Genomic DNA, 56,247 nt, shown 5'->3' on the forward strand with positions numbered 1-56,247 from the left:
GACTTCAAAACTACTAATGTAATTTTAAAGCTATTATCGTTCCAACAGAACGATAATGAATTGACTGTGCCAAGTCCGAAGACTTGATTGGTCACTTCGTTTCATTGAAACCTAATTTGAAGCCGAAGCTTCTAATTGGATTATCATCAACGAGTGCCCACACAGATTGATAGGTTCTTATTTTTAAAGAGCTACTCTTCTTTGTGATTTACATCACTTCGGAAGAGGCGGTCATTCTAGCGAGATAATTTTCTGTGTCAAACACTTTTTGCTATTTATTTTACTTTTTAAAAGTAAAGGCAATTAATTATTTCACTTTTCTTTCTGACCTTGCCGACTTAGCTTCGAACCCTTGTGAGCTCTGCCCTGTCGACAAGGAGGCATTATAGAGATCGCGCTCACATTGGCAAGCGTTATTTTGCAAAAATTGCAAAAATAATAGTTAAACGACGACTTTTCGATCAAAGCCTTATTTATCCAACTTTACCCCAAGACTGCATACAACTTATCCACAGAGTTATCCTTTTTATGCTCCTTTTTCTTTCACTATATATAAAGAAAGCTGCTTTACAGCAGCTTTCTTTATTTACCCTAAACACGGCTTTTGCCAGATTAGCATCTAAATACCTGAGCCATCCTGCTCACTACCATCGTCTTCATGCAATCCACATTCACGCTTTAAACCAAAGAAACGAGTTTCTTCTTCCGACATGCCCGGTTCCCACTTTCTAGTTGTATGAGTGTCACCGACAGAAAGGTAACCTTGATCCCATAGAGGGTGATAACTCAAACCATGCTCTTCTAGGTAGTAGTGCACATCTTTATTCGTCCAGTCGATCACAGGTAAGAATTTAAATACGCCATTTTGGATCGACAAGATTGGAAGACCAGCACGAGATTGACTTTGCTCTCGACGCAGTCCTGAAAACCAAGTACCAACATTTTGCTCACGCAGAGCTCGTCGCATTGGCTCAACTTTGTTTATCTTGTTGTACTTTTCAATTCCCTCTATACCCTGTTCCCAAAGTTTTCCATAACGTGCTTCTTGCCAATTCGCACTTTCTTTAGCTTGATACACTTTAAGGTTAAGGTTCAGTTGCGCTTTCAACTGATCGATGAATTGATATGTCTCTGCAAATAGATAGCCGGTATCCGTTAGGATAATTGGAATGTCCGGTTTTTGTTGTGTCACAAGATGGAGCATCACTGCGGCTTGGATACCGAAACTGGACGAGACAGCGAACTCCCCTTCCAAATTCTCCAATGCCCACTTTACTCTATCTTGTGCCGAAAGCTGTTCGAGCTCGACATTGATTTGAGCAAGACGGAGGATTTGCTCCGTCTTAGTTAATGTCAGTAACTCTGTTAGCTCCGGTTTGGACGCTACAGAATCAAGCATGGAAGTCCCTCTTTGATACGAATACTTCTTGGATAATGCCAGCTCGAATCGTGAAATCGCCAAATGCCTCGCCTTCTTCACGTTCAGCAGCCCAACGAGCCACCAGCAGATCAATCTCTTCTAAGATTTGCTTATCCGTAATGTTCTCTTTATACATCTTCGGTACACGAGTACCGCCTCGGTTACCACCTAGATGTAAGTTGTATCGACCTGGCGCTTTACCAACTAAGCCGATTTCTGCCAGCATTGCTCGCCCACAACCATTTGGACACCCTGTTACACGAAGAATGATATTGTCTTCTTCAGGCAGACCATGCTTTTCTAGAATATCTTCTACATCGGTTACAAATTGAGGAAGGAAGCGCTCTGCTTCTGCCATGGCTAATGGACACGTTGGAAACGCCACACACGCCATCGAGTTCTTACGTTGTTCACTTACGCCGTCATCCATCAAACCATGTTCACGAGCAATCTTCTCGATCTTCGCTTTTTGGCTTTTTGGTACACCAGCAACAATCAGGTTTTGGTTTGCAGTCATACGAAAATCGCCTTTATGGATTTTGGCAATTTCAGCAACACCCATTTTAAGTGGTTTACCTGGGAAATCTAATAGACGACCATTTTCAATGAAGAGTGCTAGGTGATGCTTACCATCGATACCTTCAACCCATCCGATACGGTCACCACGTTCCGTGAATTCGTAAGGACGGCTTTGCTCAAACTTAACACCGGCACGTTTTTCTACTTCCGCTTTAAACACATCACTACCGACACGATCTAATGTGTATTTGGTTTTTGCATTCTTACGGTTAGAACGGTTACCCCAATCACGTTGAGTTGTTACTACAGCAGCAGCAACATCAAGCGTCTTCTCTAATGGAATAAAACCAAAGTCATCCGCTCTACGTGGATAAGTCGATGTATCGCCATGTGTCATCGCTAGACCACCACCAACAAGCACGTTAAAACCAACTAGCTTGCCGTTATCTGCAATCGCTACGAAGTTAAGATCGTTAGCGTGTACGTCTACGTCATTTTGCGGTGGGATAACCACTGTGGTTTTAAACTTACGTGGTAAGTAGTTCTTACCTAGAATCGGTTCGTCTTCTTCCGTGCTTTCTACTTTTTCACCGTCCAACCAAATCTCTGCATAAGCGCGCGTCTTTGGTAATAGATGCTCGCTGATCTTCTTCGCCCATTCGTAAGCTTCTTGGTGTAGCTCCGACTCCACTGGGTTAGTGGTACACAACACGTTACGGTTAACGTCACCCGCAGTTGCAATCGAATCAATACCAATGCTGTTTAGCGTTTGGTGCATCAACTTGATATTTGGTTTTAGCACGCCATGGAACTGGAACGTTTGACGAGTAGTAAGACGAATACTTCCATATAAAGAGTGCTCGGTTGCAAACTTGTCGATCGCTAGCCATTGCTTTGGTGTAATGATGCCACCCGGCATACGAGCACGAAGCATGACGTTATGCAGCGGCTCCAACTTTTGTTTAGCACGCTCGTTACGGATATCACGGTCATCTTGCTGGTACATTCCGTGAAAACGAATCAATTGGAAGTTGTCTGCAGTAAAGCCGCCAGTAATACGGTCTTGCAGATCTTGTTCAATCGTTCCACGCAGTAAATTACTTTCTCTTTTAAGGCGCTCATTATCCGAGAGTGGACCAAGCACCTCACCTAATACTTCTTGGCTGTTTGATTGTTGATTCGCGCTCATTAGTACACATCCCTTTGGTAACGTTTCGCTTTACGTAGATCGTTGATAAATGCTTCGGCTTCTTCACGAGATAGCTTGCCTTGTTGCTCGGCTACAAATACCAGCGCATCGTGAACATCTTTTGCCATACGAGTGGCATCACCACATACATAGATGTAGGCTCCATCTTGAATCCATTGCCACACTTGTTCAGCGTTTTCTAAGATGCGATGTTGAACATAAACCTTCTCTGCTTGGTCACGACTAAACGCAACATCAAGGCGAGTCAGCAAACCTGACTTGAGGTACTTCTGCCATTCAACTTGGTAAAGGAAATCTTGAGTAAAGGTACGGTCACCAAAGAACAACCAGTTCTTGCCTTCAGCATCACGGTTATCACGCTCTTGAATAAAGCTACGGAAAGGCGCAATACCGGTACCAGGACCAACCATGATGATTGGTGTGTTGTCATCTTGTGGCAGTTTGAAGTTATTGTTGTGCTCAACAAACACTTTCACTTCGCCGCCTTCTTCTAGACGTTGAGCGAGGAAACTCGATGCTCCGCCATAGCGCTTTTCATCACCTTTGTCGTATTCAACCAAGCCTACGGTAAGGTGAACTTCTTCATCGACTTCCGTTTGACTCGAAGCGATAGAATATAGACGAGGTGTCAATCGACGAAGTAAACCAACTAATTCTTCTGCACTTAACTTGGTCTTCTTCTCTGCAAGTACATCTACAACTTGGGTATTTGCAGCGTACTCACGAAGCTTGTCTTTATCTTCCACTAGCTTTTGTAGTTTCTTGCTACCAGATAGCTCTGCGAATTTAGTGACAAACTGAGGGTTTGATGCGGTGATTTCGTACTTGCTAACCAATGCACTATGAATAGAAAGGCTTTCGCCATCGACTTCAACACTTTCTACACCGGATAGACCAGCCTTAGCTAAGATAGCGTTGGCTAACTCTGAACTATTATCGAACCACACACCCAGAGCATCGCCGGCTTGATAAGTTAAACCTGATTCTTCAAGGTCAATCTCTACGTGGCGAACATCTTTACCCGAATCACGACCTGTTATTTTCTGGCTTGTCAGTAACGTTGCGGTATATGGATTTTGCTTGTTATAAGCAGAATGTCCTGGAGCGGCTTGACCAACAGGCAGTTGGACTACTTCTGCTTCATTGCCTGAAGAAAGGGCTTCTTTTACTTGTTCAAGCGCTTGCTTACGCCATTCAGCGGCCGGCGCTTCATAATCCACATCACAATCAATGCGATCGATGAAGGCAGTTGCGCCTAACTTAGCCAAGTAAGTATCGAAGTCTTTGCCCGTTTGGCAGAAGAACTCGTAACTAGAATCACCCAGCGCAATCACGGCGTATTGTAGATTTGGTAACTTGGGTGCTTTCTTAGATTGAAGGAACTCATGCAGTTCAATGGCATTATCTGGCGCTTCGCCTTCACCATTGGTCGACGCCACGATGATCACGTGAGTCTCTTTTGCTAAGTTCTTGCCTTTGTAATCGCTGGCATCAAACAGCTCTACAGCAATGCCTTCTGCTTTGGCTTCTTGCTCTAGCGCTTCAGCAACGCCTTTCGCATTACCAGTCTGAGAAGCAAAAATGATGCTTAGCTTGCCTGCTGGTTTTGCAGCAACAGAAGCAGCAGCCTGTGCGATTGGTGTTGCAGCCGCTGCACTTGGTTGGTTTTGAGCGAGTCCCCAGAAGTAACCGCTGACCCATGCAAGTTGCTGTGAAGACAACTCTGAGACAGTTTGCTGGAGTGAGTTAAATTGCTGGTCATTTAGTGGGCTTGCGATTGGTGGATTAGCACCCTGCCCATTATTATCTTCCGACACTTTCTTGTGAGAATATTCATTCTGTTGAAAAGACATTGTCACGACATCCCTATTCATTGCGTGACGATAGATTAACCACTCTCTCTAATAACAAGAAAGAATAGAAGAGAATGTTTTATAACTTTTTGGAAGTAAGAACGCTGAGCTTAGTGCTCAACGATCCTCAATACGAACTTGTTGAAAGCCAACCGCCAACGCCGATTTTGATGCCGTATCAAGATCATCATATAGGCACTCTTCCCCATGACTGTCTGTGAGGCAAACAAACCCACCACGGGCATGGCGAAACTCGACAACCCATCCTCCCTCTTGAATTGAAGGCTCTATAATGGCTTCGACTAGCTGGTTGTCACGAAATAGATGTCGTAATTCGTTTATTGTCATCGCAATCCCTGCTCCAACTTTTATACATTGCTCCTAGATAAGCATGGTAGAAGAGTGAAACTTGGGCGAGAAATTCGATTTAATATAATGAAGTGATATAAAAAAACGCCGCTTATAAAGCGACGTTTTAAAGGATTTGATGTTATGTAGTTAGAAAGAGTATTGAGCACCAACGAAGAAGCCGTCTGCAAAGATAAACTCTTTACCTAGGCTCGATAAAAACTCCTCTGACTCTAAATCAATCACACGGTAACCACCACGGAAAGTGAGTTGAGACTCTTGAAAAGGAATTCGGTACTGAACACCAGCCATTAGATCAGTACTCTTAATACCTTTGTTATCACCGAAGTTCATCTCACCAATTACATCAAAGTTTGTATTTGGCACAGTGATTTCTGCGTAGCCATACCAAGCCCAAATCAGCTCATCAAAATCTTCCGTACGAGCATTAGTGCCTGCGTCTACGTATTTTGTATCACTCAAGTTACTAAAAGTAAGACCCGCATCGAAGTGCATCAGGTCGTGTTCAAGAATTTGGTAGTAAAGAGTGAAGTCGAGCTTGTCAAAACCCATGTAATCCGCATCAACACTTGAGTAACGAAGGCGCGCATTAGGTACGTATTTCACGTCATGCTCAATCGCAGCGTAGAAAGACCCCGTTGTGTCGCTATCTCTTCTTACTTCATTCACTTTGGTATCCGCTACCCAAACTTCCCCACCAACCGTCGTAGTGAAAGAAGACTCTTGTTCTGCGAAACAAGGGTAAGACGCAGCCAACGATAGTGTCGCTAAAGCGATGGTCGCTTTATATATCATGTAATTTTTACTCCGAGATAGCTGATTTCAACATTAAGGGGCATGTGAGAAATACTAACATACTCTCACAGCCCACCATCAACTAAATCTCTACTATCCGTTACTTATAACGAGGCTGGGCAACGAAGTTTTTAAAAAACCATATACCTAGTGCAATGACTATCAACCAAGGCAATAGTTTTAGTACAGCGCCTACCATACCCAATAAGAACATCACAACCAATGCGATACCTGTTGCGGCAAATACCGTTACCATAGTAATACCGGTTACTAATAGGGTTGCTGTGAAAACTAAAATAAAGATCAGCTCCAACATAATCACTTCTCCTTTGTTTTAGTTTTACTAGAGCAGGTTCCATACCAACTTATAAATATATATCTAATACCATGATATATAAGTAAAAATAAAGCCAGAGGCATTTCTGCACTCTGGCTTTGTTATTTATCAGTTGGTAATTTTCACCAACCACTGGTGAAATTTACACGTTCAATTCTTTTGGAATCTTCGCCAGTGCATCTTGCAACACTTCTAGACCTGAACCCGGTTTGTGCGCGTTTTCACTGATGTGACGACGCCATTGACGAGCACCAGGCATGTTTTGGAACAGACCCAACATATGACGCGAGATATGGCCAAGGTAAGCACCTTTTGCCAATTGAGCTTCAATATACGGGAACATCTCTTCAACGATTTCGCTGCGCTTTTTCACTGGTGCATTTGAACCAAACAGCTCTTGGTCAACAGACGCTAGCAAGTAAGGGCTTTGGTAAGCCTCACGACCAATCATCACACCATCTAGGTGTTGTAGATGCTCTTTCGCTTCTTCTAAAGATTTCACGCCACCGTTAATCGCAATCGTTAGGTGTGAGAAGTCCTTCTTCAATTGGTAAGCGCGTGGGTAATCCAATGGTGGGATCTCACGGTTCTCTTTCGGGCTTAGACCACTTAACCATGCTTTACGTGCGTGGATAGTGAACTGCTCACAGCCACCCTTCTCAGAAACAATAGACACGAAATCCGTTAGGAATTCATAAGAATCTTGGTCATCGATGCCGATACGTGTTTTCACAGTAACAGGCACGTCTACCACATCTTTCATCGCGGCTACGCAGTCTGCGACCAACTGCGGCTCTGCCATTAGGCATGCACCAAATCGACCATTTTGAACGCGATCCGATGGACAACCAACGTTTAGGTTAATCTCATCGTAGCCACGCTCTTGCGCAAGCTTGGCACACGTTGCCAAATCTGTTGGGTTTGAGCCACCAAGCTGAAGGGCTAACGGATGCTCTTCCTCGTTATAAGCCAGGAAATCCCCTTTTCCATGAATGATCGCGCCTGTAGTCACCATTTCGGTGTACAGCAGGGTTTCTTTGGTCATTAAGCGATGGAAGTAGCGACAATGACGATCCGTCCAATCCAACATGGGTGCTACAGAGAGACGATTCGCGGCGTATTTATTGGCTTTATCAGTGTATTGCATGATTTAGTCTCAAATTAACACTGTACAAACATACAGTGAATTACCTAGAATCTCATGGAAATTCCTCTTCCAGTCCCCCTATAGTCCCCCCTTAAGGAGTAGGACAAATGGCAAGCTACAGTATAGAAACACGCAAGCTAAAAAGTGGTGAACTTAGGTTCAAGGTAACAGTAATCGTTAAAAAAGATTCGCGCATTATACACAGGGAAAGCAAAACTCTAAAAAAGAAAGCCCTTGCTAAATCATTTGGCATCAAAAGAGTAGTCGAATTAGAGTCCGAAGGCATACTAAACACCTCTAAATCAACCTCTATCGCAGAACTATTAGATCGCTTTATGACTGAGCCTGAACTATGGAATAGAACCGGACGAACCAAGCGCTATGTAATTAAACTGCTTAGAGATTGTGATATCGCTAAAGTGGATACCGACAAGTTAAAAACTAGCGATTTAATTGAGCATTGCAAAAACAGAAAAGGGGCTGGGGCTGGTTCAGCAACTGTTTATCACGACATCGCATACCTTCGTTCTGTAATGAAAAAAGCCAACCCTGTTTTTAATGTATCAGCGAACTGTCAGGTGTTCGATGAGGCAGTTCCCGTTCTTATTGACATGGGATTAATCGGAAAGAGCCAAAAAAGAACCCGTCGACCAACCTCTGAAGAACTTAAATTACTCAAGGCAGGCTTAGAGAAAAGGGAATCATTTAGACCAAATGGAAAGACTCGAATTCCGTTCAATGACATTCTGGAATTCAGCATTCTTACTTGCATGCGAATTGGTGAGGTCTGCAATATTCTTTGGAAAGACTTAGACCACGAAAACAAAACTATCGTTGTTAGAGATAGAAAAGACCCACGCAAGAAGGCAGGAAACCACATGCTAGTTCCATTACTTGGAGAATCATTTGAGATTGCACTCAAACAAGTGAGAAAAGGCGAACGTATTTTTCCATATAATCCTAGAAGTGTAACTGCTGGATTTCAGAGGGTTAGGAACGAATTGGGTATAGAAGATCTTAGGTATCATGATTTACGTCGAGAGGGAGCAAGTCGTTTGTTTGAAAAAGGTTATTCAATTGAAGAGGTTGCTCAAGTCACTGGGCATAGAAGTTTAGACATTCTTTGGCAAGTCTATACTCAGTTGCACCCACATAAACTACACCAAAAACTTTTAAAATAACCCACAACCTTGACTCGAAATGTACAAATAACTTAGGCAAGAAAGACCGCTTTGACTAGCGGTCTTTTAGTTTATGAATCGATACATTCACTTTTGCTCTAAAATCGTCTCAACAATCGTCAAACGCTTGTCTTGTCGCCATAGAAAAGCAATAAGTGCAATCAACGTGGGCGATAGCCCCATACCGTTTAGAGTGGTAAGAAAATCTGTTAATTCCATTACTTCCACTCGTTTCGGATGGTTTCCCACAAGCCAAGCAGCATTGGCGCAGCCACACCAATCAGACCACCCATTTGCACACCTTCCGGTGTCACGCTTGCGGTTAATAGTTCAGGGTGACCCGTTGCCAATGCGATACCCGCACCGAGTAAAGCAATCCCTTTCTTCGTCGATGGTTGTTTCAAATCTATTTTCATGATGTTGGCTCCTAACCGTTGATGCGCTTCCAGATATAAGCGCTGATTAAAGCGGTCAGAATCCCAACCACTAGCTTTTGCATTACTTCTTGTTTGGTCATGCGAGTGCTACCCCTTCGGCGGCATCACTCAGTGAGTAATAACGTCCCACTTCCATAATCGACATGGTATGAACAAGGCGAGCCATAAAGGCATCGTCATACAGGTTCAAAGGTGCATTTCGATTTACACCCAACTTACCGGACACAAACTGAATGTAGTTATCCGTGTCGTTGTTATCGCTAGCTGGCGCCCATCGGTGAATGATGCCTGACAGCGTATTTAGCCCATACAGGTTCTGATAGTTGCGGATGAGTTTCGCCGCCGCACGAAAGCCATATTTCGAATCAGAAAAGGTTTCAAATGCCTTATCTTTCGAAGGCGTTACCTTCCCCGTCCAAGCGTTGCCACTAATGCGAATGTTGAGCGGGTTGTTATTGCGAATACCGCGATTGAGTTGTGATTTCATAATCTTTTGCCCCTGATACAGAGAGAAAATTAAGATGACAGCAATAATGGTGATAATGAGCTTACGAGCCATAACACCTCCCCGTTAGTTGGGTACTGGTGAACTCGACTCTGAGCTCGGCTCGCGCGGCACGAACGTCAGGTCTATTGATGACACATCCAAGCCAATAATCACGACATCGCCACTGTGAAGGTATAAATCACTCACAACGCCTTTATTGGTTCTGCCACTGTCAGCGGCGTACACGGGGTCGGCTTGAATTAACAAGTGAGGAAAGACCTTTTGCTTATCTTTGATGGTATCTTTGCCAATCTGCAAAATGCCCGTTTCGTTAACGGTGACACGCTGCCCCAGTTCTGACGCTTTGCCGTGAACGGTTGTACTTTTTAGCTCAAGCTTTCTTAGGTAGCCGTCATTCTCTTTGATGACGTTGCCCTGCTCGTCTGCCAGCACAATGTAAAAACCCAATTCGCCTTGGAAGCCTGATAGGCGAGCCATTGCGGAGATATTGAAGAACACTCTTACTAACTCCCCGTCACTTTCAAGCTTGGGACGGATGAGAGGCATAATGTCCATATCGCCATCTTCAACATAACTCGGCGCATCATATTTAATGAAAAAGCCGTCTAGGTCAGCATTCCACCCAGTATCATTGTTAGGCATAAATCGCCCTTGGATAATCGGCAATGCGCTACCAGAGCCAGATTCACCTGAGTTCATGTGTTCATACAAAAATTCGATTTTATTTCGGCTGCTACCCTCTGGTAGCGGTGGTAGTGCCATGGTTAATACTCCAATAGTTGCGCGGTATCTGGCGCTTTTCCTGATAACTCGAACGCCGCCGTTGTTTCAATGGTGACCGTTTCGCCTGCTGCAAGCTCAAAGCCCTCGATACTCACCAAACCTGTATTGCTCGATGGCGCTTTGATAATCACCCCTTTGCGGTTGGCATTAGCGGGAATAGGCAATGGCAATTCGCCACGACGCCCAATAAGGTTGTCGCCAACGTGTACATGGATGGTTTGACCTTCCTTTAGGTTTACGTCAGGCAACTCGCTCACTTTCATACTTTGCCCTGGCAACAATTCGACCTTTGGCATGGCTTGAATTTCGAGCTTTTGCCCTTCGACTGGCGGGGTAAAATCACCGCTACCATGTTCAAATGACAGCTCACCTTCGCCGCTGAGTAAGATGCGCCCCATTGGCTTGCCATAGCGAAGCACCGAGCCACTAGGTAACGTGAACTCTTCACCCGTCGCGTCTAATCGCACCGACAATTTGCCCTGATAGGACTCGATGAATAGCCAGCTCGATTCGACATTGAGCGGCACTTCTTGCCCTTTAATAAGTGTCAGGTTCATTTCTGCACCGCCTTAAACAGGACAAAACCAAGTACGAGCACAATGATTGCCATCAGAATCAACTGCTGTTTGTTTAGCGCGCTTTGTCCGTTGTCTTGTTTGAACTTGGCAAGCTCAGTGAGCTTGTCTAAGTTCTGTGTATTTTGAGCCGCTTGGTTACCCGCAAGCCCTGCTATCATTTGAAGGTTTTCGCTATTGCTTGAGCTGAACTCTTTAAGCGCCCCATTGGCGAGTGATAACGACTCATCAAGCGCGTCACCTGCAAAGTTAAACGACTTTTCAACGCTGCCGTGGTCGGTGACCGTGGCATTAATCGTTGAGCCTTCGATACCACTTAGCGCAACCCCAAGGTTGTCGCCGCTAATGGCATTCTGGCTACTGGTATTCTTCGTGCTGGTTTTATTGCTTGAACTGGATTTACCACCCATGTGCTAAACCTCCCATCGCAATAATTGGTGGTCGCCTTGCGCCATGGTCGAGACATTGCCAAGACGCTTGAGAAGGCGCGCCACCAATGGAAAATACGTTTTAGTGGTAATTGCATCTAAGCCGCTGTTTTTCACGTAGGTAGCCAGTTCCCGAGAGGCATTCACTGCCCCTTTTCCCTCGACCGCCCACACAAAGTAATCATTGCCGACTACTTCACCCGCAACCGCTAAACGATAGTCATCACCATGAATGAGGTAGATACTGACAAACCCATCTTCAATGGCTTGCTCCATCACCTCGAAGTCATCAGGGCAAGCGCGAAACGCTTCGCGCAGTTGCTCTTTTATGCCTTCGTCATGCGTTACCACCCGAATCATTTGAGTACCTTTAGGGCAACGATGACCAGTATCGCAATGGCAAGAATGAGCCAAGGACTCACGCCACCACCCATGTTGATGCCACCAATGGATTGCCCAGATTGGTTACTGCTTTTCGCTGCCGATGGTCCAGCCGCACCGCCTTGCAGACCACCGCCACCCGTTAAACTGGTTAATGAACCCAGCATATCAACCCCTTTTAAGCCAGATAATCAGCGCAAGCACCACCACAATGAGCCACGCTGATTTGTTGATTTCCTTGGCAGTCAAAAAGCCAAGGGTTAATCCAACAATTCCCAGATAGACGATTGGCATCACTTGCCCCCTTTGAGCGCAAATGCCAATCCACCGAACACAACCAGCAGCAACACCACTACAATGGCAATGGTCTGCCATTGAACACCGTTACCGCCTGTATTCACTGGCTGTCCGTTTGGTTGCTGATAGTTGTTATTGTTGGCGCGGTTTTCGTCTGGACTGGCTGACTTAGCACGTTCTAGCTCGTTACCCATCTTGATACCGAGCCAGTCATTACCGAAGTCGCCCACGACATCGACCGCACCACCAACAAGCTCGCCCGCACCTTCTAAGATGCTGTCAAACCAACCGCCAGAGCTGGCGGTGGCTTTTGCTTGGTCAGGTAAGGACATTGCTCACCCCCTTAATTCGCTGAGATAGTGCCCACTTGCTCAATGGCTTCAATCAGCACTGGCACACTGCCCGTTTGAGATTTATCAAGCTCAAATTGAAGCTGTTTCATGGCATTGGTAGGCAGACGACCTTCCACGCCAAAGCCAGTACGAACAAAATCAAGGCTGAACCAGCCGTTATTTTGCTCCAAGCCAACAATGGCAAGGTCAAAGGCGTTATCGGCTTTGTTGACGTTGATTTCTTCGACGCTGTCGCGAAGAACGCGAACACGGTCAATGGATGCGTCTTTGAAGTGAATACGCTTCAATGACAGCAAAGGTGAGCGCTCAGCAAAATCAAACGGCGTACGACCTGTTGCACTTGCAAACCAAGACAGTGAGTAAATGCGTGGCAAGTAAATACGTTGTGATTGAGCTTGAGTCGTGTGAGAACGCGCGCGGATACTTGGCGCAGCTGTACCACCCGCTTTTGATGCAAGCTGGATGTAAACAAACCAGATTTCACCTTGCAGAGTCACTAGCTCACCAGTACGCACACCACCTTTTGTACGCAGCGTTAGATCTGCAAAAGGAATAACGTAACGTCCCGCCTGAGTGAACTGTTTGCGGTGCTCTTGAAGGTCAACCAAGTCTTGACCTGTTAGGTTGTAGACTTCTTTGCCGTTTAGCGTGATGCGTACACGCTCAATATCGGCTGGATTAAGGATGTCAGTTACCAGCTCAATAGATTGGTAAGTTGGACCACTAACCAAGCGTAAGCTTGCTTGATTGCCCCAATTCACCCCCTCTACAGGGTCTAAATCGAGTGGACGAGGGTTAAATGGTGTGTTGAGTAGTTCCATAATTAAAACCACCCTGCATTGCCGTTAAGCTGTTCTTTAACTGGCTTAAGTGCGCCAATATTGTTGATTGCCGCTAATACCAATAGCGCAACGACAACCGTCATCAGCATAGTTTTATGACTTGCTTTCATTTTCATGTTTTCCCCTGATTCGCATCGTTGGAAAGAGTTAAAAGAGCCATTATCAAATCAGACAACCACACGGCGGTCACTGACTTTAAACCTATAGGTTAAACGAATAACCTATAGGTTTAGATGTGAAGTAAATCACTGTCATTTAGCGATAATTTAAACTGAGCTTTGCCCCTGTCGCGCAGTTAAACGCCTTGTGTTGAACGTTACCAATGCCATCGCACACCAATAAATATTCTGCGATAGGCTTATTGATTCGCAGTTTGTTTATCTTGGCAGATTTCAATTGGGCAATGGTGTTCACGTCCAGCCCTCGCCTATCCGCTAACCATTGCGCATCTGCCATTGAATTAACCGCACCAATCCACCAAACGCTTGATTGCTCGGTGACGGTTTTCGGCACTTCTTGCCCTCGTTGAAAAACCGTGTGCACAACCAGCCCATATTGACGACCACCGCGAAGCAGCTCACCCGCTCGCCCTTTAAGCTTGCCATTGGTTTCAACACAAGAAGCCAACTCTTCAATGATGATGTGTAGCTTATCAGCGCGACCATTACCCATTGACCACACCACCGATGAAAAGAACTCCAGCTCTCCCGCTGTCGCGCCTTTACTCGGTACGTAAGCCAACTTAAACGGTTTACCACGTCTACGCGCCATCACTAACGCCTTGAGAAAACCGAGGCGCGTACTTACCCCAAGGCATCGCTGACCGCGAAATTTCGCCCCTGCATAATTTCGATACGGGTCAAAAAACACCGCTTGAGCCGATTTGGGAACCAGCCCTAGGTGTTTAACGGCTGAGGTTTTCCCGCCTCCCGTTCCCGCCACATAAATCGTATGCTCAGCATCGTGTGACGGGTTCGAGTTTACAGGGTTAGGCAGTGCCAGAGGTTGAGGTTTTTTCGCCATGCTCCGCCTCCATCTTGCTACGTTGAAGCGCTTCAAGCTGTTTTCGTGATGCGTAGACCAAACCCAAGATAGCAAGAACAAGCGTTGCCTCTTCGATGTAGTCCCCAAACACTGCCATCAGCGTTGAGCCGTGCTTTTCAAACACTGGAATAGCCGCATCAATAACCGCTTGCTTGCTTTTGGCGTCAAACTCAAATTCAAATTCAACACCAGAAATAACCGCCGTTGCTTGCTCAGTTAAGGTAAACGCCACTTCCAACAATCCCGCTACCGCTTCGCTGTTGGTTTCTGTCGTGTCTTGGTTAGTCGCGTTAGGTTCGGTTACGTTAACCGTTTCGCTATCTGCTTGCTCTTGTTGCTCAAGCTGTTGAATGACCGCCCCAAAATCGCCCCAATCATCAGCGGTGTTTGTGTCTTCAAGTAAGACGCTATCAGGCTGCGACATGCTCACCCCCTTCTTTTTGCGGTTTGTTTACCAACTTGCGAAACACCCAAAGCGCGAACCCCAACGCTAAAAGCACCATCATTACGCGCTTAACCGTCTTGTTACCCCACAATGTAAGCGTCTTAGTGTCAGTCTGGTTAATGGTCTCTGTTTCGGTTTCCTCTACCCCTTCACTGACTTGGTTAACGGTTAACTCTTCGGTTTCATCACTTAAAATAACCGTTTCATTTTCGACTTCGATTTTAGGCTCGCTAACCTGTACTGGTGCGGCTTCAAGTGGTTTAAGGTCGCTTAATTCCGCGACCATATTTGCACTAATAAACTCGCTCCCGCGCTTACTGATTGAGCTGTTACCACACTCAGGACAGCGGTAATACAAAATACCGATATTGCGCCCGTTTTTTGGTGTTTCACCAGTTGCAATCAATTTGCCTTCACCGCATTGGTGAACGGTTGAGACAGATTGGCAAACCGGACAAGACACATAACCGCGAACTGGATTTTCGACCTTAGCCATGGCTCACCTCTGCCTCTTCAATACCGTTTAGCGCATGTAAATCAGCAGTGATGCGAGCGCGAAGCTTAGCGCGTCCAACACTGTTGATTTGCTCTAGTTGCTCGATTTGCTCAAACAGGTTTACAGGCAAGCCCAAACCTTCTAGGGAAATGTTGCCGCTCATCAGCATTGGCATGGCGGTTTTCATAATCGACTTTGAGTCCATCCCTTTTAAGCTGGCAATCTGCTTTTTCAGTGATGCCGTTAACTGGTCAGCCGCATCCAGCGCGGCAAGGTCACGCTGACAATCATCAATAGATAGTGTTTTCATAATATTCCCCTGTCTCTCGACGTTAGTTGTTAGTTAAAGATGCCCCTGATTCACATCGTTGGCAGTTATCCATTCCAGAACTCTTCCCACTCGGGTGAACCCCCGCCGTTAAGTTCCATGTTTAAAAAGAAATTGGAGATAATCTGTTGCTGTCTGGTTGCCTTAACCTCCCGCGTAATTTGCCGCGTACAATTATTGCCACTAGACCAAGGCGCAAGCTCCCGCTTGCTATTAGAAGCCTCCGACAAGTCGGAAGGCTTTTTGATGAGCTTCCATTCAATCTCATGCGTTAACACGCTCAGACCGCTGCCAGTAATACCTACAATCACAGGTACTAACTCACCATACTTATTCTCTTTCCCCTCTTTCATTGGCTTAATTGGGCGCATAGATTGTGGTAATCGATGCCCTCCCATGTAGTCGAAGTAAGCAGAGAAAAAGCCGTTATCAGCAGCACGTCGAGCCTTTTCAAAAGTGCAATATTCTTGCTCGTCTTGAATGCGGCGAAGCTCACGCCAAACGGTGACGCTTGGCGTTTTTTGAAATTGGAATTGGCGAAAACAAAAATTACGTGACCATGCAGTCACGTTTTTAACTGTGTCTTGAAGTTTGGCTTTGCGGTTATCTAGGTCGGTGAGATCTTCCAGACCAAAGCCATCGACATTCTTAGAGATGTATTTAGCAAGGTAAGCCACAGCTCCACCCTCCGAGCCATCAAGAAGCTTAGCTTCAAAGCGAGCTTTCATTGCTTTAAATTTTGGCTGTCCTGTTGAGGTGTATAGCTCCGCGCTATCACGCTGAAACTGATAAGACTGTAAAGCCTTGATAAAGACAGGCACTTGCTCAAGAGGCATGAAAAACACGCCATGCCAATGTGGCGTTCCGTCTTGGTGAGGTTCAACCACTCGCATCCCGTAGTAAGCCAGCTCATGACGCCCCGCCCATGCTCTAAATCGCTCCCATGAGGTTGATAACCATGCGTGCGCATCCCTTGGTGTGCTGCCGTCCCAATTTCTGTTTTCTATCCAGTATTCACCTCGCTTGGTTAAGCGGTGAAAACGACTAGGTGCAGTCATGGTAATAAACACTGAGGCGTGAGCGTTGCTGTCTGCGTATTCCTGACAACCCGCAATACGAGTCATTAGCTCATGACGGCGGTTTTCCATGTTTGATTGCGAGGACTTATGCACGTCCATCATGCTGACCACTTGCCCCTCTTCGGACTCAATAGCCATAAGTTCAAGCCATTCGCGCTGTCGGTCTTGGCGAATCTTGAGCCATTCACAAGCAGAGATTGAGGCGTAAGGGGATATGTGTGGAGAAACCATACCAGCAGCACGTCGAGCATTTTCAAACGCCGCTATCGTGTATTTTTCAATAGCGCGACGCCACACGCTCTCATCAATCAAACGAGCAAGCAGAGAGTAAGCCTCATCTTCATCAAGAGGCTTTCTAAAGTGAGGCATCCAAAGCGCAGCACCTGCAAATTCATGAATTTGCTCTATCGCCTCAAAGGGAGACATTTCCTTTGCGACCGCATGATTTAAACGAAAACCCGCACGCCCTGATAATTCAGTCGCAAGACGTGCGCGTTTTAGTTCAGTATCAACCGCCCAATAAGGCTCAGGTAAAACCGCAAGCGCAGCCGATGCCGCACTTGAGCGAGACTCAATAAACTCAATAGCACGTTTAAAGCCGTATTTACGAAAGCGCACCGCAGAGGCTTTATCTAGATAATTGCGAATATCGTTAGGCAATTTGAAACGGTTTGCCACTTGGTGAGCGAATGCAAAAACGCGCTCCTTGGGTGTAGCTTGGTTGTAAGTTGTACCCTGATTTTTCACCACATAAGCAGCAAGCTCCTGACGCAAAGAATCAGGAAGCTTGGTGAGTGGGTTTTTAGTCGGTTTTGTGTAGGTTTTCATGTGTCACCAGTGACGGGCTATAAATGCTCTAGAGAAACGTACTTACCTGACTTGGTATCTCGCAGGGTGTTAAAGGTTAAATGGCGATGTTCACAACAAGCTTTTGCCAACATGTGAAACTCGCTTTCTCTGTCTTGGGGAACCCATAGAGTGACCTTCTTTAAGCCTTGCGCTTTTTTGCTGGCTTCGTACTTGGCGTTTCGACTCATTACCTGTTCTCCCACTCAAGCGCATTGACGCTTAACTGGCGAATAGGCTTGCGTTTGTTCAAACCGTGCTTCTCCCGTAGTTTTTGAAGTAGAAAACGAGAGCGTTCGAGCTTCTCTGGATCTGGGTCTACCATGCCCGCCATATCGGGGCACGGTAGATGAATGGGGTCAGAGACCTGCATATCTACACCTCCAAACTTTCTAACAGTTCAATTGCCTCTTTGAGTTGCTCACAGACACTATCAAGATAGGGCTCAACATTAGGGATAGGAGCAAAACGCGCATCGATAACTTCAAGCAATGCTTTCGCTTCACTAGAGTGAGAAAAATCAATGTTGATTGAGTGAATTGGTGTGTTCATAACAGCTCCTTAATCGTTCACTGATTGCCATTCATTTTTGGCTTGCTCATATTGACGGTCGATGTGATTGGCTAAGTCACTAACCAAAACAAAAGTTGGGCTGCGCTCAGAGTCACGCAACTTGAAGGTGGGAATGGGAAAGTCGCAAGCTTTTGCCCGCTGCTCTGCCGTTTTAGGAGTGATGCCAAAGAATTCTTGGCAAACTTGTTTTAGCTCTACCGTAGGACTTTCGAAGCGAGCCAATAGTGCAAAATTTGTATTCATGTAGCCTCCATGTAGTACACTTGGAGCTATTCAAGTCGCCACGAACGACTTCAAATAACCTTCAAACTCAACGCGAAGCATTATTGCGGATCAAAAATCAGATCGCAATACCTTTGCAGACACTAGGCGGCACTTATGAAGCATGTAGAGACTCAAATTGAAGAACTTAAGAAACTAACAAGGACAGCTAAAAACGTTGATTTAGCTAAAGTTTTAGGCATTTCACCGAAGACTATTCAGTCATGGAAAAGTAGAGAAAAAATTCCAGAAGATATTTTTCTAAAAGCCGAAGAGATCTCAAAAACAGGCTCTGTAGCTCCTAAAGGATATTTAGAACTCAAGTTCTATGATGTGGAGGTAAGCGCTGGACATGGAACGCTAGTTGAGAAAGAAGAAGAATCAAGTGCAATGGTCTTTAGCGAACGATTCATAAGACAAGAGCTTGGCTTCAACCCCAACAATATCTTTTTAATGCCCGTTCGTGGGGATAGCATGGCTCCAACACTCAAGAACCAAAGTATCGTCATGGTTAATCGTGTTGATGGTTTCTCTACCGATGGGATTTATGTCTTCAGATATGACAACCGATTAATGGTGAAAAGACTTCAATTTTTACCAAACGGTATCAAGGTAGTTAGCGACAATAGCTCTTATGAAGCTTGGGAACTTGGAAAGAAAGATATTGAAGGTGCCGATTTTGAGATTATTGGCGAAGTAGTTTGGTCAGGGCAAAGAATGTAAACTAAAAGGGAGCCTAACCAGCTCCCTTAAAAATTATTGATTGCCTTGCTGCACAAAGTCATCAATGCGCTTTCTCAAAGCGCGCATGAATTCTCTATCAGATTTCTCGCCATTATCCAATGACCCAAACATATCTTCATGATCTAACATAAATCGAAGTGAAGCGACTTTTACAGGGTTGCCATTTTCATCTTCTCTGTCATCGAAAACCAATACAGCTAACGGGTCATTATCACCATCAACGACCCTGACGTGGAACAAACCAATATAGTAGGGACTTGCACCGTATGCTAACGACGAGTCTTTCGCTCTACCATACACCCTATCTTCGGCGTTTTCGTAGATTTCGACAAAACCCTGCTCTTCCCACTTGGTGACCAACTCTGTAAGTTCGTCTTCGTATTTTTCAGCGGTGTAACCAAATTCATCGCTGATATCAACAAACAACTCATGGATTTCAGCCCATGAGATTTCTCGCTTCTGAACGTTGCCTTGCATTAGCAAAAACTCTTCTTATGTTTTTCTTGGTTTCAGCTTTTGTTGCGCCAGTGACACGGTGTCCTTGAACACCATTACCTAGCTCAACCAATTCTCTGATAAATTTTTTGTTGTCATTCATGATATATACCCCGACTTGTCGTGGAGGTTATTTGGCAATATTCGCGCTAGAATTTCCTAGAGCCCTATTTGCTATCATCACGAGTGCTGCTTGCAGCACCTGACCGTTGTACCCTCTTGTTATTAGGGCACAATAGCAACTTTAAAATAAAGCCACCTCTCTAGAAAAAGAGAACAAGCACCTTTGCTTGTGTATCAATTATACAACTTCACTCACAAACAAAGCAAACTGTAAGTGATTGAAAGCAATTGGAAGAACTAAAAATCTAAAGCTATTTCAGTAGATTTCGTCTATTTTGAGAGCTATATAGAACTTTTGACAAAGTTCCCTATAGTTCCCCTCAACATCTATAACTCGTTGAAAGTTAATATCAATCAGTACAATCCAACATTGGTGCTACAGAGAGCCTGCAAGAATGAGTCATGATATAAACACCCGTTTTTACGTTGCCAAGATAGAGCGCGACGGTGCGCTCAAAAAATGAAGTCGGGTATTGTATACCCACTGTGCAGTGGATGCGAGTGTTGTGAGCTTACTTACCAATAGACATATTTCGGCATTGGGATCTCGTTCTGTGATATCGGTTACTCTCTCTGATATACACTGGCTTGCTTTAATTCATGATTTTCGTTCTGATAGTAGGTAAAATGAAGCCTTTCTAAACGAACTTCGTATAGAAATGGTTTATCATAAAGCACGTCCGATAGTTATGGTGAAAGATTTGGACCCAACAATCCTTGAACAAATTGAACATATCTGCGCTGAGCGCGGAGTAAGGTTGACGCCGCAACGCCGACGCGTTTTTGAGCTCATTTGTTCTAATCGCCGCGCCTCTAGTGCGTATGAGCTATTGGAGCAACTGAAAGAGAGTGAACCACAAGCGAAACCACCGACGGTATACCGAGCATTAGATTTTCTTCTAGAACAAGGCTTTATTCATCGAGTGGAATCTAACAACAGCTTTATCACTTGCTGTTCGTTCAACACTCAACAGCACTTTTTCCAACTGCTAATTTGCGATAAATGTGGCGATGTCGTTGAACTTGAAGACGAGACGCTGATATCCTTATTAGCCAATAACGCCGAGAAACATGGATTCAAACTGACGAATCAAGTTATCGAAACCCATGGCGAATGCCAGGCATGTTCCTCGGAGACGAAATAAGAAAGATAGAAGAACGTTATGCGCGCTGAATTTGTAAACCCGTTTTTAGCTTCTTTAATGAATGTTCTAAAAACTATGGCTTCGCTTGAACTGAAGCCACAAAAACCGCGAATCAAGAAAGATGAGATCGCACGAGGTGACGTTTCTGGTCTTATCGGTATGGTTGGCCCACAAACTCGTGGCTCAATGTCGATTACCTTTGATGAAGCGTTAGCACTGGAAATCATGCAGAACATGCTTGGTGAACGTCCAAATGGACTGAACGAAGAAGTGACGGATATGGTTGGTGAGATCACTAATATGGTGACAGGCGGTGCGAAACGCATTCTAGCGGAAAGTGGATTTGACTTTGATATGGCAACACCAGTTGTAGTATCTGGTCGAGGTCACACCATTCGCCACAAGTGTGAAGGCTCAATCATCATCATGCCTTTCTCTTCACAGTGGGGAAATGCCTTCATCGAGATTTGTTTCGAATAATAGAGAAAAAATAGGTTGGTCCGTACCAACCTATTTTGTTTCTGCCCCAGGCAATAAAAAAGGTCAGCATTTGCTGACCTTTTCTTTTTCTATTCAAACATTAAGCTTTAAACGCTTTAAATGCATTGATTAGACCGTTTGTCGAGCTATCGTGTGAGTTGATTTCAGACTCATCAGCTAGCTCAGGTAGGATTTGGTTCGCTAGTTGTTTGCCTAGCTCAACACCCCATTGGTCGAAGCTGAAGATGTTCCAGATAACGCCTTGAACGAAGATTTTGTGCTCGTACATTGCGATCAGGTTACCTAGCGTGCGAGGTGTGATTTGCTTAACTAGGATAGAGTTCGTTGGGCGGTTACCTTCAAATACTTTGAACGGTACTAGAGACGCCATTTCTTCTTCGCTCTTACCTGCTTTCGCAAATTCTGCTTTTACTGTTTCTGCTGACTTACCAAATGCCAATGCTTCTGTTTGTGCAAAGAAGTTAGACATCAGTTTTTGGTGGTGATCGCTTGCTGGGTTGTGGCTGATTGCTGGTGCAATGAAGTCACATGGGATCAGCTTAGTGCCTTGGTGAATCAGCTGGTAGAACGCGTGCTGACCGTTAGTTCCTGGTTCACCCCAGATGATAGGACCAGTTTGGTAAGTCACTGCGTTACCTTCACGGTCAACGTACTTACCGTTAGATTCCATGTTACCTTGCTGGAAGTACGCCGCGAAACGGTGCATGTACTGATCGTAAGGTAGGATTGCTTCAGACTCAGCGCCGTGGAAGTTGTTGTACCAAATACCGATCAGAGCAAGAATCACAGGGATGTTGCTTTCTAGATCTGTCGATACGAAATGGTTATCCATCTCGTGAGCACCGTCTAGAAGCTCGATAAAGTTGTCGTAACCTACAGACAATGCAATTGAAAGACCGATTGCTGACCATAGTGAGTAACGACCACCAACCCAGTCCCAGAACTCAAACATGTTGTCGGTGTCGATACCAAACTCAGATACTGCAGGAGCGTTAGTAGAAAGCGCTGCGAAGTGCTTAGCAACGTGTGCTTGATCGCCAGCAGTTTCTAGGAACCAATCACGAGCAGAGTGCGCGTTTGTCATGGTTTCTTGAGTCGTGAACGTCTTAGACGCGATCAAGAATAGTGTTGTCTCTGGGTCTACTTTCTTCAAAGTCTCAACGATGTGAGTACCATCAACGTTAGAAACGAAGTGTAGGTTCAGGTGGTTTTTGTATGGTGCCAATGCTTCTGTCGCCATGTAAGGACCAAGGTCTGAGCCGCCGATACCGATGTTTACGATATCTGTGATTGCTTTACCTGTGTAACCTTTCCACTCACCGCCGATTACACGCTCAGTGAAGGATTTAATTTTTTCTAGAACCGCGTTTACCGCTGGCATTACGTCTTCGCCGCCAACCATTACAGGTTTGTTCGAGCGGTTACGCAGTGCAGTGTGAAGAACAGCGCGATCTTCTGTTTTGTTGATCGCTTCACCACTGAACATCGCTTCAATTGCTGACTTAAGCTCAGTCTCGTTAGCAAGAGCGAACAGGTGCTTCAGAGTTTCCTCGTTGATTAGGTTCTTTGAGTAATCGACTAGGATATCTGAGCCGAAGCGTGCTGAGTATTTGTCGAAACGCGCAGCGTCTTGAGCAAATAGCTCTTTCAGATCCATATCTTGTGCAGATTCGAAATGCGCAGTTAGCGCTTTCCAAGCTTGTGTTTGCGTTGGATTGATATTTTTCAACATGGTCTTTATCCCGATGTTACAGTAGGTTCCATTCCTTACAGTCTAGCGAAAACTGCGGAATCCCCGATTTAGCAAATAGAATATAAATGAGATGTTTGGGCGAATTGCCACAAAACAAGTCTTTGTAATTTTTTTTCAGTCGCCAATTATGACTGAGTGCCCTTACACTCACATTGAGTTAGGTCACGTTCCCTGTTTCGAATTTAAACAATTCATTTATGACGTTGGGAATCATATCATTTACTAATGACAGGCTCTAATTGGATTAGGATAGACGCCAAACCAAATTTTTCCAAAGGAACGCATATGTGGGCACAAAAAACTCTGCAATTAAAAGCACGTAGCCGAGGCTTTCATCTGGTCACTGATGAAATTGAACAACAATTACCACAAATCCAATCGCTTTCAGTAGGTTTGTTACATTTATTCATTCAGCATACGTCTGCCAGTTTGACTTTAAATGAAAATGCCGACCCAACAGTACGCATGGATATGGAAGCCCACTTCAATAAGTTTGTGCCTGAGCGCGCCCCTTACTACCAACACACTTATGAAGGTGATGATGACATGCCAGCTCATATAAAAGCGTCTTTACTTGGCAGCAGTGTGACAATTCCTATTCAAAGCGGTCAATTAGCGTTGGGAACATGGCAGGGCATTTACTTAGGCGAGCATCGAGACTACGGTGGCAGCCGACGCATTATCGCCACCATCAACGGCGAATAGCTTAGAGACAACAAAGGCTAACCTCAGGGTTAGCCTTTGTTTTATATCGAGTTAGAACGGTTGGTTTATCATGACTCGGAAAGTACCTTCATCGGCACCTTTTGCCATCTCGGCACGAACAACAATCCCTTCCACTTGGAAGCGTACTGCGCCACCGACGTTCCATTTCATGTCTTCATGCAATGTCTTGAGGTCATAATCGTCCGCGACTCGCCCCACTTCAACAAACGCTACCCATTGCCACCAAGGTAAGTCGTAATAGTTGATCAGAGGAATATCATCAAGCGGCTGCCAGTCTGGCAATACGCGGTATTCCGCAGAATAGTGAATCGCGCTGCGTCCATGGTAACGACCCGCCGTATAACCACGCAAGCGATACAAGCCACCCAAGCGAACTTGCTCCTGCTCTGGAGGACGACTACATACTGCGCCATCGCACTGATTCCATGTCGGTGTATCTGCAGTATAGAAATCGAATGCCAGAACTTGCTGATCAAACCAATCACCTAACGGACCTAGGGAATAGTACTGACTGTTTTGGAACTCCCACTTTAGCCATAAGTCTTCCGACTGTAAGCTGTCTGCTCCTGTGGTTAAATCAAACGAGGTATGGGAGCCTCGCGTGGTATTACGCACACTGTCGCGGTTGTCCCAGTCAAATGTCAGGCTAAACCCTGTCGCTTCTTCTTTCTTATCGTTGTAGATGTCTAATTCACGAGAAGAATAAAACGGCGTGAAGATAATTGAGCTAACACCAGAATCGACCGGAGAAGCAAAACTTACATCGCGAATAGGTTGGAATGCACCAAGTAACCCATGTTCACGAACGTTACCCCAAGGAAGCAAATACTTGAACTCGAGTTTATAGTTCTCTTCATCCCCATTGGTTATCGTTTTGTCTTCCGTTGAAGAGTTGTTTGAACCTTGATTGTCTAGGTAATATGGGTTGTCGTTAAAGCGCGCTTGATACATTTGCGTGCTAAACAAAAGATTTGATGACAAAGCGTAGTTGAAGGCAGAAAGAAAACCGACATAGCTATCTTTCTCAGAATACAGCCCCATACCAAACAATGCAGCTTGAGGTTGACCAACACCTTTTGCCACACCAGCTAAACCGATCGTGCTACCCATGGTATCCGTACTGAAATAGAACGGAACAAATGCTGAGTCTTTCTCTTTCGCGACTATCTGCGGGGATAAAAAAAGGCTGGCAGAGAATGCCAGCACTGAGAATAATCTTTTCTTCATGGGTTACTTCGAATATTCCATTTCGACGCGAGAAGTCAGTTTAGTCACCAATTCATAAGCGATAGTGCCGATGTGACTCGCCACTTCTTCTACTGGTAAATCCATACCCCACAAAATAGCTTCGTCGCTTACTTTATCAGTCGCGTCTGGACCTAAATCGACCGTCAGCATATCCATAGAAACGCGACCTGCAATTGGTACTTTGCGTCCGTTAACAAGAACTGGCGTACCATTCGGTGCTGTTCGTGGATAACCATCTCCGTACCCAACAGCAATGACACCGACTTTAGTATCTCGCTCACTGGTCCACATGCCGCCATAGCCGACACTTTCACCTTTCTTCACTTCACGTACCGCGATTAAGTGCGATTTCAGTGTCATGACAGGTTTATAGCCCATGTCTTGTGCCGTTTTATCATCAAATGGAGACACGCCGTACATGATGATTCCAGGACGAACCCAATCAAGTTGACTCTGCGGCCATGCAAGCAGACCTGCCGATGCCGCTAAAGAGCGCTCTCCTTGACAGCCTGCGGTAAGCGACATAAATAAGTCGATCTGCTCTGTCGTAATACTATTACCTAGCTCATCGGCACAGCCAAAATGACTCATGTAACGTAGCGGTTTCGCCACGTTTGGACACTCTTTAAGGCGTGTGATGAATTCATCGTACTGTTCTGGACGCACACCAAGTCGGTGCATGCCACTATCGATTTTGAGCCAAACGACAACTGGCGTTTCAAGCTCTGCTTGCTCCAACGCCGTCAATTGCTCTTCACAGTGAACGACCGTTTGAATGTTGTTCGTCACCAATACAGGCAAATCACCTGGCGAATAAAAACCTTCAAGTAAAAGAATCGGCTTTACTACGCCACAAGCGCGTAACTGAAGGGCTTCTTCGATACGAGCAACACCAAAAGCATCCGCATGAGTAGCGTGTTTAGCTACATGACGAAGACCATGACCGTAGCCATTCGCCTTCACCACTGCCATCACTTTGCTGTCTGGTGCTTGTTCTTTTACTCGCTGTAAGTTGTGCTGCAGTGCTGACAAGTCAATGCGTGCCATCGCGGCTTTCATGTAGCTCATTGCATTACTCATCATCAATATCAAATGCTGGACCCGCGTAGTTATCAAAGCGCGAGTGCTGACCTTGGAATGTTAAGCGAACCGAACCGATAGGACCGTTACGTTGCTTACCAATAATGATTTCTGCCGTGCCTTTGTATGGGCTGTCAGGATGGTAAACCTCGTCACGGTAAATGAACATGATCAAGTCGGCATCCTGCTCGATAGAGCCCGATTCACGCAAGTCTGAGTTAACCGGACGTTTATCTGCGCGTTGCTCTAGGGAACGGTTTAGCTGTGATAGCGCAACGACAGGCACATTCAACTCTTTCGCCAACGCTTTAAGTGAGCGCGAGATTTCCGCGATTTCCAAGGTACGGTTATCCGAAAGAGCAGGCACACGCATTAGCTGAAGGTAGTCGACCATGATCATGGACAAACCACCATGCTCACGAGCGATACGACGAGCACGAGATCGCACTTCGGTTGGCGTTAGACCCGAACTGTCATCAATGTACATGTTCTTCTTGTCCATAAGAATGCCCATGGTAGAAGAAATTCGCGCCCAATCTTCATCATCTAGCTGACCAGTACGAATCTTCGTTTGGTCAACACGAGATAAGGACGCCAACATACGCATCATCAGCTGTTCAGCAGGCATCTCTAACGAGAAGATAAGTACAGGTTTGTCTTGGCTCATCGCCGCGTTTTCACACAAGTTCATCGCAAAGGTAGTTTTACCCATCGATGGACGCGCCGCCACGATAACCAAATCCGAACCTTGTAGACCTGCCGTTTTCTTGTTGAGGTCATTAAAGCCGGTCGTTACCCCCGTCACACCGTCTTGCGGGGTTTTATACAGAATCTCAATTCGCTCTAGTGTTTTCTCCAGAATGTTATCCACGTTTTGTGGACCTTCATTCTCGCTAGTGCGTGATTCTGCAATGGCGAAAACTTTACTCTCCGCCATATCAATTAAGTCTTCTGAGCTTCGACCTTGAGGATCGTAACCAGCATCAGCGATTTCGTTCGCGACACCAATCAAACCGCGTACAATCGCGCGCTCCGCGACAATATCAGCATACGCGTTAATGTTCGCCGCACTTGGGGTGTTTTTGGCAAGATCAGCAAGGTAGGCAAAACCACCCACGTCTTCCAATTGTTCGTGACGCTCTAGGTGTTCAGATAACGTGATCAAGTCGAGAGGCTTACCATCTTCAAGAATGGTTTTAACCCCTTCAAAAATCAGGCGATGGGGACGACTATAGAAATCACTACTTACAACACGTTCGGCTACGGTGTCCCAACGTTCATTGTCTAGTAATAGACCGCCAATTACTGATTGCTCAGCTTCTAGCGAGTGAGGTGGCACCTTGAGTGCTTCGACCTGACTGTCTGAAGGTTTGCGATTTCTGTTTTCCGCCATGACTTTGCTCGATAACTACTAATGACCCAAGATTATAACCTTAAACTTAGCTAAGATGCTTCCCTCATGAGACAATTACTTGTTAAGAATTCCACAAGTGAAGAACTAAAAAGTGGCTTTTTATAGTGCGAATTTGTTCGATTACGATAGAATCTCATCAATCCGTACTGAAGCATATTGTTTGTAAAGTTTAACGCCTTCATAAAGGTGTCTAACAAGGTTCTACCGCTTAGGTCTAATAAAAATTAACCTATCATTGACCCAATAAAACATCTGTATCAGTATCATGCCCCTCCTTTTTATTTACGTTCGAGGTTTTTGTGTCCCGATACTGGTTACTTGGCTTTAGCTTACTTTGCACGGGAGCATCGTACGCTGAAGAATCAGTAAAGCCAGAGCAAGAAATTGAAGTGCCCGATCCTCTAAAAACTGAGGTCGAGTTCGGCTATCAAGCTCACACAGGTAACACGGACTCTCGTTCCCTGAATGCTCGTCTGAGTGCTGAATACACTTCTGGTCGCCACCGTTCTAATGGCGAATGGAAGTACTACAACCTTTACAAAGATGGCGAAGAAGACAAGCGCTCTTCGACCTATAGCGCACAAACCGACTACAAGTTAGGTCCAAAGACATACTTGTATGGCAGTTTTAAAGGGGTTGATTCACGCTACAGTGCTTACTTTAAAGACTACACTCTTTCTGGCGGTCTGGGTTACCAGTTCGCTTATACTGAAAACTTCACCCTTGAGGCAGAAATTGGTCCTGGTTTTCGCTACCAAGAGCCAAATTTAGATGAGATTGATGATGATGACATCGTCTTTCCAGATATCGTTCAAGAAGGGATCTTGCGTGGTAACATCAATACCACGTGGCATGCACTTGATAACTTGAGCCTTTCTGCAGATATCACGTTAGTGAGTGGTAGAAGTAACACGCGTGTCGACAGTGATCTTAGTGTTACCAATGACATTACCGAAGACATTGCTCTTAAATTAGCGCACTCTCGCCAATATCACGATAAAGTGCCAGAGGGCTTGAGCAAGGCGGATAGTGTATTTTCCGTCAACCTTTTGTTTGCCTTCTAACTCCCGCTTTTCATCATATTCAGACATAAAAAAAGCACCTCCGAGGAGGTGCTTTTTACTATTTCGCTTGGTACTGAATTACTCAGCAGCAACAACTTGTAGGTTGATTGTAGCGAAAACTTCAGAGTGAAGTTGAACGCTGATCTCGAACTCACCAGTGTTACGTAGAGCACCTTCAGGAAGGCGAACTTCGCTCTTAGCAACTTCAACGCCTGCAGCTGTGATAGCTTCAGCGATGTCACGAGTACCGATAGAACCGAATAGTTTGCCTTCGTCACCAGCTTTAGAAGCAAGAACAACTGCTTCTAGAGCGTTAACTTTCTCAGCACGTGCTTCAGCAGCAGCTAGTTGCTCAGCAACTTTAGCTTCTAGTTCAGCGCGACGAGCTTCGAACATTTCAACGTTGCCTTTAGTCGCCATAACTGCTTTACCTTGAGGGATAAGGAAGTTACGTGCGTAGCCAGATTTAACGTTTACTGTGTCGCCAAGACCACCTAGGTTACCGATTTTATCAAGTAGAATAACTTGCATTGCTTAATCCTCTTTCTTAATAAAACGACCGATTACTGATGCTTATCAGTGTACGGTAGTAGAGCTAGGTAGCGTGAACGCTTGATAGCGCGAGCTAGTTGACGTTGGTATTTAGCGCTTGTACCAGTGATACGGCTAGGAACGATTTTACCAGCTTCAGTGATGTAGTTTTTAAGAGTTGCTACGTCTTTGTAATCAATCTCTTGTACGCCTTCTGCAGTGAAACGGCAGAATTTACGACGACGGAAGAAACGAGCCATGGGCTATCTCCTGATCTTAAATTTGAGTAATGTTGTCGGCGATAACACTAACTTCCTAAATCTTTCGATTGGAGTGACAAGTGATAAGCTCACTTATCTTAATGCTACTGCCTTGTACTAAATCTGAGTGAATACTTGTGACCTAAGCCCAGTGACGACTACCTGTCTAAATCTGCAGAGTAAAACTCTATCCGAAACCAACAGTGTCTTATTATCAATAGGCTTAATTACGAATGGGCAATTTGGCAATGAAGCCAAGTAGCACCATCCGGATGGTCAAAAGAAAAATTACTCAGCAGCTGCTTCTGGCTTAGCTTCAGCACGCTCTTCGCGACGAGGAGCACGCTCTTCTTTCTGCTTAAGCATGATAGATTGCTCAGTGATAGCCGCTTTAGTACGCATGATCATGTTACGTAGAACTGCATCGTTGAAACGGAAAGCAGTTTCTAGCTCATCGATTACAGCTTGGTCAGCTTCAACGTTCATTAGAACGTAGTGAGCTTTGTGAAGCTTGTTGATTGGGTAAGCCAGTTGACGACGACCCCAGTCTTCTAGACGGTGGATTTTACCGCCAGCTTCAGTGATTGAACCAGTGTAACGCTCGATCATGCCAGCAACTTGCTCGCTTTGATCTGGGTGCACCATGAATACGATTTCGTAATGACGCATTGGTTGCTCCTTACGGATTATTCAGCTTCCACAAATGGCTCAGTCGTCCAGAGGAAGCAAGGAACTAAAGAAAATTGACTGAGTTTTAAGGAGCACGAATAGTACAGAAAGGACGCAAAATAGGCAAGTGATTATTTGCACACCGCGATGGATATTTTTTCTCGGTTCGCGCTAGAAACAACAAAGGCTGCCGGTACGGTGGCAGCCTTTCAAATCATAGCGTTAACGCGCTAGTTTAAGAACGTGTTTATCCGCGCTTATTTTGCTTCTGCAAGCTCAGCGCGCATTTTATCGATCACTTGCTTGTAATCTGGCTCACTGAAAATCGCAGAGCCAGCAACAAACATATCTGCACCCGCTTCTGCGATTTCACGAATGTTGTCCACCTTCACACCACCATCGATTTCTAGGCGAATATCACGACCAGATTCATCAATCATCTTACGCACTGCGCGCAGTTTATCTAATGTGTGAGGAATGAATGATTGACCACCAAAACCTGGGTTAACTGACATCAGTAGGATCAAGTCAACTTTATCCATAATGAACTCAAGGTGAGCAAGTGGGGTTGCAGGGTTTAGAACCACGCCAGCTTTACAGCCGTGCTCTTTGATTAGTTGAAGCGTACGGTCTACGTGCTCAGATGCCTCAACGTGGAAAGTAATCATTGATGCACCTGCTTTCGCGAAATCAGGAATGATGCGATCGACTGGCTTCACCATTAGGTGTACATCAATTGGAGCTGTGATGCCGTAATCACGTAGCGCTTTACACACTGGAGCACCAAAAGTCAGGTTTGGTACATAGTGGTTATCCATAACGTCGAAGTGCACCACATCCGCACCCGCTGCGAGAACTTTCTCTACGTCTTCACCGAGACGAGCAAAATCAGCCGATAAAATGGATGGAGCAATTAGAAAATCTTTCATACCTGACCTCAGTAGTGGCGAGCAAACAGCAAACAATTTGCGCGCAATTCTACCGAAGCCAGTGGGGAGATCCACTATTTCAATGCAATAGTGTGAGAATTAAGAGTCAGATTTGTCCGCGTCAGGTGCACGAAATAGCGCCAGCAACTCGTCAACTTTATTACGGCCACTGCCATTACGACTGATGGTTCGCTTCACTTTTACGACATTAAGCTCCGCACCATGATAAAGGCGACGCGTTAATGTCGTGTCATGGTTTGAGATCAGAACAGGGATACCACGTTCAGTTGCGGCTTTCTCTGCAATATCAGCCAATGCAGCTTGATCATCCAGCGTAAAGCCGTTGCCAGCATAAGAGGTAAAGTTCGCCGTGTTCGACAACGGTGCGTACGGTGGATCGCAATAAACCACGCTGCCTTTACGCGCTCGACTGAACGTTTCTGGGTAACCTTCACATACGAACGTCGCTTTCTTTGCTTTTTCAGCAAAGAATTCTAGCTCCGCTTCTGGGAAATAAGGCTTTTTGTAAGAACCAAACGGGACATTAAAGCCGCCTTTTTTGTTATAACGACATAAGCCATTAAAGCCAAAGCGGTTCATGTATAGGAACGCCAACGAGCGGTACATCACGTCATCCGTTTTATTAAACTCGGCGCGAATATTCAAGTACGCTTCTTTGCGATTGTTCTCTGCAACAAACCAGCGCTTCGCTTCTGAGATGTACTCTTCAGGACGCTCTTTTAGTAAGTTATAGAGATTAATCAGGTCGGGGTTAATATCCGCCAGTAGATAGTGGTCATAGTCGGTATTTAGAAAAACCGAGCCAGCACCAACAAAAGGTTCAACTAGCTTTCGAGCCGGTGGTAAATGACGTTGGATGTCTTCAACCAGACCGTATTTGCCTCCTGCCCACTTAAGAAAGGCTCGTTGCTTTTTCATCTACTGCTCTATCTATCGACCAAAAATTAAGGCTGCGGAATGTAACATATTTTTCAACGAAGCTCAGGATTATTTCACGCGATCAATTTCTCGATGTACTTGACCCAGTGATTTTGCCCATGGACTCACCGATTTAAGTGCATCTGGCAAGCTTTCAACAGCGTCTCGCGCCAGCTGAATCGTAGGGTAATCTTGGTAAGTGATAATGTACCACTCTGTTCCGCTACGAACGGTTGGATAAATTCTCACCTGACCATTTAAGTCGTACTTATCAAGGAACGCTTGTACATCCTCCATCGCCGTCATTGCCCCCAACTGTAAAGTGTAAGCACGAGGCGATAGTGCTTTCAGCTCTTCTCGAGCAAAAGAGAACTTCACTATCGGTTTTCCAGACGTCGCTTTCTCTGCTTCAGGCTGCTGACCGGTTTGAACCACATTGATCAATGAGGAATTTGATGCGCTTTTCGCTTGAGGGATCGATTCTTCGACAACCGTTTCAATGTTAGTGGTATCGGCTGCTTCAGGCTTGCCTTCTAGAAGTGCGTCAACGACATCCGACTCAATCACAACGCGTTGCTGCTTATCTTCGCTGCCGACACTCGCTACTTCACTCGTTACCGCTGGAGGAAGAGCATCTGAATCATCCGTAGCGTCTGTCAGGTTAGTATCATCCGAAGGCTCTGAGTCATCATCCATCGATGAATCTGCACGACTGATTTGAGCCTCTGGCTCGTTTAGAGTTGGAATGGCAGTTTGCTCAATGACTCCAGTGATTTGCTGCGCTTTATCATCAGGGCTTGGTTGATTATACATCCACCAATATCCACCAGCCGCCAACAAAAGTAATACCAGCACAACGAGTGCAATGTTAAGGGGCGAACCGACAATTGAGCGGATAATGATCCTTTTTTCCACTTTCATCTCTCCTAAAGCCATGATGTCACCCGGTACCGGGTCAACTTTCTTGAATGCATCTCGAACGCGTTTTTCAGAGTCATCATCGACATATCGAATCACTAGCGACTCAAAAAAGCGACGAGCTTCAACTTCTGACAGCATATCAATATCGAGTTCAACTGGCTTGTACTCTTGTCCGTAGCTAATACGCGACAATACTGACTCTAAACGCCCAGTTTGCGTGAACAGTAAGACGTTGATTTTCCAATTTGGATTGGCTTGCGCTGCAAGCACTAGCATCCATAACTCTGAAACTAGGTTTTCACTCAACAAATGCGCATCATCGACCACGATGGCAATATCGCACGTGTCATCACCTAAGATTCTCTCCAAGCTATCGAGCAAAGTATCTTGCTGATTGAACAATGCATCCGAGACGATCTGACTCAAGATAAGCATGCGATGCTGCACATCATCTTGATTTGAATGACAAAGTAACAAACATTGATTTTTGTTACTGGCACCGAGCTCAAGGTATCGCTGTGCCAACCAAGATTTTCCGTACCCGGCTTGACCATTAACAGCGATCAGATTAGACGCAAAGTTAGTTAATAAGCCTAATCGGTCTAATAACTCGGTTTGTGAATCCAATTCAAGAACGTGAGCGAAACTCATCTAAATAACCTTAATAAACTACAAGAATGACGCCCCAAGGCGCCATTACAAGGTTAAATGTCTCGACCGAAGTCGATAGCTTGTTTGATTATGTCTTGCGGCGTATCAGCAATGACTTCGGCACTACCAATACCCGTAGGTAAAACTAAGCGTAATTGACCAGACAATACTTTTTTGTCGCGCATCATGTGCGTCATAAAGTCATCAAAAGTCATGCTATCTGGCGTATGCACTGGCAGTTTTGCTCGGCGCATAATGGAAATGATGCGATCAAGCTGCTCTTGCGAAATTAATCCACGCAAATGAGATGTTTTCGCCGCCATAATCGTACCCGAAGATACCGCTTCACCGTGTAGCCAGTTACCATAGCCAAGTTCAGCTTCAATGGCATGACCAAAGGTATGACCCAGGTTCAACAGCGCTCGAATGCCCGACTCTTTCTCATCTTGAGCAACCACTTCCGCTTTGATTTCACAACAACGTGCAATAGCGTAAGTTAGCGCCTCTTCGTCAAGTGCATACAATCGTTCTAGATTCTCTTCTAGCCAATCGAAAAAAGCAGGATCGTAAATGATGCCGTATTTGATCACTTCTGCAATACCCGCTGCAAACTCGCGTTCTGGCAGTGTCGATAGGCAGTTGGTATCGATGATAACGGCTTTAGGTTGGTAGAAGGCACCAATCATGTTTTTGCCCAGCGGATGGTTAACTGCGGTTTTACCACCTACTGATGAATCCACTTGAGACAATAATGTGGTTGGGATTTGAATGAAATCAACACCACGTTGGTAACACGCCGAAGCAAAACCTACCAAGTCGCCAATAACACCACCACCTAACGCAATAATCACCACGTCACGAGCATAACTTCCCTCTAGCAGGAAGTTCATGACTTGATTAAATACGTCTAAGCTTTTGTATTGTTCGCCATCTGGCAATTCAAGCAGGGATGCATCACAACCGAGCTGTTTTAGTTGGCTAAGAATTTTATCCGCATACAGAGGCGCGACCGTAACATTACTGATCACAACCACTTTCTGGTTTGCGTTTTTGCTTGAAAGAATTTGAGAAAGGTACGCCGGGTCTTCAAATAACCCGGCGCCAATTGAGATTGGGTAGCTACGCTCTGCTAGATTGACCGTAATCCGTTCCATCGGTGTGCTCCAATTTGAAAAAGATAAATGCTTACCTCTCTTCTAGCATTTTTACGATCTGGTTGGCTACCACTTTTGCACTCTGATCGTCAGTACGAACTGTGTAATCCGCTACTTCTTCGTATAGAGGGTTACGTTCGCCTGCCAAACTTTCCAACACTTCACGAGGGTTTTCAGTTTGAAGTAGAGGACGCTTCTTGTCGCGGTTTGTACGCGCAAGTTGCTTTTCAATAGTTGTTTCTAGGTAAACAACAACACCACGTGCTGAAAGACGGTTACGGTTTTCTTTGCTCTTAACAGAACCACCGCCGGTTGCTAGCACGATGCCTTGCTCTTGAGTTAGGTCTTCAAGTACCGCTTCTTCGCGCTTACGGAAGCCTTCTTCGCCTTCTACATCAAAAACCCAAGCAATGTCTGCACCAGTGCGTTCTTCGATCACTGTATCAGAGTCTACGAACTCCATATGCAGTTGCTGTGCTAGATGTCTACCAATTGTACTTTTGCCGGCACCCATTGGGCCAACAAGGAAAATATTACGTTTCTCAGCCATATTTAGCGATAATTTACAACGTTAATTCAATAAGATCGCCACAAGAAACACACAGCCAAACTGCTGTTCTACAAGGCTTGTGGCACCAATTCCTCACAGATAATTCGTGATAAGACCCGAAATTATCCAAGCATGGTGCCACTAATGCAACTTTATTTTTGATCTAATCGATTTTTTACTCGCTGAGTCTTACTGAATCACCACTTTAGGCGTCACAAAAATCAGCAACTCACTTTTACCGACATTTTCGTAACTTCGGCGGAAAAGTGCCCCTAACAGCGGTAAATCACCTAATAAAGGTACCTTATCGACGGAGTTTGTAATGCTGTGTTGGAAAATACCACCAAGCACAACCGTCTCACCATTATTCACCAATACTTGAGTGCCAATACGCTGAGTATCAATCGCAACTGCCTCACCGGTACCAGTTTTTACCACTTGACCCGGTCTATCTTGCGTAACACTCAAATCCAGTACCAAACGGTTATCAGGCGTGATCTGCGGTGTCACTTTTAAGCTCAGCACCGCTTTTTTGAACGTTACGGATGTCGCACCGCTGGAAGAGGATTCTAGGTAAGGAATTTCAGTACCTTGTTCAATATAAGCTGGCTTCTTATTGGTAGTAATTAAACGCGGACTAGAAATGATTTCTGCTTTTGATTCTTGTTGCAACGCAGACAACTCCAAATCCAACAAAGTATCAGACCCTAGTTTTGCAACTTGGAAAGCAATACTGGTTGCATTAGGGCTGGTTGCAGCAAGGTTAACGTTCAGGAAGTCATCAATACCAACACTGCCGCCACCGTCTTCACCATCGCCGTCGCCACCGCCGCCATCGTAGAGACCAATAGTTGCAAGGTTGTTCTCGATCGATCCACCAACCGTATGACTACCATTAATCGATGTGAAGCCCCAGCGAACGCCAAGTTCATCCATGTTACCTTCATTGATAGTCACGATACGTGCTTCAATCTGAACTTGTTTTACTGGGATATCTAATGATTCAATGATTTCACGAATTACTTGAATATTCTCCGGCAACTCACGGATCAATAATGAGTTAGTACGCTCATCAATCGTCATGCTGCCACGATCAGAAAGCATACTAATGTTACCTTCACCGTTAATCATCTCTGCAATATCCGATGCTTTCGCAAAATTCACTTTGATAATTTCAGAAGAAAGTTCACCCATTTCTTGTTCAAGCTTTTGTTTTTCTAGTTGTTGCTTCTCGCGCAGATCGAGCTCATCCTTCGGAGCAACCAAAATAACGTTACCATCTACACGCTTATCCAAGCCTTTGACTTGAAGGATGATATCCAGCACTTGTTGCCAAGGTACACCGTCCAAACGCAAGGTCAGGTTCCCTTCAACTGAGTCTGAAACCACAAGGTTAAACTGGTTGTAATCAGCAATAAGCTGCAGCACATTTCGCACCGGAATATCTTGGAAGTTAATCGAAATCAACTTGCCTTCTTTTTCCAGAATACTTTTGTCTGGTGCTTTTTCGTTGGCTTTGAGCTTACCAACCTTCACCTCTAGATAACGCCCTGTGAGGCGATAGTCATGGGTATAATCTTCATCAATGTAAGCGACCAAACGCGTCGTAGAGGTATCGCGGAAAACCTCAACACTCTCTACCACTGTAGAGAAGTCTTTTACATCAAGTAGATAAAGCTGATCGTCTTTAACTGACGTATTGAGCAAGTCGATACTTAAACCTTCTTGCACACGCTTGATATCAACAATAGCAGCTGGCGATGCAAGCTCTACGACGATAACCGCGTCTTTATCTTTATTAGTACGGAAGTCGATGCTCTTAAGCGAGTTAGACTTTACTTCTTCCGCTGCGACTAAAGGGGCTAAAAGTAGAAACAACCATAAAGAGAAGAGCCCTGTTAGCTTCCTTGGTGTCAGTGTTAATCCTTGTCTCATTTTCATCATTACTCAATATCAAAAATAAATGCAGCTATGCCTATCTCAAAGCCAACTTAACTTTGCGTTTTTGCCAACAGCCCAAACCGTCTGGCAAGGTTTCATTAATCAATAAATAGTTGTGGGATACATGGGTAACCTTGCCATTGTTGCGTCCGAGGTATTGACCTGGTTTTACTTTGTAAACAGTGCCATTCGGAGCCTGAACCAACCCAGAAACACTGCTGCCGATACCCATCACACCCTTCAAGCGCAGTTGCGCAAGAGGAAACCTTTCCAATTTGCCAGTTCGCTTTCTTGAAGGAGGTTGCCAGCAGTCTTTTCTTGCAACAGGTTGAGTCGCAATCGTTGCCTCTTTTGGTAATTCGAAAGGTGCACGCAATATTTCGGGTTCGTAATTAACGACAACATACTCTTCAACAGGCTGCAGTTTGGTGACATCACGGCGAGCTTGGTTCTCCACGTCACGAATAAATTCCGTCAGTGATTCATCATTGGCTTGGCAGGCAGTCAAAACGCCAGCAATACACACCATCAGCAAAGATTTACTTCTCATCTTTCTTCACCTCTGGTTTGAACTGGTAAGTGTTTGCTTTCACACGAAAGTGCAGAGTTTCACTCTCTTGGCTGACACGCTGCCAAGTCACGTCTTTAAAAGTGATGATGCGTGGCAACGTCGCAATCGCTTGGGAGAAACGACCGATATCATGAAAATCCCCTGTCAACTCAATGTCGAGCGGTAAACGATAAAGGAAGTGTTCTGATTGCTTATCACCCCAGTCGATTCGGGTGAACGTCAACTTATTATCAATTCCGAGTTCATTCACCGAAGCCAACATGGTTGCCAGCTCTTTCTGTGCAGGCAGTTGTTGCAGTAGCAATTCGTATCGAGTAGTAAGCTCATCAAGTTGCGATTGCAATTGAGGCAAAGCAGCGACTTTGTTCGCTTTGATCCGTAACGCAACTTTTAAGGTTTGTTCTTCTTGAATAAGGCTATTCAGCTGTTCTTGCTCTGGCTTTAAATAAAACCAATAACCAAGGCCTTGAATCAGCACAACTAACAACAAGATCACTACTATCTGAGGCACCAATGGCCACTCAGCGATCTCATCCATTTCTAGATCTTGCCAATTAACCATGTTGGTTACCTCCTTTCACCGAGGCGTCTTTGAACATGAAGGAAACTTTGAAAGTCTGAAACTCTTTCCCAAAACGCGCTTTACCATGAACGATAGAATGCATGTCGACATCTAGCAGCTTGGCTGAACGCTCCATGTTGTCGAGCATGGTGGCCAAGCGAGGTGTACTATCAGAGATACCCGAGATTTCAATTTCATAATCATTCATTTTGATCTTATCGACGTAGACTCCTTCAGGGATCACCGACGGCATCAGGTTCATGAACTCCGTGGTCTTATTACGCCCATTTTGCAAACCTTCAACGATCTTTAACCTCTCCAAGATCTTGCTGTGCTCTTGTTCAGCAATCTTCATCGCTTCGATTCGTTTATCAAGCTGGGAGATATAGTGCGCCAAATAATCAAGGCGCTGCTGTTGTTGATCCTGCTGATATTGATAGAACTTACCAATGCCCCATTGCACGCCCAACGCAACAATCACCCCCAAGACGATCAAACTGAGAAAGCGGCGGCGGTGTTCTTCACGTTGATTCTCACGCCACGCAAGGAGGTTAATGTGATACAGCATGTTTGCCTCCTAGCCATTGAATACCTCTAACCGCCAAGCCCGCAGCCGCAGTAAAATGCTGCCAATCTGCTGCACGGCGTTTGCGTTTCGATACTTTCATCTCGAATAGACCGAGCGGATTAAGCAACTCACACTCCAATGCCAACTGACTTGAAAGTTCTTCTGCTAACATTGGCGTAGCTGCACCTTCACCAGACAACCAAATGCCTTTGATGTCTTGACTACCATTAATCGAGGTATAGAGCTGAATCTGGCGCTTTACACGATCAACGATTTGTCGATTAAACTGCTCAGTAGCAACTTGCGTGTCTTCAGCAAGAGGGTCTTGCTGAAATAGATCATTTGAAGTTCGCGTGCCGTAAGGAAATTCCTTGTGGAACAATTCACTCTGCTCTGTAAACATGGTGAAAGAGCTGCTCAATGCACTGATATCCAACAAGCAATACTTGCTCTTTTCAGGGAAGCGCTCGACAGCCAGTTTCCACATATGCCCTAAACTTTGTGAATGCACGTCCACCAGCACGGTTTTCAAGCCTGACTTTTGCAGAGCATCGACGCGAGTTTCAACGACATCTTTGCGAGTCGCGAATACTTGATAACTGTCTGTTCCACGCATCTGCTCATCGGCATCAAGCTTTACAAAATCAAGACTGAGCTCTTCAACAGGAAATGGGGATTGATGCGAGAAAGCTTGCACCACGGCAAACTCTTTCTCACTCTCCTCCAAGTTCTGCTCAATTTGCAGCTTCTTGCTGATCACGGCATTATCAGGAACAGAAATTGCGACCCGTCGAGCCCAAAATGGCAGCTCTTTTCTTATCTCTTTAAGGGTCTTTACAATTTCTTGATGATTTATGGTGTTATTTTCAGCGACAATACCTTCCTTAAGTATTATTTCTTTGTAACCCAATAAGGCGTAACTGTTGCCATTGGGTTTAAGTACCACGGCTTTGAGGCTGTTATGGCCAATATCTATGCCCGTAACTAATAGCTTATCCATCTCTACTCTCGCTCCGAAATTCCTGCGTGCTTATGTAGTTAGCGCACAGAGAATTTTCTTCGTGCAAAGGTTGTTATTAGCACCCAAATAGGAGTTAATACCTCTTATGTGCTAAATTTTTGACCTAAGAGTACAAGGGTTTGCCGTTACACAGCCTCAACCAATCAGGGATTCTCCGGTGAAGTTCATAAAGCGTTTATTATTTTTAACATTGATTTGCATAATTCTTGGAGTCACCACAATTTTTGGCTTCTATCAGTACGTGAAGCCTGAATTGCCAGATGTTGCAACCCTAAAAGATGTTGAATTACAAACACCTATGCAGGTTTTTAGTCAAGATGGGAAACTGATCGCACAGTTTGGCGAGAAGCGCCGAATTCCTGTTACCTACGACGAAATTCCGCAAGATTTGATTCACGCGCTGATTGCGACCGAAGATAGCCGCTTTTATGAGCACCCTGGTATCGATCCAATCGGTATTACTCGTGCTGCTGTTGTGGTGGCATTATCTGGTTCTGCAAAACAAGGTGCGAGTACCATCACTCAACAGCTAGCGCGTAACTTCTTCTTATCTAATGAGAAGAAAATCATGCGTAAAGTGAAAGAGATCTTCATTGCGATTCACATTGAGCAGTTGTTGACAAAACAAGAGATCATGGAGCTATACGTTAACAAGATTTTCCTTGGCTACCGCTCTTACGGTTTTGGTGCAGCCGCTCAGGTTTATTTCGGTAAGAGTTTGAATGAACTGACTCTCAGCGAGATTGCTACGTTAGCAGGTATGCCAAAAGCGCCATCAACCATGAACCCACTTTACTCACTAGAGCGAGCGACAAAGCGTCGTAATGTGGTGTTGATGCGTATGCTGGATGAGAAATACATCACTCAAGCGCAATACGATGAAGCACGCGCAGAGCCAATTGTGGCACGCTACCATAGCGCTGAAATCGAACTGTCTGCCCCATACGTCGCAGAACTAGCACGTTCTTGGGCAGTAAAAGAATACGGTGCAGACAAAGCGTATACGTCTGGTTTGAACATTTACATGACGGTAGATTCAAAGCTTCAAGACGCAGCAAACAAAGCATCCATCAACAATATCCTTGCTTACGATGAACGTCACGGCTATCGCGGAGCAGAGAAAGTACTGTGGAAACAAGGCGAACCTGCTTGGGATACAGAGCAGATTGAGAAGCATCTGAAGAAGCAGCCAACATATGGTCAACTTTATCCAGCGGTTGTGACCAAAGTAGACGGTAAAACGGCACAAGTTTGGGTGAAAAACAACGACGAACAAACTCTCGCTTGGACAGGCATGAGCTGGGCTCGTAAGTTCCTGACTGATGAACGCCAAGGCGCAGCACCAAAATCAGCGCAAGAGATCCTAGAAGTAGGTCAGCAAATTTGGGTTCGCGAAGTCAGCACAACTGACAAAGATGGCGACACCATCAACAATTGGAAGTTGAGCCAAGTGCCAAATGCAAACACCGCGTTTGTCGCAATGAACCCAGAAAATGGTGCGGTACTTTCTCTCGTTGGTGGTTTTAACTTCGTCCATAGCAAATTTAACCGTGCGACCATGTCGGTCCGTCAGGTAGGTTCAAGTATTAAGCCTTTCATCTACTCAGCTGCGATCAATAAAGGTCTAACGCTGGCATCATTAGTTAACGATGCTCCCATCAACAAATGGGATGCAGGTTCTGGTTCGGCATGGCGTCCGAAGAACTCACCACCGACATACATTGGTCCTACTCGTCTACGTATCGGTTTAGCACAATCGAAAAACGTAATGGCGGTGCGCACTTTGCGTGAAGTAGGCTTAGATGCGACTCGCGAATACCTGACTCGCTTTGGCTTTGATATCAACGAAGTGCCGCGTTCAGAGACTATTGCGCTTGGTGCGGGTAGCTTAACGCCGATGAAAGTAGCACAAGGTTACTCGGTCTTTGCCAACGGTGGTTACTATGTTGAACCATTCTACATTGACCACGTTGAAGACTCTTTCGGTGAAGTGCTATTTAAAGCCAATCCAAAAGTTATCTGTCAGCATGATTGCCCTCAAATGGAGCAAGAAGCGCCAGTTGAAGATAAGTTTGCCGCAGAGTTTGGCGAGCAAGATATCGCAATGGATGAGCCAACATCAGACAACGCATTAGAAGACGATACACCACAATATGCGAAGCAAGTTATCTCAGCACAAAACGCATTCTTAATGCGTGAGATGATGTACAGCAACATTTGGGGCGGCGGTAGCTGGCGTGATGGTACCGGTTGGAACGGTACAGGTTGGCGCGCTCAGAAACTCGAACGCCGCGATATTGGCGGTAAAACCGGTACAACCAACGATTCAAAAGATACATGGTATAACGGTTACGGTCCGGGCATTGTCGCTATTGCATGGGTTGGCTTTGACGATCACTCTCGCACTCTAGGTCGAACGACTGTGAACAGCAACCTTGGTAAAGGACAGATTTCTGGTGCGGAATCGGGGGCGAAGACAGCTGAGCCAGCTTGGATTGATTTCATGCGCGTCGCACTTGAAGGTACGCCTCAAAAAGCGAAAAACATCCCAGAAGATATCGTCCGTGTTCGTATTGATCGTGATAGCGGTCTTCTGACTCATAAAGTCGATGGTTCATCCATGTTCGAATATTTTGAGAAAGGAACTGAGCCAACTGAGTACGTCGGTAACAGTTTAGAAGACAGTATCTATTCAGGTGGTGGTAGCGGCTCAGAAGAGTTGTTCTAACAACCACTCATCAGATAAAACAAAAAAGGGAGCCATTGGGCTCCCTTTTCCTATATTAACTTGCGCTTAAGCGGCAATAGAGTCTTCCTGAGCCTCTAGTACCCCTTTAATCGTTGCAGCCAAGGTTTCGAAACGAGCACGCAGTGGAGAGCCCGGACGATAAACTAAAACAATGCTGCGAGAAGGCGTTGGATTAATCGCAGGGACATAACAGACACCATCCTTCTTCTTCTCATGCGGTACAGATAACTGTGGTAATAACGTGATACCTGCGCCCGCCGCAACCATATTACGTAATGTTTCTAGGCTGGTGGCTTTAAAGCGCTCGTCATCTTTTGCTCCTGCAGCAAAGCAAAAACCAAGCGCTTGGTCGCGTAGGCAGTGACCATCTCCCAGCGCCAAAACGGTTCGACCATTAAGATCCAACATGTCTATATGGTCTAAACCAGCCCATTCGTGATCGCAAGGCACAGCAACACTCAACGGCTCGTTATAGACTTCAATCTCTTTAAACGGAGCTGTTTCATCAACTGACGCTAGTACAAGACAATCAAGCTTACCTTCTTCCAACTGACGTACCAGTTGGTGGGTTTGAGCCTCATGTAAAAACAGTTCTAACTCAGGAAACTCTTCTTTCAGTCGAGGGACTATTTTTGGCAATAGGTAAGGACCAACGGTTGGAATAAAGCCAATGTGCATTGGACCGGTCATCGCACCGCTTTGACCGCTCGCCATATCTTTGAAAGTTTTCACTTCACTTAAGATGCGTTTTGCTTGCTCCACCAATTGCAAACCAGAATCAGTAAACAGCACTCGACGGCTACTCCTTTCTAGTAAGGCTGTACCAAGTTCGTCTTCCAGTTTTCGAATCTGGCCACTTAAAGTTGGTTGGCTAACAAAACAGGCTTCTGCTGCTTTTCGAAAATGCTTGTGCTCCGCAAGCGCCACCAAGTACTCAAAATCTCGGATATTCATACGTACGATTCGCTTCTTGTTTGGCGATAGAAATAATCTATCAAAACCATAGCATTAAACGATTAGAGCTATCAAAGTTTTTTTTCAATAATGAGCTCAACAAAACGAAACTGAGCGACAAATAACGCTAAGCTCGAAAACGAATTATTTCATAAATTTAAAAAGGAAATCATCATGTTTGCATCAAAAGAAGGTCAAGCTGTACCACAAGTTACTTTTCCTGTTCGTAAAGGTGACGCATGGGTGAACGTAACCACGGATGAACTGTTTAAAGACAGAACGGTTATCGTATTCAGCTTGCCAGGTGCGTTTACTCCAACCTGTTCGTCAAGCCACCTACCTCGTTACAACGAGTTATTCTCAGTATTTAAAGAGCATGGTGTGGATGAGATTCTATGTGTATCAGTAAACGACACGTTTGTAATGAATGCATGGAAAGCTGACCAAGAAGCTGAAAACATCACTTTCATCCCAGATGGTAACGGTGAGTTCACAGATGGCATGGGTATGCTAGTAGACAAAAACGACATCGGCTTCGGCAAGCGTTCATGGCGTTACAGCATGCTAGTGAAAAACGGTGTGGTTGAGAAAATGTTTATTGAACCAAACGAACCAGGCGACCCGTTCAAAGTTTCTGATGCAGACACAATGATGAACTACGTAGCACCTGAGTACAAAACTCAAGAATCGATCACTGTGTTCACTAAACCAGGTTGCCCTTTCTGCATGAAAGCGAAACAAAATCTGATTGACCACGGTCTTCAATATGAAGAAGTGATTTTGGGTAAAGACGCAACAACAGTCAGTCTACGTGCAATTTCGGGTCGTACGACGGTTCCTCAAGTGTTCATCGGTGGTAAACACATCGGTGGTAGCGAAGAATTAGAAGCTTACCTAGGTTAATAATTTGCCTAATGGGCTTGGGTTGGCAATTTAGCTGTCCAGAACTCAGCCCTTAGTCTCCCGGAGCATCCCTCGCCCGGGAGACTACGCCCTCAATCACTTCCTATGCTTAGTCTTGATCACTGCTCTTCTTCGGACTATCAAGATTAATGAACTCAAATTCACTCTTCTAAACTTAGTCATCTCAACTCAGTTTGGACAAAACGAGAATCCATTATGAAACAGTTAAATGTTGACGTAGCAATCATTGGTGGTGGAACAGCAGGTCTTGGTGCATACCGCGCAGCAAAAGCACACACAGACAGTGTTGTGATGATCGAAGGTGGTCCTTACGGCACAACATGTGCTCGTGTAGGTTGTATGCCCTCAAAACTTTTGATCGCTGCAGCAGAAAGCGTACATCAAATCGAGAAAGCACCAGGTTTCGGCGTGCACCCACAAGGCGAGATTTACATTAACGGTAGTGAAGTAATGGATCGAGTAAAGCGTGAACGTGACCGCTTTGTTGGCTTTGTGTTGGAAGGCGTCGATGAGATCCCTGCTGAAGATAAAGTTTCAGGCTATGCCAAGTTTATTGATGACAATACGCTAGTCGTTAATGACCACACTCAGATCACCGCAAAACGCATTGTGATCGCAACAGGCTCACGTCCAGCATACCCAGCGGTATGGAATGAGCTCGGCGATCGCCTAGTCATTAACGATGATGTATTCGATTGGGATGACTTGCCAGAATCCGTTGCAGTATTTGGTCCAGGTGTCATTGGTCTTGAATTGGGTCAAGCGCTGCATCGTTTAGGAGTGAATGTGAAGCTATTTGGTCTTGGTGGTCAAGTAGGACCATTGACGGACCCTGAAGTGATGGCGTACGCCGATAAAGCATTCAAAGAAGAGTTTTACCTTGATGCCGATGTAAAAATCGAAAGCATGAAACGTATTGCTTCGCCAAAAAATAACGGTGAAGATAAGGTCGAAATTCAGTTCATCAACCACGATGGTGAACTAGAAACCTTTATTGTCGATTACGTATTGGCAGCTACAGGTCGTCGCCCGAATGTGGATAAGCTCGCGATTGAAAACACCAGTGTGGCATTAGATGAGCGCGGCGTACCAACGGCGGATCACTATACATTGCAAACTTCGGTAGAGAGCATCTTCATCGCAGGTGATGCAAGTAACCAAATTCCACTGCTTCATGAAGCGGCAGACCAAGGTCGTATTGCTGGTGATAACGCTGGCCGCTTTCCTGATATTCGTGCAGGTTTGCGCCGCTCGCCTATTTCTGCTGTATTCTCTGATCCACAAATTGCCATGGTTGGTGAAACCTTTAAGCAATTGGAAGCACGTTTAGGCACCTGCGGCTGTTTCGCAACCGGAGAGGTCTCGTTTGAAAGCCAAGGTCGCTCACGAGTGATGCTACGCAATAAAGGCATATTGCATGTGTACGGAGAACAAGGCACCGGACGCTTCTTGGGCGCAGAAATGATGGGACCAAACGCCGAGCACTTAGCCCACCTGCTCGCTTGGGCACATCAAAATAAAATGACAGTTTCAGCAATGTTGGATATGCCGTTTTACCACCCAGTAATTGAAGAAGGCGTTCGCACCGCACTGCGAGATTTGAATGCAAAACTTCACTTAGGTCCAGAGACAATCAAGCACTGCCTAGACTGTGGTCCTGGTTGCTAATCCTGCCCTCATTTTCCTTAACATCGATAAACAAAAAGCCTCGTCATAGACGAGGCTTTCTTCTTTCAGCTTTATCAATTCAAGAATCAATAGAGCTGTGGTTATGCAGTCATCATTGCATAGCGACTCACCAACACAATGGCTGTTAATCCAATCGTGAAAAAGCTACCCGCTAAACCAAGTGCTACTTTAAGTTCTGTCGACATTATTATTTTTCCTATTGTCAGGCTGACAGCGCACCATACATCAATTACGTGCTACACAATTTTGACCAAGCTAATTTTTCATTTTTGGTTTGATAAGCGAGACTAAGAAACCAAGCAAAAACACTACCAAGCAGGAGTTGAGGTTATAATCAGAAGCAAATAGATAGTTTGGGTAGAACAATGACTTGTCGAAGTTGCCAAGAGCATTGGTTTTGGAAAAAAATCGGGCGTTGCCAGCGATGCATGGATCAACTTACCGTGCTCTCTGTCTTATGTTGGATCGTATGGTGGTTTGCATTTAAAGATGATCCACAAAGCATCGAGTCGATCGCACTGATCTTTGCGGGCTTTGCGTTTAATGGTCTGCTGTTTTTACACCTCTGGATGCGCTTCGTTATTCTGCCGTGGCAGCGCCGCCATAGAAAACAAAATAAAGATGATCATCATCCAGATGACAGATAGAAAAAAGCCCCAAAACCAATACCGGTCTTGGGGCTCTCTTAGATTCTTCTAAGAAAAAGCAGTGGTACTTTAATAGACCGGGCTTCCTCTCAAAGGTTCCAAATTTTTTTCTGATTTTTTTAGTATTTTCTTAAATACTAATAGAATCATTAACCTAGGCTACGTTACTTTTCTGGATCAATTGTTCGAACAAGTTGATCTCCAGTGCAACTTCATCACATGCATGCTGACGTGGGCACTGATCGCAATCTTTCAGTACTTTCTCTGGCAGCAATGACTTCGACGTTGGCAAGAAGCTTTGCTTCATAAAGAACTCTGGCGTACGTGTCAGCACAAAGACTTTCTTAATAGCCATCTGGCGCGCCTTCTCAACCAGATAGTTCACAATCGCACTGCCCTGCCCTTGACCTTGCCAACCCGCTTCAATACCTAAAGAGCGAATCTCTGCTAAGCCTGAGTCATAGACATACAAAGACGCACAACCAGTGACTTCTCCGTGGTGCTCGGCAACCGCAAAAGAACCAATGTCACGTACCAACTCATTACGTGAGCGTGGTAGATTCTCACCCATATTTGCCCAGTACGCCACCATGCCTTCCAGTGTCTCAATATCCGTCAGACGTGCTGGACGTACTTTGACTGCAGAAGTGTCACGTTGAGATAGACGCTTGTCTGCTTGGTCGACAGCATAAGCCACTTGCTGCGGCGACACGCCGCCAAGCGCACAACGTTTCTCAAGGCATGAATCGATGGTCAAGATGTCATACACATCCGCCTCAATCACTTCAGAGAAAGATTTCAATTCTTCAATCGACAACTCTTCTAACGCACAGCCTTTGGCAATTGCACCAACCACAGCAACACCGACGATATGGTGCGCTTCACGGAATGGGATGCCTTTCACCACTAGGTAATCCGCCAGCTCAGTTGAGTTTGCGTAACCTTGCTTCGCCGCTTCTAACGTACGCTCGCCATTAACCTTAATGCCATCGAAACACAATGCTGCCATTTCCATACAGTCATTCCATGTATCAAGCGCATCGAACAGACCTTCTTTGTCTTCTTGCATGTCTTTGTTGTAAGCCAGTGGCAGCGCTTTCACCGTCATCATCATGCCAGCAAGCGCGCCGTATACACGACCTGTCTTGCCTCGAATAAGCTCTAATGCATCTGGGTTTTTCTTTTGCGGCATCAACGAAGAACCTGACGTCACGGTATCGGCTAGTTCAATAAAGTTAGACTCACCCGAGTTGTAGAAGATCATGTCTTCTGCCAAGCGAGATAGGTGCAACATCGAAATAGATGCCACAGACATCAGTTCCATCACATGGTCACGGTCAGAAACCGAGTCTAGCGAGTTACGTGTCGCACGATGGAAACCAAGGTTGTGAGCCAGCTCTTCACGGTCGATAGGGTAAGCGGTCCCCGCAAGCGCACCCGAGCCGAGTGGACACGTATCCAAACGCTTTAGCGCATCGTTCAGACGTGAGTAATCACGCTCAAACATTTCAACATAAGCCAAGCACCAGTGAGCAAACGTCACAGGCTGAGCACGTTGTAAGTGCGTATAACCAGGAAGAACAGTACCTTGATGCTGCTTAGCAACGCCAACCATTTGAGTCTGTAGGCGATCAAGTGCAATCAACAGTTGTTGACCTTGCTGACGACACCAAAGCTTGAGATCGGTTGCTACTTGGTCGTTACGAGAACGTCCCGTGTGTAGCTTTTTACCTAGGTCACCAACTTTGTTGATCAGTTGCTGCTCGACCCAAGAGTGGATATCTTCAGCGTCTGAACGTAAGATTTGATGTGGGTCTTCCATCACTTCAAGCTTGAGTTCATTTAGTGCTAGCTCAAGCTTTTGTTGTTCATCTGCAGATAACACGTCAACAGACAGCAATGCTTTAGACCACGCAATTGAGCCTACGATGTCTTGCTCGGCCAATCGGTAATCGAAACGCAACGAATCGTTGAAGTCTTTAAATCTGGTATCTGCCGCTTGGGTAAATCTTCCGCCCCATAATGCCATTGCGTCTCTCCTGATGACTATTGCTTACGCTAACGTGTTATTCATTAAGTGTTGACCAAATCGGTGGTCATTTGCTCACTTTTTCTTATGCCTCAACGTTACGATAATCGTAGATAAAAATAAAGTAGAAATTCAATATTTTTACATATTTATTCATGACTATTTTATCTTTATGCCAATAAGGTCAGCAACAAACCAAAAAGACCTGCCAATAGTGGCAGGTCTCTTATCTTATAAGGCGTTAAATTGGCTTATTTTTTCTGGCTGTTCAGAGCACGGATACGGCTTGATAGTGAGTAAAGACGGATAAAGCCTTCAGCATGGCTTTGGTCATAAACTTCATCTTCACCAAAAGTAGCAAACTCTTCAGAGTACAAACTGTTATCCGAACGTTTTTGCGTTACCGTTGCGTGACCTTTGTAAAGCTTCACAACCACTTCGCCATTCACGTCTTGCGCGAGCTCCTCAGAAGCCGCAAGAATAGACTTGCATAGCGGCGTGAACCAACGACCATCATAAACAAGGTGTGATGCTTTCAGACCAAGCTCCTCGCGGAATTCAAATGACGCTTTATCCAGCACCAGTTGCTCTACCGCACGCAGTGCTTCCATCATGATGGTGCCCCCCGGAGTTTCGTAGCAACCACGAGACTTCATTCCCACTAGACGGTTTTCGACAATATCGATACGACCAACACCGTGCTTCGCACCTTTTTCGTTTAGGTAAACCAACGCGTTATATGGTGTCATCGCTTCACCGTCTACCTCAACAACTTCACCTTTCGCTACTTTTAGCGTCACGGTTTCTGCTTCATTCGGTGCTTGCTCTGGGTCTACAGTCCAAGCCCAGCAATCTTCATTTGGCGCGTTCCATGTATCTTCTAGAACGCCACCTTCAGTAGAAATGTGCCATGCGTTCGCATCACGCGAGTAAATCTTAGTAAGAGATGCTGAACAAGGAATGTTACGCTCTGCTAGGTAATCTAAGCACTCTTCACGGCTCACTAGATCCCATTCACGCCAAGGCGCAATAACATGCAGATCTGGTGCTAGTGCTGCAAATGCACCTTCAAAACGTACTTGGTCATTACCTTTACCTGTACAACCATGGCACAGAGCGTCTGCGCCCACTTTACGTGCAACTTCAACCTGCGCTTTGGCAATGATTGGACGCGCCATTGATGTACCTAGTAAGTATTTACCTTCGTAGTAAGCACCGGTTTTTAGCGTAGGGTAAATGTAATCCGCTACCATTTCTTCTTTCAGATCAGCGATGTAACATTCAGAAGCACCAGAAGCTTTTGCTTTCGCTTCAATACCTTCTAGCTCCTCTGCACCTTGACCAACATCGGCAACGAAAGCTACTACTTCACAGTCGTAGTTCTCTTTTAGCCACGGGATGATTACTGAAGTATCTAGACCGCCTGAGTATGCGACTACCACTTTATTTACGTTCACTTTGCTCATGTTTTTTCTCCAAACTTAACTGGCGCTGCTCTCGGCGGTCAGTGCCAACCACTTCCTAATGTTCAATTCTTTAACTGGTTTGCTTCTGCTCTATTGCGGCAGAAACTGCGTTCCGATACTTTCACCCGCGAATAGCTGGGTCAGTTTCTCTGGGTAACGCCATGTCGCAACTTCGATAGGACGACCAAGATCATTGGCAGCCTCCAAAGCAGCTTTAACTTTGACGATCATACCGTCGGTGATCACTTGCCCTTTGATCAATGCATCGGCTTCTTGCTCGGATAGCGTTTTGATCAGGTGACCTTTGCCATCGAGTACACCGCTAACATCAGACAGAAGTACTAACTCCGCATCTAACGCACCGGCCACTGCAACAGCGGCTTGGTCAGCATTCACATTCATCATCTGACCTTTTTCAGTCAGACCAATTGAGCTGATGATCGGCAATGCGTCTGCGTTTAGCACCGCTTGTAATAGGGTTGAATCACCCGGTGATGCTTTACCTACTGCGCCTAGCTCTGGGTCCAGCTCTTCAACATGACATAGCCCACCATCAGCGAGACTAAGACCTACAGCGTTTAGACCATCCGCAATCGCTTGACCTTGAAGCAATTTGTTTGCTGTACCCGCAAGCGCACCTGCAATCACAGGAATTTGCTCATAAGGCGTTACGCGAAGACCGTTTTTCTTTACGGTTTCAAGCTGAAGCTTTGCCATCAATTCATCAACTAGGTAGCCACCGCCATGAACGATGGCGATTTGTCGCTGTGCCGACTTTTGGTAAGCCGCAATGGCACCAAACAGTTGGCTTAAGGTTTGAGTGCAAGATAGGGCTGCACCACCGAGCTTAATGACTAAAGGAGCTTGATTGGTTTGCGTCATCGCATTTCCCTCTTTCAACGACTACAGCAACGCTGTCAGTTCTGGGTAACCGTAATGAATATTGAGACATTGCATCGCTTGACTCGATGCACCTTTAAGTAGGTTGTCGATCGCCGAAATCACAATGATGTGTTCGCCTTGTACCTTCCAGCCGATATCACAAAAAGGCGTATTTTCGACATCCTGAATACGTGGAATACCGTCACCTTTAAGGCGAACCGCTGGCTTGCCTTGGTAAGCTTGTTCAAACGCTTGTACCACTTGTGCTTCCGTCACACCTTGTGCCAATTTCATCGTGATAGTGGCAAGAATGCCGCGTTTGAAGTTGCCTAGGTGTGGAGTAAAAATCACATCGCAACCTAAATGCTGAGCAATCTCTGGTTGATGACGATGGTTAAAGACACCGTAAGGTTGCAAGCTCACTTCGCAGAAGCTGTTAACCATGGAAGCTTTACGCCCTGCACCTGATACACCACTGGTTGCATTAATCACAGGCCATTGGTTGGTATCCAGTAATGCGTGTTCTAATAAAGGTTTGATTGCAAGCTGTGAAGCGGTTGGGTAGCAACCTGCCACTGCAATCAAAGGAGTGGTTTTTATTGATTCTTGGTTCCACTCTGCTAAGCCGTATGCTGCTTTATCTAGCCAGTTGTTATATTGATGTTCGAAGCCATAAAAGGTGTCGTAGAAGCCTTCGCTTTTCACACGAAATGCACCAGATAAATCGAATACCTGACATCCCGCCTCTAAGAAGATAGGAGCTAAGTCATGGCTCACTTCATGTGCCGTTGCCAGAAAGACCACATCAGACACTTGAGCAACTTGCTCAGGGTCAGTCAGTGGTGAAACTGGCATATCAATCACACCCGCTAGCTTGCCGTGCAATTGAGCAATATTCTTTCCTGCATCTACGCTATTGGCGGAAACGTATAAACCTGATAGCGTGAGTTCAGGGTGTTTGTTGACCATTAAAGCCAACTCTGCGCCGGTGTAGCCGCTGGCTCCGATAATCGTGGTTTTTAGCATTACATGACATCCATATACTTAAGGCTCAAAATGACTATTCATATTTAATTTTTGCTTTATTTTGATTTTTTATTCATTAAATATGATTTAATATGTGTTTTACATTTTTGTGCTCTGTCTGTCAATAGGAGAATTGAAGAATCCATGCAATTACCAAGTTTTCTAGAGGTCTATGAAGGACTGATCAGTACCTCTTCGATCAGCTCAACCGATCCAAGTTGGGATCAAGGCAATGCCAAAGTGATCGAGAAGCTAGCTTCTTGGTTTAAAGATCTTGGCTTCAGTGTTGAAGTGATCGAAGTGGAGCCAGGCAAACACAATATGATTGCACGTATGGGTGAAGGTGAAGGCGGTCTACTTCTCGCAGGTCACAGCGACACAGTGCCATTTGATGAAGGACGTTGGAGTTTTGACCCACATAAGCTGACCGAAAAAGACAACCGCTTTTACGGTTTGGGTACTGCTGATATGAAAGGCTTCTTTGCCTTTATTTATGAAGCGGTAAAGAAAATCGACTGGAGTAAGCAAACCAAGCCGCTTTATGTATTGGCGACCTGTGATGAAGAAACCACCATGCTAGGTGCCCGTCATTTCACTGAGAATGCGCCTTTTAAGCCGGATTACTGCATCATTGGCGAACCCACCAGCCTCGTACCAATTCGAGGTCATAAAGGGCATGTGGCAAATGCCATTCGCGTAACAGGCAAGTCCGGTCATTCGTCTGATCCTGCGCTCGGCGTCAACGCAATTGAAATAATGCATGAAGTCATGTTTGCCATGATGCAACTGCGCGACAAATTGGTTAAAGAGTATCACCATCCGGGTTTTGCGATTCCAAGCCCTACCCTAAACCTTGGTCATATCCATGGTGGTGACAGCGCAAACCGTATTTGCGGTTGCTGTGAACTGCATTATGACGTTCGTCCTCTTCCTGGTATTAGCCTTGATGGTTTAGAGAACATGCTGCGCGGAGCATTGAAAGAAGTCGAGGCGAAATGGCCAGGGCGATTAGAAATTATTCCCTTGCACGAGCCAATTCCGGGTTACGAATGTCAACACGATCACTCATTTATTGGTGGTGTTGAAGAGATCTGTCAAACCAGCTCAGAAACCGTCAACTACTGTACTGAAGCGCCATTTCTGCAGCAACTGTGTCCAACCTTAGTTCTAGGTCCCGGTTCAATTGATCAAGCTCATCAACCAGATGAGTTCCTCTCTTTCGACTTTATCGACCCAACCATCGACGTGTTATCACGTGCGATGGTGAAATATTGTTGTTAGTCGCATTCTGTACTTTCCTCACAATGCAGCTCGATTGAGCTGCATTTTGTTATCTTCGCCACTATTCTTCTAGCACGCTATACCCTTCTTTAAGCGGCAATTTTGTAATTAATTTTCACTTCGAGTGGCATAAGCTGACCTAATTTTGCTCTAAATCAGGTCAGCAGCGGAATAATTGCAAACTTACTCTGCTTTATTTGACTAGAACTGGTTATTTTCGCTAGATTGGAGTCTTAACAAGGACAATGGATGTAGTTTTTTTACGAGGCAGGATGACAATGAACGAGAAATACGCCGCACTTAAAAGCAATGTGCGCATGTTGGGCCACCTTCTGGGTAACACGATTCGTGATGCTCATGGCGAAGAAATCTTCGAGAAAGTGGAAACCATTCGTAAATTATCCAAATCGGCTCAAGCTGGAAATAACGCTGACAGAGAAAGCTTAATAGAAGAAATTAAAAGCTTACCAGATGAGCAATTGACGCCAGTGACCCGCGCGTTCAACCAATTTCTAAACCTGACCAATATTGCTGAGCAATACCACACCATTTCACGCCATTGTGAAGAGCATATCTGCGAACCTGACGCAATTAATTCGCTGTTCTCAAAACTAGTGCAAAATGATGTGAGTAAGCTAGACACGGCACAAGCGGTTCGCGATCTGAACATTGAGTTAGTTCTGACTGCGCACCCAACCGAAATCACTCGTCGCACTATGATCAACAAGCTTGTAAAGATCAACGAGTGTCTATCTAAGCTAGAGCTGAGCGACCTCTCTTTCAAAGAGCGTAAGAAAACTGAACGCCGTCTTGAGCAGCTGATCGTTCAAAGCTGGCACTCTGACGTTATTCGTCAACAGCGCCCGACACCGCTTGATGAAGCTAAATGGGGCTTTGCCGTAGTAGAAAACTCACTATGGGAAGCCGTACCTGACTTCTTACGTGAAATGAACGACCGTCTAAAATCATACCTTGGCGAAGGTCTACCGATTGATGCTCGCCCTGTGCACTTCTCATCTTGGATGGGTGGTGACCGCGACGGTAACCCATTTGTAACTCACAGCGTAACTCGTGAAGTACTGCTTCTGTCTCGCTGGAAAGCGGCAGACCTATACCTCAACGACATCAACGAACTGATCAGCGAACTGTCAATGACAGTGTGTAACGACAAAGTTCGAGAGCTTGCGGGTGAAGATCAACACGAACCATACCGTGCGATCCTTAAACAGCTACGTTCGCTACTGAACGAAACAAAAGACATTCTCGACGCAAAAGTTCACGGTCAGAAACTGGCAGTCAAAGCGCCGCTACAAAAAGTAGAGCAGCTTTGGGAACCACTTTACGCGTGTTACCAATCACTAAACGAATGTGGCATGGGCGTGATTGCTAACGGCTCACTGCTGGATACGCTACGCCGTGTTAAAGCATTCGGTATCCACCTAGTTCGTCTCGATATCCGTCAAGAAAGTACGCGTCATGCCGACGTTCTATCTGAACTGACTCGTTACCTAGGTATCGGTGACTACGAACAGTGGAGCGAGCAAGATAAGGTAGCTTTCCTAACTAACGAACTCGCATCTAAGCGCCCTCTTCTGCCTCGTGACTGGGAACCATCGGAACCAGTTAAAGAGGTTTTGGATACCTGTAAGATTGTTGCAGCACAACCTCGCGAAGCATTCGGTGCTTACGTTATCTCAATGGCGCGTACCGCTTCTGACGTACTTGCCGTACACCTACTACTTCAAGAAGCAGGTTGCCCTTACCGCATGGACGTGTGTCCTCTGTTCGAAACGCTAGACGATTTGAACAACGCAGAAGCAGTAATCAAGCAGCTGATGGGTATCGACCTATACCGCGGCTTTATCCAAAACCACCAAATGGTGATGATCGGCTACTCTGACTCTGCAAAAGACGCAGGCGTAATGTCAGCAGGTTGGGCGCAATACCATGCGATGGACTCACTGGTTAAGGTTGCAGAAGAAGAAGGTGTAGAACTCACACTATTCCACGGTCGTGGCGGTACAATTGGTCGTGGTGGTGCGCCAGCACATGCTGCACTACTATCTCAGCCACCTAAGAGTCTGAAAGGCGGCCTGCGCGTAACAGAGCAAGGCGAAATGATCCGCTTTAAGTTGGGTCTACCTGATGTAGCAGTTAATAGCTTCAACCTGTACGCGAGCGCAATCCTTGAAGCAAACCTACTGCCGCCACCAGAGCCTAAGCAAGAGTGGCGTGACCTAATGGACGTCTTGTCAGAAGTAAGCTGCGAAGCATACCGTAGTGTCGTTCGTGGCGAGCCAGATTTCGTGCCTTACTTCCGCCAAGCAACACCGGAGCTTGAGCTAGGTAAGCTGCCACTTGGTTCACGACCAGCGAAACGTAATCCAAACGGTGGCGTAGAAAGCTTGCGTGCGATTCCATGGATCTTCTCTTGGAGCCAAAACCGCTTGGTTCTGCCAGCATGGTTAGGCGCAGGTGAGGCTATTCAGTACTCTGTAGACAAAGGTCATCAGGCGCTACTGGAAGAGATGTG

General features: G+C 45.5%; 64 protein-coding genes (1 of these 64 only partly in view). 12 read left to right on the forward strand and 52 right to left on the reverse strand.

All coding sequences use genetic code 11. From position 1 onward, the window contains the following. Window positions 1–619: 619 nt before the first annotated feature. The 7 genes from NL647_RS25165 to dusA all read right to left on the reverse strand — a co-directional run bounded on the left by NL647_RS25165 (window position 620) and on the right by dusA (window position 7,650). Window positions 620–1,399, reverse strand: coding sequence for a phosphoadenylyl-sulfate reductase (locus NL647_RS25165; protein WP_005451533.1), 780 nt, complete (start codon window positions 1,397–1,399; stop codon window positions 620–622). After that, on the reverse strand, window positions 1,392–3,128 hold the full coding sequence (gene cysI / locus NL647_RS25170; protein ID WP_253650778.1) for an assimilatory sulfite reductase (NADPH) hemoprotein subunit: 1,737 nt from the start codon (window positions 3,126–3,128) through the stop codon (window positions 1,392–1,394). The genes NL647_RS25165 and cysI overlap by 8 nt, the downstream gene beginning before the upstream one ends. Continuing rightward, a complete protein-coding gene (locus NL647_RS25175) occupies window positions 3,128–5,002 on the reverse strand; it encodes an assimilatory sulfite reductase (NADPH) flavoprotein subunit (protein WP_253650779.1) in 1,875 nt (624 codons plus the stop codon). Before NL647_RS25175 ends, cysI begins: the two co-directional genes overlap by 1 nt. 117 nt (window positions 5,003–5,119) lie before the next feature. Next, window positions 5,120–5,350: a hypothetical protein gene (locus NL647_RS25180; protein WP_005451530.1), complete on the reverse strand. Its 231-nt coding sequence runs from the start codon at window positions 5,348–5,350 to the stop codon at window positions 5,120–5,122. 150 nt (window positions 5,351–5,500) lie between these two features. Continuing rightward, window positions 5,501–6,166: a TIGR04219 family outer membrane beta-barrel protein gene (locus NL647_RS25185; RefSeq protein ID WP_253650780.1), complete on the reverse strand. Its 666-nt coding sequence runs from the start codon at window positions 6,164–6,166 to the stop codon at window positions 5,501–5,503. A 100-nt stretch (window positions 6,167–6,266) separates the two neighbouring features. Further along, window positions 6,267–6,482: an envelope stress response protein PspG gene (pspG, locus tag NL647_RS25190; RefSeq protein WP_005451528.1), complete on the reverse strand. Its 216-nt coding sequence runs from the start codon at window positions 6,480–6,482 to the stop codon at window positions 6,267–6,269. Window positions 6,483–6,645: 163 nt separating this feature from the next. Further along, window positions 6,646–7,650, reverse strand: a complete 1,005-nt coding sequence (gene dusA / locus NL647_RS25195) for a tRNA dihydrouridine(20/20a) synthase DusA (protein ID WP_301339245.1) — start codon at window positions 7,648–7,650, stop codon at window positions 6,646–6,648. 107 nt (window positions 7,651–7,757) lie between these two features. Here dusA and NL647_RS25200 point away from each other — a divergent pair, with 107 nt between their 5' ends. Next, window positions 7,758–8,831 carry a site-specific integrase gene (locus tag NL647_RS25200; RefSeq protein ID WP_253650781.1) on the forward strand — a complete coding sequence of 358 codons (1,074 nt, stop codon included), beginning with the start codon at window positions 7,758–7,760 and terminating at the stop codon, window positions 8,829–8,831. A gap of 87 nt (window positions 8,832–8,918) precedes the next feature. Here the strand turns inward: NL647_RS25200 and NL647_RS27180 are convergent, their stop codons facing one another. The 21 genes from NL647_RS27180 to NL647_RS25290 all read right to left on the reverse strand — a co-directional run bounded on the left by NL647_RS27180 (window position 8,919) and on the right by NL647_RS25290 (window position 18,489). Beyond that, the gene (locus NL647_RS27180; RefSeq protein WP_301339246.1) at window positions 8,919–9,050 is read right to left on the reverse strand and encodes a hypothetical protein; all 132 of its coding nucleotides are present in this window, start codon (window positions 9,048–9,050) and stop codon (window positions 8,919–8,921) included. Beyond that, window positions 9,050–9,247, reverse strand: a complete 198-nt coding sequence (locus tag NL647_RS25205) for a hypothetical protein (RefSeq protein ID WP_253650782.1) — start codon at window positions 9,245–9,247, stop codon at window positions 9,050–9,052. Before NL647_RS25205 ends, NL647_RS27180 begins: the two co-directional genes overlap by 1 nt. 97 nt (window positions 9,248–9,344) lie before the next feature. Then, a complete protein-coding gene (locus NL647_RS25210) occupies window positions 9,345–9,827 on the reverse strand; it encodes a hypothetical protein (RefSeq protein ID WP_017190983.1) in 483 nt (160 codons plus the stop codon). Between the two features lie 12 nt (window positions 9,828–9,839). Further along, window positions 9,840–10,538 (reverse strand): hypothetical protein, encoded by a 699-nt coding sequence (locus tag NL647_RS25215; RefSeq protein WP_253650783.1) that lies wholly within the window; start codon window positions 10,536–10,538, stop codon window positions 9,840–9,842. Window positions 10,539–10,540: 2 nt separating this feature from the next. Continuing rightward, a complete protein-coding gene (locus NL647_RS25220) occupies window positions 10,541–11,116 on the reverse strand; it encodes a hypothetical protein (RefSeq protein WP_253650784.1) in 576 nt (191 codons plus the stop codon). After that, complete coding sequence (locus tag NL647_RS25225) at window positions 11,113–11,544, reverse strand: hypothetical protein (RefSeq protein ID WP_029790303.1); 432 nt, start codon at window positions 11,542–11,544, stop codon at window positions 11,113–11,115. The genes NL647_RS25220 and NL647_RS25225 overlap by 4 nt, the downstream gene beginning before the upstream one ends. 3 nt (window positions 11,545–11,547) lie before the next feature. Continuing rightward, complete coding sequence (locus tag NL647_RS25230; RefSeq protein WP_253650785.1) at window positions 11,548–11,922, reverse strand: DNAase; 375 nt, start codon at window positions 11,920–11,922, stop codon at window positions 11,548–11,550. After that, entirely contained in the window at window positions 11,919–12,110 is a 192-nt protein-coding gene (locus NL647_RS25235) for a hypothetical protein (protein WP_005449709.1), read from the reverse strand. Before NL647_RS25235 ends, NL647_RS25230 begins: the two co-directional genes overlap by 4 nt. Before the next feature lies 1 nt (window position 12,111). Beyond that, on the reverse strand, window positions 12,112–12,237 hold the full coding sequence (locus NL647_RS27185) for a hypothetical protein (RefSeq protein WP_017190988.1): 126 nt from the start codon (window positions 12,235–12,237) through the stop codon (window positions 12,112–12,114). After that, window positions 12,237–12,572 carry a hypothetical protein gene (locus tag NL647_RS25240; protein ID WP_017819655.1) on the reverse strand — a complete coding sequence of 112 codons (336 nt, stop codon included), beginning with the start codon at window positions 12,570–12,572 and terminating at the stop codon, window positions 12,237–12,239. The genes NL647_RS27185 and NL647_RS25240 overlap by 1 nt, the downstream gene beginning before the upstream one ends. A gap of 11 nt (window positions 12,573–12,583) precedes the next feature. Further along, window positions 12,584–13,414: a major capsid protein P2 gene (locus tag NL647_RS25245; protein ID WP_005449706.1), complete on the reverse strand. Its 831-nt coding sequence runs from the start codon at window positions 13,412–13,414 to the stop codon at window positions 12,584–12,586. 2 nt (window positions 13,415–13,416) lie between these two features. After that, complete coding sequence (locus tag NL647_RS27190; RefSeq protein ID WP_017190990.1) at window positions 13,417–13,551, reverse strand: hypothetical protein; 135 nt, start codon at window positions 13,549–13,551, stop codon at window positions 13,417–13,419. Between the two features lie 139 nt (window positions 13,552–13,690). Continuing rightward, the gene (locus NL647_RS25250) at window positions 13,691–14,458 is read right to left on the reverse strand and encodes a hypothetical protein (protein ID WP_005449705.1); all 768 of its coding nucleotides are present in this window, start codon (window positions 14,456–14,458) and stop codon (window positions 13,691–13,693) included. After that, the gene (locus NL647_RS25255) at window positions 14,424–14,903 is read right to left on the reverse strand and encodes a hypothetical protein (RefSeq protein WP_253650786.1); all 480 of its coding nucleotides are present in this window, start codon (window positions 14,901–14,903) and stop codon (window positions 14,424–14,426) included. The genes NL647_RS25250 and NL647_RS25255 overlap by 35 nt, the downstream gene beginning before the upstream one ends. Beyond that, window positions 14,890–15,420, reverse strand: coding sequence for a hypothetical protein (locus NL647_RS25260; protein ID WP_253650787.1), 531 nt, complete (start codon window positions 15,418–15,420; stop codon window positions 14,890–14,892). Before NL647_RS25260 ends, NL647_RS25255 begins: the two co-directional genes overlap by 14 nt. Beyond that, window positions 15,413–15,730: a hypothetical protein gene (locus NL647_RS25265; protein WP_017190992.1), complete on the reverse strand. Its 318-nt coding sequence runs from the start codon at window positions 15,728–15,730 to the stop codon at window positions 15,413–15,415. The genes NL647_RS25260 and NL647_RS25265 overlap by 8 nt, the downstream gene beginning before the upstream one ends. 65 nt (window positions 15,731–15,795) lie before the next feature. Continuing rightward, complete coding sequence (locus NL647_RS25270) at window positions 15,796–17,655, reverse strand: replication endonuclease (protein WP_050921786.1); 1,860 nt, start codon at window positions 17,653–17,655, stop codon at window positions 15,796–15,798. Window positions 17,656–17,672: 17 nt separating this feature from the next. Further along, window positions 17,673–17,864 carry a hypothetical protein gene (locus tag NL647_RS25275; protein ID WP_050921785.1) on the reverse strand — a complete coding sequence of 64 codons (192 nt, stop codon included), beginning with the start codon at window positions 17,862–17,864 and terminating at the stop codon, window positions 17,673–17,675. Next, window positions 17,864–18,046 (reverse strand): hypothetical protein, encoded by a 183-nt coding sequence (locus NL647_RS25280; RefSeq protein ID WP_017819661.1) that lies wholly within the window; start codon window positions 18,044–18,046, stop codon window positions 17,864–17,866. The genes NL647_RS25275 and NL647_RS25280 overlap by 1 nt, the downstream gene beginning before the upstream one ends. Before the next feature lie 2 nt (window positions 18,047–18,048). Further along, on the reverse strand, window positions 18,049–18,225 hold the full coding sequence (locus NL647_RS25285) for a hypothetical protein (protein ID WP_253650788.1): 177 nt from the start codon (window positions 18,223–18,225) through the stop codon (window positions 18,049–18,051). 9 nt (window positions 18,226–18,234) lie between these two features. Next, window positions 18,235–18,489 carry a pyocin activator PrtN family protein gene (locus NL647_RS25290; RefSeq protein ID WP_253650789.1) on the reverse strand — a complete coding sequence of 85 codons (255 nt, stop codon included), beginning with the start codon at window positions 18,487–18,489 and terminating at the stop codon, window positions 18,235–18,237. Window positions 18,490–18,624: 135 nt separating this feature from the next. Between NL647_RS25290 and NL647_RS25295 the strand changes: the two genes are divergently transcribed. After that, a complete protein-coding gene (locus tag NL647_RS25295; protein ID WP_253650790.1) occupies window positions 18,625–19,230 on the forward strand; it encodes a S24 family peptidase in 606 nt (201 codons plus the stop codon). 33 nt (window positions 19,231–19,263) lie between these two features. Here NL647_RS25295 and NL647_RS25300 read toward each other — a convergent pair whose 3' ends face one another. Continuing rightward, window positions 19,264–19,728 carry a hypothetical protein gene (locus NL647_RS25300; protein ID WP_253650791.1) on the reverse strand — a complete coding sequence of 155 codons (465 nt, stop codon included), beginning with the start codon at window positions 19,726–19,728 and terminating at the stop codon, window positions 19,264–19,266. Further along, complete coding sequence (locus NL647_RS25305; protein ID WP_253650792.1) at window positions 19,688–19,849, reverse strand: hypothetical protein; 162 nt, start codon at window positions 19,847–19,849, stop codon at window positions 19,688–19,690. Before NL647_RS25305 ends, NL647_RS25300 begins: the two co-directional genes overlap by 41 nt. A 709-nt stretch (window positions 19,850–20,558) precedes the next feature. On the opposite strand from NL647_RS25305, the gene zur reads away from it, so the two are divergent. Both zur and NL647_RS25315 read left to right on the forward strand, forming a co-directional pair. Next, on the forward strand, window positions 20,559–21,014 hold the full coding sequence (zur, locus tag NL647_RS25310; protein ID WP_009697566.1) for a zinc uptake transcriptional repressor Zur: 456 nt from the start codon (window positions 20,559–20,561) through the stop codon (window positions 21,012–21,014). Between the two features lie 18 nt (window positions 21,015–21,032). After that, a complete protein-coding gene (locus NL647_RS25315; RefSeq protein WP_005381269.1) occupies window positions 21,033–21,494 on the forward strand; it encodes a chemotaxis protein CheX in 462 nt (153 codons plus the stop codon). Window positions 21,495–21,594: 100 nt separating this feature from the next. Here NL647_RS25315 and pgi read toward each other — a convergent pair whose 3' ends face one another. Further along, window positions 21,595–23,247 (reverse strand): glucose-6-phosphate isomerase, encoded by a 1,653-nt coding sequence (gene pgi, locus NL647_RS25320; RefSeq protein WP_253650793.1) that lies wholly within the window; start codon window positions 23,245–23,247, stop codon window positions 21,595–21,597. A 306-nt stretch (window positions 23,248–23,553) separates the two neighbouring features. Here pgi and NL647_RS25325 point away from each other — a divergent pair, with 306 nt between their 5' ends. Further along, window positions 23,554–23,973, forward strand: coding sequence for a secondary thiamine-phosphate synthase enzyme YjbQ (locus NL647_RS25325; protein ID WP_005451524.1), 420 nt, complete (start codon window positions 23,554–23,556; stop codon window positions 23,971–23,973). 51 nt (window positions 23,974–24,024) lie between these two features. On the opposite strand, the gene NL647_RS25330 is transcribed toward NL647_RS25325, so the two are convergent. From NL647_RS25330 to NL647_RS25340, 3 genes are read right to left on the reverse strand one after another with little or no spacing between them, the layout of a single operon-like run. Further along, on the reverse strand, window positions 24,025–25,221 hold the full coding sequence (locus tag NL647_RS25330; protein ID WP_005451523.1) for a BamA/TamA family outer membrane protein: 1,197 nt from the start codon (window positions 25,219–25,221) through the stop codon (window positions 24,025–24,027). Between the two features lie 3 nt (window positions 25,222–25,224). Further along, window positions 25,225–26,301, reverse strand: coding sequence for an alanine racemase (alr, locus tag NL647_RS25335; protein ID WP_253650799.1), 1,077 nt, complete (start codon window positions 26,299–26,301; stop codon window positions 25,225–25,227). A 13-nt stretch (window positions 26,302–26,314) separates the two neighbouring features. Continuing rightward, on the reverse strand, window positions 26,315–27,715 hold the full coding sequence (locus NL647_RS25340; protein ID WP_005451521.1) for a replicative DNA helicase: 1,401 nt from the start codon (window positions 27,713–27,715) through the stop codon (window positions 26,315–26,317). Window positions 27,716–28,035: 320 nt separating this feature from the next. Between NL647_RS25340 and NL647_RS25345 the strand changes: the two genes are divergently transcribed. Continuing rightward, on the forward strand, window positions 28,036–28,800 hold the full coding sequence (locus NL647_RS25345) for a DUF481 domain-containing protein (RefSeq protein ID WP_009697565.1): 765 nt from the start codon (window positions 28,036–28,038) through the stop codon (window positions 28,798–28,800). A gap of 78 nt (window positions 28,801–28,878) precedes the next feature. On the opposite strand, the gene rplI is transcribed toward NL647_RS25345, so the two are convergent. From rplI to pilM, 13 genes are all read right to left on the reverse strand, one after another. Continuing rightward, window positions 28,879–29,331: a 50S ribosomal protein L9 gene (gene rplI, locus NL647_RS25350; protein ID WP_005451518.1), complete on the reverse strand. Its 453-nt coding sequence runs from the start codon at window positions 29,329–29,331 to the stop codon at window positions 28,879–28,881. Between the two features lie 32 nt (window positions 29,332–29,363). Continuing rightward, the gene (gene rpsR, locus NL647_RS25355) at window positions 29,364–29,591 is read right to left on the reverse strand and encodes a 30S ribosomal protein S18 (RefSeq protein ID WP_000090472.1); all 228 of its coding nucleotides are present in this window, start codon (window positions 29,589–29,591) and stop codon (window positions 29,364–29,366) included. Between the two features lie 288 nt (window positions 29,592–29,879). After that, window positions 29,880–30,260, reverse strand: coding sequence for a 30S ribosomal protein S6 (rpsF, locus tag NL647_RS25360; protein ID WP_005451516.1), 381 nt, complete (start codon window positions 30,258–30,260; stop codon window positions 29,880–29,882). Between the two features lie 257 nt (window positions 30,261–30,517). Then, the gene (gene rpe / locus NL647_RS25365; protein ID WP_005451514.1) at window positions 30,518–31,189 is read right to left on the reverse strand and encodes a ribulose-phosphate 3-epimerase; all 672 of its coding nucleotides are present in this window, start codon (window positions 31,187–31,189) and stop codon (window positions 30,518–30,520) included. A 99-nt stretch (window positions 31,190–31,288) separates the two neighbouring features. After that, complete coding sequence (locus NL647_RS25370) at window positions 31,289–32,128, reverse strand: Dam family site-specific DNA-(adenine-N6)-methyltransferase (protein WP_005451513.1); 840 nt, start codon at window positions 32,126–32,128, stop codon at window positions 31,289–31,291. 69 nt (window positions 32,129–32,197) lie between these two features. Further along, window positions 32,198–33,700: an AAA family ATPase gene (locus NL647_RS25375; RefSeq protein WP_253650794.1), complete on the reverse strand. Its 1,503-nt coding sequence runs from the start codon at window positions 33,698–33,700 to the stop codon at window positions 32,198–32,200. A gap of 53 nt (window positions 33,701–33,753) precedes the next feature. After that, entirely contained in the window at window positions 33,754–34,854 is a 1,101-nt protein-coding gene (aroB, locus tag NL647_RS25380; RefSeq protein WP_009697563.1) for a 3-dehydroquinate synthase, read from the reverse strand. 31 nt (window positions 34,855–34,885) lie between these two features. Next, a complete protein-coding gene (gene aroK / locus NL647_RS25385; protein ID WP_005451507.1) occupies window positions 34,886–35,404 on the reverse strand; it encodes a shikimate kinase AroK in 519 nt (172 codons plus the stop codon). Between the two features lie 189 nt (window positions 35,405–35,593). Then, complete coding sequence (locus NL647_RS25390) at window positions 35,594–37,345, reverse strand: type IV pilus secretin PilQ (protein WP_005451505.1); 1,752 nt, start codon at window positions 37,343–37,345, stop codon at window positions 35,594–35,596. Between the two features lie 34 nt (window positions 37,346–37,379). After that, complete coding sequence (locus NL647_RS25395) at window positions 37,380–37,895, reverse strand: pilus assembly protein PilP (RefSeq protein WP_005451501.1); 516 nt, start codon at window positions 37,893–37,895, stop codon at window positions 37,380–37,382. Continuing rightward, on the reverse strand, window positions 37,885–38,478 hold the full coding sequence (locus tag NL647_RS25400) for a type 4a pilus biogenesis protein PilO (RefSeq protein WP_253650795.1): 594 nt from the start codon (window positions 38,476–38,478) through the stop codon (window positions 37,885–37,887). Before NL647_RS25400 ends, NL647_RS25395 begins: the two co-directional genes overlap by 11 nt. Further along, a complete protein-coding gene (locus tag NL647_RS25405; protein ID WP_005451499.1) occupies window positions 38,471–39,046 on the reverse strand; it encodes a PilN domain-containing protein in 576 nt (191 codons plus the stop codon). Before NL647_RS25405 ends, NL647_RS25400 begins: the two co-directional genes overlap by 8 nt. Further along, window positions 39,030–40,046 carry a type IV pilus assembly protein PilM gene (gene pilM / locus NL647_RS25410; RefSeq protein WP_005451497.1) on the reverse strand — a complete coding sequence of 339 codons (1,017 nt, stop codon included), beginning with the start codon at window positions 40,044–40,046 and terminating at the stop codon, window positions 39,030–39,032. Before pilM ends, NL647_RS25405 begins: the two co-directional genes overlap by 17 nt. A 178-nt stretch (window positions 40,047–40,224) precedes the next feature. Here pilM and NL647_RS25415 point away from each other — a divergent pair, with 178 nt between their 5' ends. Further along, window positions 40,225–42,795, forward strand: coding sequence for a PBP1A family penicillin-binding protein (locus tag NL647_RS25415; RefSeq protein WP_253650796.1), 2,571 nt, complete (start codon window positions 40,225–40,227; stop codon window positions 42,793–42,795). 66 nt (window positions 42,796–42,861) lie between these two features. Here NL647_RS25415 and oxyR read toward each other — a convergent pair whose 3' ends face one another. After that, window positions 42,862–43,770, reverse strand: a complete 909-nt coding sequence (gene oxyR, locus NL647_RS25420; protein ID WP_005451495.1) for a DNA-binding transcriptional regulator OxyR — start codon at window positions 43,768–43,770, stop codon at window positions 42,862–42,864. A gap of 174 nt (window positions 43,771–43,944) precedes the next feature. Here oxyR and NL647_RS25425 point away from each other — a divergent pair, with 174 nt between their 5' ends. The 3 genes from NL647_RS25425 (at window position 43,945) to NL647_RS25435 (ending at window position 47,030) form a co-directional block, all read left to right on the forward strand. Continuing rightward, window positions 43,945–44,673 carry a redoxin family protein gene (locus NL647_RS25425; RefSeq protein ID WP_005451494.1) on the forward strand — a complete coding sequence of 243 codons (729 nt, stop codon included), beginning with the start codon at window positions 43,945–43,947 and terminating at the stop codon, window positions 44,671–44,673. Window positions 44,674–44,889: 216 nt separating this feature from the next. Beyond that, a complete protein-coding gene (locus tag NL647_RS25430) occupies window positions 44,890–46,362 on the forward strand; it encodes a dihydrolipoyl dehydrogenase (RefSeq protein ID WP_053050708.1) in 1,473 nt (490 codons plus the stop codon). Window positions 46,363–46,748: 386 nt separating this feature from the next. Then, entirely contained in the window at window positions 46,749–47,030 is a 282-nt protein-coding gene (locus tag NL647_RS25435) for a DUF3624 domain-containing protein (RefSeq protein ID WP_026000384.1), read from the forward strand. A 154-nt stretch (window positions 47,031–47,184) separates the two neighbouring features. Here the strand turns inward: NL647_RS25435 and argH are convergent, their stop codons facing one another. The 4 genes from argH to argC form a co-directional block, all read right to left on the reverse strand. Continuing rightward, window positions 47,185–49,059 carry an argininosuccinate lyase gene (argH, locus tag NL647_RS25440; protein ID WP_253650797.1) on the reverse strand — a complete coding sequence of 625 codons (1,875 nt, stop codon included), beginning with the start codon at window positions 49,057–49,059 and terminating at the stop codon, window positions 47,185–47,187. Between the two features lie 251 nt (window positions 49,060–49,310). Beyond that, on the reverse strand, window positions 49,311–50,525 hold the full coding sequence (locus tag NL647_RS25445) for an argininosuccinate synthase (RefSeq protein ID WP_005451488.1): 1,215 nt from the start codon (window positions 50,523–50,525) through the stop codon (window positions 49,311–49,313). A gap of 90 nt (window positions 50,526–50,615) precedes the next feature. Next, window positions 50,616–51,407 carry an acetylglutamate kinase gene (argB, locus tag NL647_RS25450; protein WP_005451485.1) on the reverse strand — a complete coding sequence of 264 codons (792 nt, stop codon included), beginning with the start codon at window positions 51,405–51,407 and terminating at the stop codon, window positions 50,616–50,618. Between the two features lie 21 nt (window positions 51,408–51,428). Next, the gene (argC, locus tag NL647_RS25455; RefSeq protein WP_009701791.1) at window positions 51,429–52,433 is read right to left on the reverse strand and encodes an N-acetyl-gamma-glutamyl-phosphate reductase; all 1,005 of its coding nucleotides are present in this window, start codon (window positions 52,431–52,433) and stop codon (window positions 51,429–51,431) included. A 144-nt stretch (window positions 52,434–52,577) separates the two neighbouring features. Between argC and argE the strand changes: the two genes are divergently transcribed. Beyond that, window positions 52,578–53,714, forward strand: coding sequence for an acetylornithine deacetylase (argE, locus tag NL647_RS25460; RefSeq protein ID WP_050932883.1), 1,137 nt, complete (start codon window positions 52,578–52,580; stop codon window positions 53,712–53,714). Window positions 53,715–53,992: 278 nt separating this feature from the next. Further along, window positions 53,993–56,247 carry the 5' portion of a phosphoenolpyruvate carboxylase gene (gene ppc / locus NL647_RS25465; RefSeq protein WP_005451479.1) on the forward strand. The gene runs 379 nt beyond the window's last position, so only the first 2,255 of its 2,634 coding nucleotides appear in the window; the start codon lies at window positions 53,993–53,995; its stop codon lies off the right edge, out of view.

Origin of the sequence: Vibrio sp. Y29_XK_CS5 (assembly GCF_024181835.1) — a bacterium.
Classification (GTDB): domain Bacteria; phylum Pseudomonadota; class Gammaproteobacteria; order Enterobacterales; family Vibrionaceae; genus Vibrio; species Vibrio harveyi.

Coding starts and splice junctions, on each gene's coding strand:
- NL647_RS25165 (WP_005451533.1), bottom strand. CDS start 1,399: ATGCTTGATTCTGTAGCGTCCAAACCGGAGCTAACAGAGTTACTGACA.
- cysI (WP_253650778.1), bottom strand. CDS start 3,128: ATGAGCGCGAATCAACAATCAAACAGCCAAGAAGTATTAGGTGAGGTG.
- NL647_RS25175 (WP_253650779.1), bottom strand. CDS start 5,002: ATGTCTTTTCAACAGAATGAATATTCTCACAAGAAAGTGTCGGAAGAT.
- NL647_RS25180 (WP_005451530.1), bottom strand. CDS start 5,350: ATGACAATAAACGAATTACGACATCTATTTCGTGACAACCAGCTAGTC.
- NL647_RS25185 (WP_253650780.1), bottom strand. CDS start 6,166: ATGATATATAAAGCGACCATCGCTTTAGCGACACTATCGTTGGCTGCG.
- pspG (WP_005451528.1), bottom strand. CDS start 6,482: ATGTTGGAGCTGATCTTTATTTTAGTTTTCACAGCAACCCTATTAGTA.
- dusA (WP_301339245.1), bottom strand. CDS start 7,650: ATGCAATACACTGATAAAGCCAATAAATACGCCGCGAATCGTCTCTCT.
- NL647_RS25200 (WP_253650781.1), top strand. CDS start 7,758: ATGGCAAGCTACAGTATAGAAACACGCAAGCTAAAAAGTGGTGAACTT.
- NL647_RS27180 (WP_301339246.1), bottom strand. CDS start 9,050: ATGGAATTAACAGATTTTCTTACCACTCTAAACGGTATGGGGCTATCG.
- NL647_RS25205 (WP_253650782.1), bottom strand. CDS start 9,247: ATGAAAATAGATTTGAAACAACCATCGACGAAGAAAGGGATTGCTTTA.
- NL647_RS25210 (WP_017190983.1), bottom strand. CDS start 9,827: ATGGCTCGTAAGCTCATTATCACCATTATTGCTGTCATCTTAATTTTC.
- NL647_RS25215 (WP_253650783.1), bottom strand. CDS start 10,538: ATGGCACTACCACCGCTACCAGAGGGTAGCAGCCGAAATAAAATCGAA.
- NL647_RS25220 (WP_253650784.1), bottom strand. CDS start 11,116: ATGAACCTGACACTTATTAAAGGGCAAGAAGTGCCGCTCAATGTCGAA.
- NL647_RS25225 (WP_029790303.1), bottom strand. CDS start 11,544: ATGGGTGGTAAATCCAGTTCAAGCAATAAAACCAGCACGAAGAATACC.
- NL647_RS25230 (WP_253650785.1), bottom strand. CDS start 11,922: ATGATTCGGGTGGTAACGCATGACGAAGGCATAAAAGAGCAACTGCGC.
- NL647_RS25235 (WP_005449709.1), bottom strand. CDS start 12,110: ATGCTGGGTTCATTAACCAGTTTAACGGGTGGCGGTGGTCTGCAAGGC.
- NL647_RS27185 (WP_017190988.1), bottom strand. CDS start 12,237: ATGCCAATCGTCTATCTGGGAATTGTTGGATTAACCCTTGGCTTTTTG.
- NL647_RS25240 (WP_017819655.1), bottom strand. CDS start 12,572: ATGTCCTTACCTGACCAAGCAAAAGCCACCGCCAGCTCTGGCGGTTGG.
- NL647_RS25245 (WP_005449706.1), bottom strand. CDS start 13,414: ATGGAACTACTCAACACACCATTTAACCCTCGTCCACTCGATTTAGAC.
- NL647_RS27190 (WP_017190990.1), bottom strand. CDS start 13,551: ATGAAAATGAAAGCAAGTCATAAAACTATGCTGATGACGGTTGTCGTT.
- NL647_RS25250 (WP_005449705.1), bottom strand. CDS start 14,458: ATGGCGAAAAAACCTCAACCTCTGGCACTGCCTAACCCTGTAAACTCG.
- NL647_RS25255 (WP_253650786.1), bottom strand. CDS start 14,903: ATGTCGCAGCCTGATAGCGTCTTACTTGAAGACACAAACACCGCTGAT.
- NL647_RS25260 (WP_253650787.1), bottom strand. CDS start 15,420: ATGGCTAAGGTCGAAAATCCAGTTCGCGGTTATGTGTCTTGTCCGGTT.
- NL647_RS25265 (WP_017190992.1), bottom strand. CDS start 15,730: ATGAAAACACTATCTATTGATGATTGTCAGCGTGACCTTGCCGCGCTG.
- NL647_RS25270 (WP_050921786.1), bottom strand. CDS start 17,655: ATGAAAACCTACACAAAACCGACTAAAAACCCACTCACCAAGCTTCCT.
- NL647_RS25275 (WP_050921785.1), bottom strand. CDS start 17,864: ATGAGTCGAAACGCCAAGTACGAAGCCAGCAAAAAAGCGCAAGGCTTA.
- NL647_RS25280 (WP_017819661.1), bottom strand. CDS start 18,046: ATGCAGGTCTCTGACCCCATTCATCTACCGTGCCCCGATATGGCGGGC.
- NL647_RS25285 (WP_253650788.1), bottom strand. CDS start 18,225: ATGAACACACCAATTCACTCAATCAACATTGATTTTTCTCACTCTAGT.
- NL647_RS25290 (WP_253650789.1), bottom strand. CDS start 18,489: ATGAATACAAATTTTGCACTATTGGCTCGCTTCGAAAGTCCTACGGTA.
- NL647_RS25295 (WP_253650790.1), top strand. CDS start 18,625: ATGAAGCATGTAGAGACTCAAATTGAAGAACTTAAGAAACTAACAAGG.
- NL647_RS25300 (WP_253650791.1), bottom strand. CDS start 19,728: ATGCAAGGCAACGTTCAGAAGCGAGAAATCTCATGGGCTGAAATCCAT.
- NL647_RS25305 (WP_253650792.1), bottom strand. CDS start 19,849: ATGAATGACAACAAAAAATTTATCAGAGAATTGGTTGAGCTAGGTAAT.
- zur (WP_009697566.1), top strand. CDS start 20,559: ATGGTGAAAGATTTGGACCCAACAATCCTTGAACAAATTGAACATATC.
- NL647_RS25315 (WP_005381269.1), top strand. CDS start 21,033: ATGCGCGCTGAATTTGTAAACCCGTTTTTAGCTTCTTTAATGAATGTT.
- pgi (WP_253650793.1), bottom strand. CDS start 23,247: ATGTTGAAAAATATCAATCCAACGCAAACACAAGCTTGGAAAGCGCTA.
- NL647_RS25325 (WP_005451524.1), top strand. CDS start 23,554: ATGTGGGCACAAAAAACTCTGCAATTAAAAGCACGTAGCCGAGGCTTT.
- NL647_RS25330 (WP_005451523.1), bottom strand. CDS start 25,221: ATGAAGAAAAGATTATTCTCAGTGCTGGCATTCTCTGCCAGCCTTTTT.
- alr (WP_253650799.1), bottom strand. CDS start 26,301: ATGAAAGCCGCGATGGCACGCATTGACTTGTCAGCACTGCAGCACAAC.
- NL647_RS25340 (WP_005451521.1), bottom strand. CDS start 27,715: ATGGCGGAAAACAGAAATCGCAAACCTTCAGACAGTCAGGTCGAAGCA.
- rplI (WP_005451518.1), bottom strand. CDS start 29,331: ATGCAAGTTATTCTACTTGATAAAATCGGTAACCTAGGTGGTCTTGGC.
- rpsR (WP_000090472.1), bottom strand. CDS start 29,591: ATGGCTCGTTTCTTCCGTCGTCGTAAATTCTGCCGTTTCACTGCAGAA.
- rpsF (WP_005451516.1), bottom strand. CDS start 30,260: ATGCGTCATTACGAAATCGTATTCATGGTGCACCCAGATCAAAGCGAG.
- rpe (WP_005451514.1), bottom strand. CDS start 31,189: ATGAAAGATTTTCTAATTGCTCCATCCATTTTATCGGCTGATTTTGCT.
- NL647_RS25370 (WP_005451513.1), bottom strand. CDS start 32,128: ATGAAAAAGCAACGAGCCTTTCTTAAGTGGGCAGGAGGCAAATACGGT.
- NL647_RS25375 (WP_253650794.1), bottom strand. CDS start 33,700: ATGAGTTTCGCTCACGTTCTTGAATTGGATTCACAAACCGAGTTATTA.
- aroB (WP_009697563.1), bottom strand. CDS start 34,854: ATGGAACGGATTACGGTCAATCTAGCAGAGCGTAGCTACCCAATCTCA.
- aroK (WP_005451507.1), bottom strand. CDS start 35,404: ATGGCTGAGAAACGTAATATTTTCCTTGTTGGCCCAATGGGTGCCGGC.
- NL647_RS25390 (WP_005451505.1), bottom strand. CDS start 37,345: ATGAAAATGAGACAAGGATTAACACTGACACCAAGGAAGCTAACAGGG.
- NL647_RS25395 (WP_005451501.1), bottom strand. CDS start 37,895: ATGAGAAGTAAATCTTTGCTGATGGTGTGTATTGCTGGCGTTTTGACT.
- NL647_RS25400 (WP_253650795.1), bottom strand. CDS start 38,478: ATGGTTAATTGGCAAGATCTAGAAATGGATGAGATCGCTGAGTGGCCA.
- NL647_RS25405 (WP_005451499.1), bottom strand. CDS start 39,046: ATGCTGTATCACATTAACCTCCTTGCGTGGCGTGAGAATCAACGTGAA.
- pilM (WP_005451497.1), bottom strand. CDS start 40,046: ATGGATAAGCTATTAGTTACGGGCATAGATATTGGCCATAACAGCCTC.
- oxyR (WP_005451495.1), bottom strand. CDS start 43,770: ATGAATATCCGAGATTTTGAGTACTTGGTGGCGCTTGCGGAGCACAAG.
- NL647_RS25425 (WP_005451494.1), top strand. CDS start 43,945: ATGTTTGCATCAAAAGAAGGTCAAGCTGTACCACAAGTTACTTTTCCT.
- NL647_RS25430 (WP_053050708.1), top strand. CDS start 44,890: ATGAAACAGTTAAATGTTGACGTAGCAATCATTGGTGGTGGAACAGCA.
- NL647_RS25435 (WP_026000384.1), top strand. CDS start 46,749: ATGACTTGTCGAAGTTGCCAAGAGCATTGGTTTTGGAAAAAAATCGGG.
- argH (WP_253650797.1), bottom strand. CDS start 49,059: ATGGCATTATGGGGCGGAAGATTTACCCAAGCGGCAGATACCAGATTT.
- NL647_RS25445 (WP_005451488.1), bottom strand. CDS start 50,525: ATGAGCAAAGTGAACGTAAATAAAGTGGTAGTCGCATACTCAGGCGGT.
- argB (WP_005451485.1), bottom strand. CDS start 51,407: ATGACGCAAACCAATCAAGCTCCTTTAGTCATTAAGCTCGGTGGTGCA.
- argC (WP_009701791.1), bottom strand. CDS start 52,433: ATGCTAAAAACCACGATTATCGGAGCCAGCGGCTACACCGGCGCAGAG.
- argE (WP_050932883.1), top strand. CDS start 52,578: ATGCAATTACCAAGTTTTCTAGAGGTCTATGAAGGACTGATCAGTACC.